The organism is Enterobacter cloacae complex sp. IR5450 (assembly GCF_049238665.1).
Classification (GTDB): Bacteria; Pseudomonadota; Gammaproteobacteria; order Enterobacterales; family Enterobacteriaceae; genus Enterobacter; species Enterobacter hormaechei_C.
The window spans coordinates 1-56,753 of the sequence record NZ_JBMKIC010000021.1 but is presented as its reverse complement, the minus strand read 5'-3'; the positions used below and the strand labels follow the sequence as shown (position 1 = coordinate 56,753).

The window sequence follows — 56,753 nt, the reverse complement described above, 5'->3', positions numbered from 1 at the left end:
ATGGCGTCTACCGAAGGCGGTGTGGAAATCGAAAAAGTGGCGGAAGAGACCCCGCACCTGATCCACAAAGTGGCTATCGATCCGCTGGCGGGCCCAATGCCTTACCAGGGTCGTGAGCTGGCGTTCAAACTGGGTCTGGAAGGCAAGCTGGTTCAGCAGTTCACCAAGATCTTCATGGGTCTGGCGACCATCTTCCTGGAGCGCGATCTGGCGCTGATCGAGATCAACCCGCTGGTGATCACCACCCAGGGCGACCTGATCTGCCTCGACGGCAAGCTGGGCGCTGACGGCAACGCGCTGTTCCGCCAGTCCGATCTGCGCGAAATGCGCGACCAGTCTCAGGAAGATCCGCGTGAAGCGCAGGCTGCACAGTGGGAACTGAACTACGTGGCGCTGGATGGCAACATCGGCTGCATGGTTAACGGTGCGGGTCTGGCAATGGGCACCATGGACATCGTTAAGCTGCACGGCGGTGAGCCAGCGAACTTCCTTGACGTGGGCGGTGGCGCAACCAAAGAGCGCGTAACCGAAGCGTTCAAAATCATTCTCTCCGACGACAACGTGAAGGCCGTTCTGGTTAACATCTTCGGCGGCATCGTCCGTTGCGACCTGATCGCCGACGGTATCATCGGCGCGGTAGAAGAAGTAGGCGTTAACGTTCCGGTTGTTGTACGTCTGGAAGGGAACAACGCTGAACTCGGCGCGAAAAAACTGGCTGACAGCGGCCTGAATATTATTGCAGCGAAAAGTCTGACGGATGCAGCTCAGCAGGTTGTTGCCGCAGTGGAGGGGAAATAATGTCCGTTTTAATTAATAAAGATACCAAGGTTATCTGCCAGGGCTTCACCGGTAGCCAGGGGACTTTCCACTCCGAACAGGCAATTGCCTACGGCACGCAGATGGTTGGCGGCGTAACGCCAGGTAAAGGCGGCACCACCCACCTGGGCCTGCCGGTGTTCAACACCGTGCGTGAAGCGGTAGAAGCGACGGGCGCAACCGCGACCGTGATCTACGTTCCGGCGCCGTTCTGCAAAGACTCTATTCTGGAAGCGATCGACGCAGGCATTAAGCTGATCATCACCATCACCGAAGGTATCCCGACGCTGGATATGCTGACCGTGAAGGTGAAGCTGGACGAAGCAGGCGTGCGCATGATCGGCCCGAACTGCCCAGGCGTTATCACCCCGGGCGAATGCAAAATCGGCATCATGCCGGGCCACATTCATCGCCCAGGCAAAGTGGGCATTGTGTCCCGTTCCGGTACCCTGACCTATGAAGCGGTTAAGCAGACCACCGACTACGGTTTCGGCCAGTCCACCTGCGTGGGCATCGGCGGTGACCCGATCCCGGGCTCTAACTTCATCGACATCCTGAAGCTGTTCCAGGAAGATCCACAGACCGAAGCGATCGTGATGATCGGTGAGATCGGTGGTAGCGCGGAAGAAGAAGCGGCTGCTTACATCAAAGATCATGTGACCAAGCCGGTGGTGGGTTACATCGCGGGTGTGACCGCGCCGAAAGGCAAACGTATGGGTCACGCGGGCGCGATTATCGCAGGCGGTAAAGGTACGGCTGATGAGAAATTCGCAGCACTGGAAGCCGCAGGTGTGAAAACCGTTCGCAGCCTGGCGGATATCGGTGAAGCACTGAAATCCATCATTAAGTGAGTCCTCTCTGCTCCCCGTATGGGGCGCGTTGAAGTATAAAAAAATGTCCGTTTCGACATGGTTGGCCGCTGTAAAGCGGCCTTTTTTTATTGTCTGCGTTTAGCCACCAGAGTGAATTTATAGTCGTCGGAGTTAAACACGTTGCGACTGTACTCAAATACCCGGCCGTCTTTCAGAAAGCCGCGGGAGACTTTTTCCAGAATCGGTTTTGCCGGATCGAGCGCCAGGGCGGCAATCGCCTCGTCCGATGGCATGACTGGCACCAGCTCCTGCTCGCTGCGATCGATAACCATCTTTTTGATCTGCTCAATGTAATGGTATTTCGACTGTTCCATCACTTCCCAGGTGAGGTCGGGGAACATCGCCAGCGGCATCCATGTCTCTTCCAGATTCACCGGCTTTTCCCTGATGAAGCGTACGCGCTTGACGTGCCAGACCTTATCATTTGGATTGAGCGCCAGTTTTGCCGCGAGCCGCTCATCGGCTTTCACCACTTCGAAGACGCTGACGTCGCTGTGCGTATCAACGTTGCGATCCGCCAGTTTTTCGTAAAAGCCGGTAAGCTGATAAATATCGTAATTCACCCGCTCCTCTTTTACATACGAGCCGCTGCCCTGAATGCTTTCGATGATCTGCTCGTCGGCGAGCAGCTTCAACGCCTGCCGCACGGTGACACGGCTGACGCTAAACGCCTCCTGAAGGCTGGATTCTGTCGGCAGCGCGTCGCCCGGTTTTAACTCACCGGCATTAATTTTCTCGCGGAACGCATTGGCGATCTGCCGGTACATCGGTTTATTGCCCATTGGGTCACGCCTATTTAATACCTTTTCAGGGAATTATGCCTTCAGTGTCTGATTTGTAAATAATACAAATAAGATACAAATTTCGGTGTTAGTGAAAATGATCACATAAATGTATTATTCGCTCTGCCACAATCCTCCCCACACAATAACTTTGGATAGGTGAGGATCTTTATGAACCTGACGACTCTGACCGACCCCCGTGCTGTCTGCGTGCAGGCGCAGTTTACCAGCCGTGATGAGGCAATCCGTCAGCTTGCGACGCGGCTGGTAGCGTTGGGCAAAATAGCCGACGCCGATACGTTTCTGGCAGAGGTTTTCCATCGCGAATCGCTTGGCCCGACGGCGCTGGGCGAGGGACTGGCCGTACCTCATGGTAAATCAGCGGCGGTAAAGGAAGCGGCTTTTGCCGTGGCCACACTGTGTGAGCCGCTGGCCTGGGAAGGCGTGGACGGACCGGAGGAGGTCGAGCTGATTTTTTTGCTCGCCATTCCTCCCGCACAAGCGGGGTCAACGCATATTCAGGTCCTGACGGAACTGACGTCTCGCCTGGCGGATGACGATCTCAGGGGCCGCGTGATGACGGCGACCAGCGCTGAAGCGGTGCTTGCGGCGCTGGAAACGGCGCCTGACGCGCAAGAAACCGCCGTTGCGGAGAATGCCCCGACGATCGTCTGCGTTACCGCCTGTCCGGCCGGGATCGCCCATACCTACATGGCAGCGGAATATCTCGAAAAAGCGGGACGAAAGCTCGGCGTCAATGTGGTGGTCGAAAAGCAGGGGGCAAACGGTATTGAGGGGCGCATCACCGCGCAGCAGTTGCAGGAGGCAAAAGCGTGTATCTTCGCGGCGGAAGTGGCGATTGAAGAGCGCGAGCGTTTTCAGGGGATCCCTGCCATTTCCGTGCCCGTCGCGGAACCCTTGCGCCATGCGGAAGCGCTCATTGAGCGTGCGCTGGCGCTACAGCCTGTATCCGATGCGCGTCCTGCGCACGTCGACACGGACGCGAAAAAGTGCGTTAAAACCGAACTCAAGCAGGCGCTGCTCAGCGGTATCTCCTTTGCGGTGCCGCTGATTGTCGCTGGCGGCACGGTGCTGGCCGTGTCGGTACTGCTGGCGCAAATCCTGGGCTTGCAGCATCTGTTCGATTAGGAAAATTCGTGGCTGTGGATGTACCGCAAACTGGGCGGCGGGATGCTCGGTATTCTGATGGTGCCTGTTCTGGCGGCCTACACCGCTTACTCGCTGGCGGATAAACCTGCGCTAACGCCAGGCTTTGCGGCGGGTCTTGCCGCCAATATGATCGGCTCCGGCTTTCTGGGGGCCATCGTCGGCGGGCTGATTGCGGGCTACCTGATGCGCTGGGTGAAAAACCACATCCGGCTGAGTAGCCGCTACAACGGCTTTCTGACCTTTTATCTTTATCCGGTGATTGGCGTGCTGGGCGCAGGCAGCCTGATGCTGTTTGTGATCGGCGAACCGGTGGCCTGGATCAATAACGCCCTCACCGCCTGGCTTAACGGTCTGTCCGGCGCGAACGCGCTGCTGCTGGGGGCGATCCTGGGCTTTATGTGCTCGTTCGATCTGGGCGGTCCGGTCAACAAAGCCTCTTACGCGTTCTGTCTGGGGGCGATGGCCAATGGCGTATACGGGCCTTATGCGATTTTTGCCTCCGTCAAAATGGTATCGGCCTTTACCGTGACGGCATCAACGATGCTGGCTCCGAACCTGTTCAAACAGTTCGAAATTGAAACCGGCAAGTCCACCTGGCTGCTGGGGCTGGCGGGCATCACCGAAGGAGCAATTCCGATGGCTATCGAGGATCCGTTGCGGGTCATCGGCTCATTTGTTCTTGTGTCAATGGCGACCGGAGCGATTGTCGGGGCGATGGGGATTGGGCTATCCACCCCGGGCGCGGGCATTTTCTCTCTCTTCTTACTGCATGATGCCGGGCTGGGTGGCGTGATGGCCGCTGCCGGCTGGTTTGGCGCCGCGCTGATTGGCGCCGCAATCTCTACGCTCATTTTACTCCTCTGGCGACGCCAGGCCGTGAAGAGCGGCACCTACTTGACTGAAGACATAACATCCTAAACACGCACTGACAGGAAACGAAGATGAAAGCTGTATCACGCGTTCATATCACGCCACATATGCACTGGGACCGGGAGTGGTACTTCACCACCGAAGCGTCACGTATTCTTCTGGTCAATAATATGGAAGAGATCCTTACCCGTCTTGAGCAGGACGCAGAGTATAAATACTACGTTCTCGACGGCCAGACGGCGGTGCTGGAAGATTATTTTGCCGTGAAACCGGAAAACAGGCCACGCGCGAAGGCGCTGGTGGCGGCCGGGAAGCTGATTATCGGGCCGTGGTATACCCAGACGGACACCACCCTTGTCTCCGGCGAGTCGATTGTCCGAAATCTGATGTACGGCATTCGCGACTGTCTGGCCTTTGGCGAGCCGATGAAAATTGGCTATCTGCCGGACTCCTTCGGCATGTCTTCCCAGCTGCCACACATTTACAACGGTTTTGGCATCACGCGCACCATGTTCTGGCGTGGGTGTTCCGAGCGGCATGGTACCGATAAAACCGAATTTCTCTGGCAAAGTCAGGACGGCAGTGAAGTGACGGCACAGGTGCTGCCGCTGGGCTACGCGATTGGTAAGTACTTACCGGAGGATGAGGCCGGGCTGCGCAAACGGCTCGACACGTACTTCGAGGTGCTGGAAAAAGCCTCCGTGACGAAAGAAATTTTGCTGCCTAACGGCCATGATCAGATGCCGCTCCAGCAGAACATCTTTGCGGTGATGGATAAGCTGCGCGAAATCTATCCGCAGCGTCAGTTTGTGATGAGCCGCTTCGAGGAGGTGTTTGACCACATTGACGCGCACCGCGATGAACTGGCGACGCTGAAAGGAGAGTTTATTGACGGTAAATATATGCGGGTGCACCGGACAATAGGCTCCACGCGAATGGACATCAAAATCGCCCACGCCCGGATAGAGAATAAAATCGTCAATGTCCTTGAGCCGCTGGCCACGCTTGCCTGGACGCTGGGCTTTGAGTATCACCACGGCTTGCTGGAAAAAATGTGGAAAGAGATCCTCAAGAATCACGCCCATGACAGTATCGGCTGCTGCTGTAGTGACAAAGTGCATCGTGAGGTGATGTCACGCTTCGAGCTGGCGGAAGACATGGCCGATAACCTGACATGCTTCTATATGCGCAAGATTGTCGACAACATGCCGCAGTGCGAGGAAGACAAACTGGTGATGTTTAACCTCACGCCCTGGCCGCGTGAGGAAGTGATTAACACTACGATACGTCTGCGCGCCAGCCAGTTCCGCCTGCTGGACGATAGGGGGAATGAAATCCCTTACTGCCTGCGCAGCGCGCGTGAAATCGACCCCGGCTTAATAGACCGGCAGATTGTGCATTACGGCAACTACGATCCCTTTATGGAGTTTGATATCCAGCTCAACCAGATCCTGCCATCAATGGGTTACCGCACGCTCTATATCGAGCCGCACGTGGCTGGCAAGCTGCTGGCGCCAGAAACAACGTCGGAGGCATTACTGGAAAATGCTTTCTGGGAAATAACGTTAAACGACGACGGCACCCTGCGTCTGCTCGATAAAGCGTCCGGGCTTATCTATGACCGCGCGCTGGAAATAGAAGAGAGCTCGGATGATGGCGATGAGTACGACTACTCGCCTTCACGGGAAGAGTGGAGACTCACTTCCGCGCAGGGCGAGCATGAGGTTGAGGTGATCCGCGAGGTCTGGCAGAGCAGGGCGGTGATCCGCCATCGCATGGTGGTGCCGGCGGATCTCGCTGAACGTTCTGCGCGTCAGCAGACGGGAACGCTTGAGGCAGAGCTCACGGTCACGCTCAGCCATAACAGCCGACGTATCGACATTGAGGCGCGTCTCGGAAATCACGCGGATGACCACCGTGTTCGGGTGTTGATCCCGACGCCCTTCACCACAGACACGGTGTTAGCTGATACCCAGTTCGGTTCGCTGACGCGACCTGTACAGGATGAAGCGATGGCGAACTGGCAGGAGGAGGGCTGGAAGGAAGCGCCGCTGCCTGTGTGGAATCTGCTTAACTACGCGGTGCTCCAGGAACGGCGTAACGGGATGGCGCTGTTTACCGAAGGGTTACGCGAATTTGAAGTGACTGGCGAGCGTCAAAAAACGTTTGCCCTGACGTTGCTTCGCGGCGTGGGGGTGCTTGGGAAGGAAGACTTACTTCTGCGCCCTGGCAGACCGTCCGGGATCAAAATGCCGGTGCCTGATTCGCAGATGCGGGGCCAGTTAACCTGTCGCTTTAGCCTGTTCAGTTTTAATGGTACGCCCGTCAGTGCTGGTGTTACTCAGCAGGCGAAGTCGTGGTTAACGCCAGTGCACTGTTATAACAAAATTCCGTGGGATGCGATGAAGCTTAACCGCGCCTCTTTCACCACCCCCTGTAGCTATAGCCTGCTAACGCTGCCCCCTAACGGATGCGTACTCAGTGTGCTGAAAAAAGCGGAGGATCGTGACGAGATGATTCTTCGTCTGTACAACCCTTCGGAGACCCGCTCCTGTGACGTGGCTTTGTCTGTGAACCGTGAGGTCCAGGCCTGCTGCGAAACGGACATGAATGAGGTGTACAAGGCGCAAGGGGAAGAGGGCTCAGCCATTACGGGGTCTTTCCGGCCAGGCCAGTCACGTACCTTCAGCATAAAAATTGAAAGGTAATCCTCAAAATAAAATAAAGGCCGCATTCCTGCGGCCTTTATTTCATCAAATAGTCACGAAGGGGTGTTAATTTTAAGATTATTAAAAGTGAATAAAATGTAATCGTTTCGGCAGGTAGCAAAGCGAAAGAAAAATACTGTGAAGCAGATAACATTATATGTTTATCTTCCGGCAAAATGCGTTTTTTCACGCGCGTTAATAAAAATCACAACTGTTTATATTATCCTCTGGCTTTTATAACCATCAACGCCTTTAAATGTACATATCATTAACAAGGTTTTTACTATCCGCACCACAAAGAAACATCATTAACAGCTCTGGCCGTTTTTGATTTAAATCAATGTTTAATCCTTGGAAAAAGGCTCAAAAAGGCGTTAAATTGTTCCCGATCAAAATGGCCGAAAAGTGGTAATTTTGCTATAAATTGATCGCCGTCGAAAAACGTAAATCTGTTTGAATAAAAACCTGTTTATTGTAAGGGTTTTGCAGCGTATTATATTTACGGGATCAATTTGGTTTTTTCTTAACGTATTTGTAACCTTTCATCATTGCTTTTTCCTTATGTAGAGAATAAGCAACGAAGAAGGGAAGCAGATAACTTTGTATTGGGGCATGCGTGTGGATCCTTATCTAACGGGGTTCACTCTCGGAGTCTTCATGCGATGAGCAAGGAGTCATAATGTTAGACGTAGTCGAACTGTCGCGCTTACAGTTTGCCTTGACCGCGATGTACCACTTCCTGTTTGTGCCGCTGACGCTCGGTATGGCGTTCCTGCTGGCCATCATGGAAACGGTTTACGTCCTCTCCGGCAAACAGATTTATAAAGATATGACCAAGTTCTGGGGCAAGTTGTTTGGTATCAACTTTGCGCTGGGCGTGGCAACCGGTCTGACCATGGAGTTCCAGTTCGGGACAAACTGGTCTTACTATTCCCACTATGTGGGGGATATTTTCGGTGCGCCGCTGGCCATTGAAGGTCTGATGGCCTTCTTCCTCGAATCCACCTTTGTAGGTCTGTTCTTCTTCGGTTGGGACCGTCTGGGTAAAGTCCAGCATATGGCGGTAACCTGGCTGGTGGCATTAGGCTCCAACTTGTCCGCACTGTGGATCCTGGTGGCGAACGGCTGGATGCAAAACCCAATCGCATCTGATTTCAACTTCGAAACCATGCGTATGGAGATGGTCAGCTTCGCTGAGCTGGTCCTGAACCCGGTTGCCCAGGTTAAATTCGTTCACACCGTGGCGTCTGGCTATGTGTGCGGCGCGATGTTCGTGCTGGGCATCAGCTCCTACTATATGCTGCGCGGCCGTGACTTCGCGTTCGCCAAGCGTTCTTTTGCTATTGCAGCAAGCTTCGGTATGGCCGCGATTCTGTCCGTTATTGTTCTGGGTGATGAATCCGGTTACGAAATGGGCGACGTGCAGAAAACCAAACTCGCCGCAATTGAAGCTGAATGGGAAACCCAGCCGGCACCGGCAGCGTTTACCCTGTTCGGCGTGCCTGACCAGGAAGCGCAGGAAAACCGCTTCGCCATTCAAATTCCTTACGCTCTGGGTATTATCGCCACGCGCTCCGTCGACAAACAGGTGACTGGCCTGAAAGATCTGATGGTGCAGCATGAAGAGCGTATCCGTAACGGGATGAAAGCTTACTCGCTGCTGGAACAGCTGCGCGCCGGCTCTACCGACCAGGCCGTTCGCGATCAATTTAACGACGTGAAGAAAGACCTCGGTTACGGTCTCCTGCTGAAACGCTATACCCCGAACGTCTCTGACGCGACGGAAGCGCAGATTCAGATGGCAACCAAAGACTCTATTCCACGCGTTGCGCCGCTGTACTTCGCGTTCCGCATCATGGTGGGTTGCGGCATTATCATGCTGCTGATCATCGCGGCCTCGTTCTGGTCAGTCATTCGTAACCGTATCGGTGAGAAAAAATGGCTGCTGCGCACCGCGCTTTACGGTATCCCACTGCCATGGATTGCTATCGAGTCCGGCTGGTTTGTTGCGGAATATGGCCGTCAGCCGTGGGCGATCGGTGAGGTGCTGCCAACAGCGGTAGCGAACTCCTCCCTGACCGCAGGCGACCTGATCTTCTCCATGCTGCTCATTTGCGGTCTGTACACCCTGTTCCTGGTGGCTGAACTGTTCCTGATGTTCAAGTTCGCGCGCCTTGGCCCAAGCAGCCTGAAAACCGGTCGCTATCACTACGAGCAGTCTGTTGCGACTACTCAGCCGGCACGCTAAGACAGGAGTCATCAAATGATCGATTATGAAGTATTGCGTTTTATCTGGTGGCTGCTGATCGGTGTTCTGCTGATTGGTTTCGCGGTCACCGATGGTTTCGACATGGGCGTGGGCATGCTCACCCGTTTCCTCGGTCGTAATGACACCGAGCGTCGAATCATGATCAACTCCATCGCCCCGCACTGGGACGGTAACCAGGTGTGGCTGATCACCGCAGGCGGCGCGCTGTTCGCTGCCTGGCCGATGGTCTACGCGGCTGCGTTCTCCGGCTTCTATGTGGCGATGATTCTGGTGCTGGCCTCTTTATTCTTCCGTCCGGTGGGTTTCGACTACCGTTCCAAGATTGAAGACACCCGCTGGCGTAACATGTGGGACTGGGGCATCTTCATCGGTAGCTTCGTTCCACCGCTGGTCATTGGTGTGGCGTTCGGTAACCTGTTGCAGGGCGTACCGTTCCACGTCGACGAATATATGCGTCTGTTCTACACCGGTAACTTCTTCCAGTTGCTGAATCCGTTTGGTCTGCTGGCGGGCGTGGTGAGCGTGGCGATGATCATCACCCAGGGCGCAACCTATCTCCAGATGCGTACCGTAGGTGAACTGCACCTGCGTTCCCGCGCTACCGCTCAGGTGGCGGCGCTGGTGACGCTGGTCTGCTTCGCGCTGGCTGGCGTGTGGGTGGTGTACGGTATTGATGGTTACGTGGTGACCTCCGCGATCAACCATACTGCACCGTCTAACCCGCTGACCAAAGAAGTGGCGCGTCAGGCTGGTGCATGGCTGGTGAACTTCAACAATACTCCTGCGCTGTGGGCTATCCCGGCTCTGGGTGTGCTGCTGCCGCTGCTGACCGTGCTGACGTCTCGTCTGGAGAAAGGCGCTCTGGCGTTCGTATTCTCTTCACTGACGCTGGCATGCATCATCCTGACGGCGGGGATTGCGATGTTCCCGTTCGTGATGCCATCCAGCACCATGATGAACGCCAGCCTGACCATGTGGGATGCAACGTCCAGTCAGTTGACGCTGAACTTAATGACCTATGTTGCTTGCGTGTTCGTACCGATTATCCTGCTCTACACCACCTGGTGTTACTGGAAAATGTTCGGTCGCATCACTAAAGAACATATCGAAAGCAACACCCACTCTATGTACTAAGTAAGGAGCTGAATATGTGGTATTTCGCATGGATTTTAGGGACGCTTCTTGCCTGTGCGTTTGGTGTCATCACTGCCCTGGCGCTTGAGCATGTAGAAGCGACCAAAGCAGGTGAAGAAAAGCACTAATGAATATTATCGCAACCTTATATGCGGTAATGGATAAGCGCCCCCTGAGGGCGCTTTCCCTCATTATGGCATTACTGCTGGCAGGCTGTATCTTCTGGGACCCGTCGCGCTTCGCGGCGAAAACCAGCGAGCTTGAAATCTGGCATGGCTTCCTGATTATGTGGGCTGTGTGCGCAGGCGTGATTCACGGTGTCGGCTTTCGTCCGAAAGCGCTACACTGGCAGGGCATCTTCTGCCCACTGATTGCCGATCTGGTTCTCCTCGCCGGTTTGATTTTCTTCTTCTTCTGAATAAGAAATGTCCGTTAACGTTATGGGCTTACCATGGCCCATAAAAATTTACTCTCCGTTTACTTTCCCCCATTCCAAACCATCATTCCCGCGCGTATAGTAGCGAAGTTTGAAAGCTCCAACTTTTCTTGTATTACCGGGATGTAAAGTGAATACAACGCTGTTTCGATGGCCGGTACGTGTCTATTACGAAGATACCGATGCCGGTGGTGTGGTCTACCACGCCAGCTACGTTGCTTTTTATGAACGGGCACGCACAGAGATGCTGCGCCATCATCACTTTAGTCAACAGGTGCTGTTGGCTGAGCGAGTTGCCTTCGTGGTACGCAAGATGACGCTTGAGTATTTTGCGCCTGCCAGACTCGACGATATGCTCGAAGTTCAAACAGAAATTACATCAATGCGCGGAACTTCACTGGTTTTCACGCAGCGGATAGTCAATGCAGAGAACACGGTACTGAACTCAGCTGAAGTCCTGATTGTCTGTGTTGATCCAACCATAATGAAGCCTCGTGCGCTTCCTAAGTCTATTGTCGCGGAGTTTAAGCAGTGACTGACATGAATATCCTTGATTTGTTCCTGAAGGCAAGCCTTCTGGTTAAACTTATCATGTTGATTTTGATTGGTTTTTCAATCGCATCCTGGGCCATCATCATCCAGAGAACGCGTATCCTTAATGCCGCTGGCCGCGAAGCCGAAGCGTTTGAAGATAAGTTCTGGTCGGGAATTGAGCTTTCTCGTCTGTACCAGGAAAGCCAGGGACGCCGTGATAACCTTTCAGGCTCCGAACAAATTTTCTACAGCGGTTTCAAAGAGTTCGCTCGCTTACATCGCGCTAACAGCCATGCGCCGGAAGCCGTGGTAGAAGGGGCGTCGCGTGCGATGCGCATCTCCATGAACCGCGAACTGGAAAATCTTGAAACGCATATTCCATTCCTCGGAACCGTTGGCTCCATCAGCCCGTATATCGGCCTGTTTGGTACGGTGTGGGGGATCATGCACGCCTTTATCGCCCTGGGGGCGGTGAAGCAGGCAACGTTGCAGATGGTTGCACCGGGTATCGCAGAAGCACTGATCGCGACCGCAATCGGTCTGTTCGCCGCAATTCCGGCGGTAATGGCGTACAACCGTCTGAACCAGCGCGTGAACAAACTGGAACTGAACTACGACAACTTTATGGAAGAGTTCACCGCGATTCTGCATCGTCAGGCGTTTACCAGCACCGAGAGCAACAAGGGGTAAACCATGGCCAGATCGCGTGGACGAGGTCGTCGCGAGCTCAAGTCCGAAATCAATATCGTTCCGTTACTGGACGTGCTGCTGGTGCTGCTGCTGATCTTTATGGCGACAGCGCCCATCATCACCCAGAGCGTGGAAGTTGATCTGCCGGATGCGACAGAATCACAGGCGGTAAGCACCAATGACGATCCTCCGGTCATCATTGAGGTTTCCGGCGTAGGGCAGTACAGCGTGGTGGTAGAGAAAGATCGTATGGATCAGCTTCCGCCAGAGCAGGTTATTGCTGAAGCGCAACGACGTCTGGAGTCAAATCCGAAGACGGTCTTCTTAATCGGTGGTGCGAAAGACGTACCATATGATGAAATTATCAAAGCGCTGAACTTGCTACATAGCGCGGGCGTTAAGTCAGTTGGCTTAATGACTCAGCCTATTTGATCATCTGCGTAGTTTTTGGGAACCGATAGTGTCAAAGGCAACCGAACAGAACGACAAGCTTAAGCGAGCGATAATCGTCTCCGCAGTGCTGCACGTAATTCTTTTTGCAGCGCTGATCTGGAGTTCGTTCGATGAGCACCTTGATGCATCAGGCGGCGATGGGGGCTCGTCCATCGACGCCGTCATGGTGGATCCCGGTGCGGTAGTGCAGAACTATAATCGCCAACAACAGCAGCAGGCGAGCGCAAAACGCGCGGAAGAACAGCGTGAAAAACAGGCGCAACAGCAGGCGGAAGAGCTGCGTGAAAAGCAGGCCGCCGAGCAGGAACGTCTGAAGCAGCTTGAGAAAGAGCGTTTGCAGGCGCAGGAAGCCGCTAAAGAGCAGGCGGAGCAGCAGAAACAGGCTGAAGCCGCAGCGAAGAAAGCTCAGGAACAGCAGAAGCAGGCGGAAGAGGCGGCAGCCAAAGCCGCGGCAGACGCGAAGGCGCAGGCAGATGCTCAGGCTAAGTTAGCCGCAGAAGCCGCGAAGAAAGCGGCTGCTGATGCGCAGAAGAAAGCGGAAGCCGAAGCGGCGAAGAAAGCCGCTGCTGATGCGAAGAAGAAAGCAGAAGCCGAAGCGGCGAAAAAAGCTGCCGCTGACGCACAGAAGAAAGCCGAAGCGGAAGCCGCCAAAAAAGCTGCGCAGGAAGCAGAGAAGAAAGCGGCTGCCGATGCTGCTAAAAAAGCGGCCGCCGCCGAGAAAGCTGCGGCAGAAAAAGCCGCCGCTGCGGAAAAAGCCGCTGCTGATAAAAAAGCGGCAGCTGAGAAAGCCGCTGCTGATAAGAAAGCTGCTGCTGAAAAAGCCGCAGCTAAGAAGGCCGCTGCTGCGGAAAAAGCCGCTGCCGCAGGGGTTGACGATCTGCTGGGGGACCTGAGCTCCGGTAAGAATGCACCGAAAACGGGCGGTGGGGCGAAAGGAAGTAACGCAGCACCGGCAGGAAGTGGTAACACTAAGAACAACGGTGCTTCTGGCGCTGAGATCAACGACTATAAGAATCAGATTGCCGCGGCTATTGCCAGCAGACTTAACGATAAATCGCTCTATACCGGGAAAACGTGCCGACTGCATATTAAACTGGCTACGGATGGTATGGTGCTGAGCGTTGAGTCAGAAGGGGGAGATGAAGCATTATGCCAGGCTGCACTTGTGGCAGTGAATCAGGCAAAACTGCCAAAACCTCCATCACAGGCTGTCTATGAAGTGTTCAAAGACGCTTCGCTGAACTTTAAGCCATAAGCAGAGCTGCTGTTATCGGGTTCTGATAGTTTTGTGTATTTGAGTTTGTTAACCTTCTGCTAAATTATCCAGGACTTATTGTTCGGATAAGGGAGATATGATGAAGCAGGCATTACGATTAGCTTTTGGTTTTTTAGTACTGTTGACGTCAGCAGTGCATGCCACAGTAAGCATCGACATTACCGACTGGAACGACTCAGCGCGTCCAATCGGTGTCGTTCCGTTCCAGTGGGCAGGCCCGGGCGCTGCGCCTGAAGATATTGGCGGCATTGTTGCAGCTGACCTGCGTAACAGCGGTAAATTTAACCCCTTAGATCGTTCTCGTCTGCCGCAGCAGCCGGGTACAGCTCAGGAAGTTCAACCTGCTGCATGGTCTGCACTGGGTATTGATGCCGTGGTTGTCGGACAGGTTACTCCTGCGCCAGACGGCGGCTATAACGTCGCTTATCAGCTGGTGGATACTGGCGGTGCGCCGGGTACCGTTCTGGCTCAAAACACGTATAAGGTGAACAAGCAGTGGCTGCGTTATGCAGGCCACACGGCGAGTGACGAAGTGTTTGAGAAGCTGACCGGTATTAAAGGTGCGTTCCGTACCCGTATCGCGTACGTAGTACAGACCAACGGCGGCCAGTTCCCTTATGAGCTGCGCGTCTCTGACTACGATGGTTACAACCAGTTCACCGTACACCGTTCACCACAGCCGCTGATGTCTCCGGCATGGTCTCCGGATGGCTCTAAGCTGGCGTACGTGACCTTCGAAAGCGGCCGTTCCGCGCTGGTTATCCAGACACTGTCTAACGGTGCTGTGCGTCAGGTTGCGTCATTCCCACGTCACAACGGTGCGCCTGCGTTCTCTCCGGATGGTACCAAACTGGCGTTTGCCCTGTCTAAAACCGGTAGCCTGAACCTGTACGTGATGGATATTGGTTCTGGTCAGATCCGTCAGGTCACGGATGGTCGTAGCAACAACACTGAGCCAACCTGGTTCCCGGACAGCCAGAATCTGGCATTTACGTCTGACCAGGCAGGTCGTCCACAAGTTTATAAAGTGAATATCAACGGCGGAGCAGCGCAGCGTATTACCTGGGAAGGTTCTCAGAACCAGGATGCTGACGTCAGTGCCGATGGTAAAACAATGGTAATGGTCAGTACTGCGGGTGGTCAGCAGCACATTGCCAAACAAGATCTGGTAACGGGGGGCGTACAAGTACTGTCGTCAACGTTCCTGGATGAAACGCCAAGTCTGGCACCTAACGGCACCATGGTAATCTACAGCTCTTCTCAGGGGATGGGATCCGTGCTGAATCTGGTTTCTACAGATGGGCGTTTCAAAGCGCGTCTTCCGGCAACTGATGGACAGGTAAAATCACCTGCCTGGTCGCCGTATCTGTAATAATAATTAATTGATTACTAAAGGAATCTTAGAAATGCAACTGAACAAAGTGCTGAAGGGGCTGATGATCGCTCTGCCTGTTATGGCAATCGCAGCGTGTTCTTCTAACAAGAACGCAAGCAATGACCAGAGCGGCGAAGGCATGATGGGTGCCGGCACCGGTATGGACGCTAACGGCAATGGCAATATGTCTTCTGAAGAGCAAGCGCGTCTTCAGATGCAGCAGTTACAGCAGAACAACATCGTTTACTTCGATCTGGATAAATACGACATTCGTTCTGACTTCGCTGCAATGCTGGATGCGCACGCAAACTTCCTGCGTAGCAACCCGTCTTACAAAGTCACCGTAGAAGGTCATGCGGACGAACGTGGTACTCCGGAGTACAACATCTCCCTGGGTGAACGTCGTGCAAACGCTGTTAAAATGTACCTCCAGGGTAAAGGCGTTTCTGCTGACCAGATCTCCATCGTTTCTTACGGTAAAGAAAAACCAGCAGTACTGGGTCACGACGAAGCGGCTTACTCCAAAAACCGTCGTGCCGTACTCGTTTACTAAGAGAATTGCATGAGCAGTAACTTCAGACATCATCTGATGAGTCTGTCGTTACTGGTTGGAATAGCGGCCCCCTGGGCCGCTTTTGCTCAGGCACCAATCAGTAGTGTCGGCTCAGGCTCGGTAGAAGATCGAGTCACTCAACTCGAGCGTATTTCTAACGCTCACAGCCAGCTTTTAACTCAACTCCAGCAGCAGCTTTCCGATAACCAGAATGATATTGATTCCCTTCGTGGTCAGATCCAGGAGAGTCAGTATCAGCTTAATCAGGTTGCGGAGCGCCAGAAGCAAATTTTGTTGCAGATGGATAGCCTGAACAGCGGCGGAGCAGCAGCACAGCCAGCAGCAGGCGATCAAAGCGGTGCGGCGACGCCTGCACCTGCGGCAGATGCCTCCGCGTCGTCTGGTGCGCCTGTACAGAGCGGTGACGCGAATACGGACTACAACGCGGCCATTGCCCTGGTGCAGGACAAATCGCGCCAGGACGATGCTATCGTTGCGTTTCAGAACTTCGTTAAGAAGTACCCTGATTCCACTTACCAGCCAAATGCGAACTACTGGCTGGGTCAGTTGAATTACAACAAGGGTAAAAAGGATGATGCGGCGTTTTATTTTGCCTCTGTGGTGAAAAATTACCCGAAATCACCGAAAGCGCCTGATGCGATGTATAAAGTCGGCGTGATCATGCAGGACAAAGGCGACACTGCAAAAGCCAAAGCGGTTTATCAGCAGGTGGTTGCGAAATTCCCGGGTACAGACGGCGCCAAACAGGCACAAAAACGTTTGAGTTCGATGGGTTGATTATCGCATGACCAGAAATCGCGTTATTTCTGGTCGTGCAGCATGATTCCTAAGCAGTTAAGTGATCTTCATCGAAATTTTTGTTGCGCAGAATTCTTAAATCAGTAATATATGCCGCCGTTGCCACGGGATATCAAACAACGTGAAAGCAGCGCAAAAGTGGGTCGTTAGCTCAGTTGGTAGAGCAGTTGACTTTTAATCAATTGGTCGCAGGTTCGAATCCTGCACGACCCACCACTTAAAGCAGTTCCGGCAGCACAGAGTGGGTGATTAGCTCAGTTGGTAGAGCATCTCCTTTACACGGAGGGGGTCGGCGGTTCGAGCCCGTCATCACCCACCACTCGGGTCGTTAGCTCAGTTGGTAGAGCAGTTGACTTTTAATCAATTGGTCGCAGGTTCGAATCCTGCACGACCCACCAATTTTATTGGTACCGAGTGATAATTCAGGCAACACCCGAATGGGTCGTTAGCTCAGTTGGTAGAGCAGTTGACTTTTAATCAATTGGTCGCAGGTTCGAATCCTGCACGACCCACCAGCCTGAATAGATTTGAAGTACATCCCGTAAGGGGTCGTTAGCTCAGTTGGTAGAGCAGTTGACTTTTAATCAATTGGTCGCAGGTTCGAATCCTGCACGACCCACCAATGTAAAAAGGCGCCCTAAAGGCGCCTTTTTGCTATCTGTCGTTCGCCAGTGCCTTGTAGGTCGGGTAAGGCGAAGCCGCCACCCGACAGATGCTACCGGCATCAATTCCCGATGACATTCCCCCTCAAATTCGCTATCTTGTTTAGTATACAAAACACCATTGCCTCATTTTTGTTATCTCATGCAAAACAAAGGCAATATTGTTAAGCCAGTAAAACGAGAAGCCATAATGAGTGTGATGTTTGATCCCGAAACCGCAATCTATCCCTTCCCGCCAAAGCCTGCTCCGCTAAGCCGGGATGAAAAACAGTTCTATCGAGAGAAAATCAAGCGCCTGCTTAAAGAGCGTGATGCGGTGATGGTGGCGCATTACTACACCGACCCGGAAATTCAGCAGCTGGCGGAAGAGACGGGCGGCTGTATCTCAGATTCCCTGGAAATGGCGCGTTTCGGTGCTAAACATCCTGCCTCCACGCTGCTGGTTGCAGGTGTGCGCTTCATGGGCGAAACGGCAAAAATCCTCAGCCCGGAAAAAACCATACTGATGCCGACGCTGAATGCCGAATGCTCCCTTGACCTCGGTTGCCCGATTGATGAGTTCACCGCCTTCTGTGATGCCCACCCTGACCGTACCGTGGTGGTCTATGCCAACACGTCTGCGGCGGTGAAAGCCCGGGCGGACTGGGTAGTGACGTCCAGTATCGCCGTTGAGCTGATTGAACATCTGGACAGCCTGGGGGAGAAAATCATCTGGGCGCCCGATCGTCACCTGGGAAACTACGTACAAAAACAAACCGGTGCTGATGTGCTGTGCTGGCAGGGCGCCTGTATCGTTCACGACGAGTTTAAGACCCAGGCTCTGACGCGCATGAAGGGGTTATATCCGGACGCCGCGATTCTGGTGCACCCGGAATCCCCGCAGTCCATCGTCGACATGGCGGATGCCGTCGGGTCAACCAGCCAGCTTATTCATGCTGCGAAAACCCTGCCGAACAAGCAGCTCATTGTGGCGACCGATCGCGGTATCTTCTACAAAATGCAACAGGCCGTGCCGGAAAAAGAGCTGCTTGAAGCGCCAACCGCCGGAGAAGGGGCGAGCTGCCGAAGCTGCGCGCATTGCCCGTGGATGGCGATGAATGGGCTCAAAGCGATTTCGGAGGCGCTTGAGAACGGTGGCGCAGCGCATGAGATCCACGTGGATGCCGCTCTGCGTGAAGGCGCGTTAATTCCACTTAACCGTATGCTGGATTTTGCGGCTACACTACGTACTTAACTTATTACGCCCCGGAGAAAAAATGGATTTTTTTAGCACACAGAACATCCTGGTTCATATCCCGATTGGTGCGGGCGGCTATGACCTGTCGTGGATTGAAGCGGTGGGTACGCTGGCCGGTTTACTCTGTATCTGGCTGGCCAGCCTTGAGAAGATCAGCAACTATGCGTTCGGGCTGATAAACGTCACGCTGTTTGCGATCATCTTCTTCCAGATCCAGCTCTACGCCAGCCTGCTTCTACAGCTGTTCTTCTTCGCGGCCAATATCTATGGCTGGTACGCCTGGTCTCGGCAAAACAGCCAGCAGGAGGCGGAGTTGCAAATCCGCTGGCTGCCGTTGCCTAAAGCCATCGCCTGGTTCGCGGCCTGCGTGGTGGCTATCGGCTTTATGACCGTCTTTATTGATCCGGTATTTGCCTTCCTGACGCGCGTGGCGGTCTCGGTGATGTCGGGGCTGGGATTGAACGTCACCCTGCCTGAGCTTCAGCCGGATGCCTTCCCGTTCTGGGATTCCTGCATGATGGTGCTGTCGATTGCGGCGATGATCCTGATGACGCGTAAATACGTTGAGAACTGGCTGTTGTGGGTGGTCATCAATGTCATTAGCGTGGTGATTTTTGCCCGCCAGGGTGTTTATGCCATGTCGCTGGAGTATATGCTCCTGACCTTCATTGCTCTCAACGGCAGCCGCATGTGGATTAACAGCGCGCGTGAGCGTGGCTCTCGCGCGCTTTCCCGTTAATGGTGATGTGCGTGTGAGTGGCCGGACTGCGCCTCGTTAAGGTGGCAGTCTGGCCCGCTGCAAGGCTGGTACTCCATCTGGATAGTGGAGTGCGCAATCTCATAGTGATGCTCGAGGAAATGCCGAATACGTTCAAGCAACGCATCGTGATCGTGGGGCGGAATAACCTGAACGTGCAGCGTCATCAGCGGTTTCTCACCCACCAGCCAGACGTGAACGTGGTGAACGTTACGGACTTCAGGAATGGAACGACTCAGGTTGCGCTTCAGTTCGCCAATATCCAGTGATGTGGGCGCGCCTTCCAGTAGCTCATTTACGCTCTCCTTCAGTAGCCGCCAGGCGCTGCGCAATACCAGGCACGATACCAGCACGGAAAGAATCGGGTCGATAGGGGTCCAGCCCGTGCCCATAATGATCAGCGCGGCCACAATCGCACCAACAGAACCCAGCAGATCGCCCAGCACATGAAGCGCCGCGGCCCGCACGTTCAGATTTTTTTCACTGCTGCCGCGGTGCAATATCCAGAACGCCAGAATATTGGCGACCAACCCGGCAATGGCGATAACCATCATTGTCGTCCCGGCTATCGGTTGTGGATGCCGAAAGCGCTGAAAAGCCTCCCAGACGATAAGAATAGTAATGACCACCAGTGCAATCGCATTCACAAAGGCGGCAAGCGTGGTCAGTCTGAGCCAGCCAAAGGTGTGGCGGGTATTGGGAGGGCGACGGGCAAACTGCACGGCCAGCAGAGCAAACAGGAGCGCGGCAGCGTCGGTCAGCATATGCCCGGCATCGGCCAGCAGCGCCAGCGATCCGGATATCAGCCCGCCTGTGACCTCAATAATCATAAAGGTGGCAGTGACGCCAAAAGCCAGCAAAAGCCGTTTGGCATTTTCATCGCCAGTGGAGTGGGAATGGGAGTGGGAGTGCGCCATGGTATCGTTCCTGATTTATTATTATTTTTAGTGTAGCGTTTTTAAGAGCTTAAATAAAAAGGAGAGCATTCGCTCTCCCTGTTTTACCTTATGGAAGGTTACTGGGTAGTACCGTCCGTTTTGGTATTGGCATCGCTGCCCACTTTGTCATTCGGGTCCGGGCATTTCCCGTCTTTACAGACTGAGTTTTTATGCACCTCGTCGGTAGTCATACCCTCATGGTTCATCGTGCCTGTGTTCGTCCCGCCAGTATTGGTATTGCCCGTGTTGATATTACTGTTATCAACATTGTTTGGCGCGATATTCTGTTTTGCATCCGGCGCAACCTGGCCTGCTTCGGCAGCGGCATTCGCGTCGCCGTTGCTGCCGGATGAGCCTGCATCAGCAGCCAGTACGCTACCGCTTGCCAGGGTAAGGGTTGCCGTCAGGAAAAGCGTAGTCAGTTTCGTCATTTTCATCATGGTGCTCCTGTTCTTATCGTTACGCTGGATAACATTCTCCAACAGTGCATCTTGTTCAGTGGCGAAAGATTCCGGACTCCTGAATTATGTCAGGATGGAATCGCGTATAAATATTTAAAAACAGTCGTTACAAGTAAAAAGCTTAGGCCAGATCTCATTTTTCGCTATTTTGTTACGTATTTTAGGCGAATTCCAGGAATTATCTGCGCGAAGTGTAAAAGCCCGTTTACACTTCGTGGCCGACAAGTTAGATTGAAAGGATTGCTTTCATTACTAAAGATATGGCAGAGCCGGAAAGAAGATGAATTATCAGAACGACGATTTACGCATTAAAGAGATCAATGAGTTATTACCTCCCGTAGCGCTCCTTGAAAAATTCCCCGCCACCGAAAATGCCGCCAACACGGTGTCTCATGCCCGCAAGGCGATCCACAAGATCCTGAAAGGTAGCGACGATCGTCTTCTGGTAGTGATCGGGCCATGCTCCATTCACGATCCTGCTGCGGCCAAAGAGTATGCGTCGCGTCTGCTCGCCCTGCGTGAAGAGCTGAAAGGCGAACTGGAAATCGTGATGCGCGTTTATTTCGAAAAACCGCGTACCACCGTGGGCTGGAAAGGGTTAATCAACGATCCGCATATGGACAACAGTTTCCAGATTAACGACGGCCTGCGCATTGCGCGTAAGCTGCTGCTGGAGATCAACGACAGCGGGCTGCCTGCTGCCGGAGAATTCCTCGATATGATCACCCCGCAGTATTTGGCTGACCTGATGAGCTGGGGCGCTATTGGTGCGCGTACGACTGAATCTCAGGTTCACCGCGAGCTGGCGTCTGGCCTGTCATGCCCGGTGGGTTTCAAAAATGGCACTGATGGCACCATCAAGGTCGCCATTGACGCCATTAATGCGGCGGGCGCGCCGCACTGCTTCCTGTCGGTGACCAAGTGGGGCCACTCGGCTATCGTGAATACCAGCGGTAATGGCGATTGCCATATCATACTGCGCGGCGGTAAAGAGCCTAACTATAGCGCTAAACACGTAGCGGAGGTAAAAGCAGGGCTGGAGAAAGCAGGTCTGGCACCGCAGGTGATGATCGATTTCAGCCATGCCAACTCCAGCAAACAGTTCAAAAAGCAGATGGAAGTCGGCGCAGATGTGTGTCAGCAAATCGCCAGCGGTGAACGCGCAGTGATTGGGGTGATGATTGAGAGCCATCTGGTTGAAGGCAACCAGAACCTGGAGGGCAGCGAGCCGCTGGTCTACGGTAAGAGCGTGACGGATGCCTGCATTGGCTGGGACGATACCGATGCGATCCTGCGTCAGCTGGCGGATGCGGTTAAAGCGCGTCGCGGCTAAGTATGTCGCGGGTAATAAAAAAGCGTGGATTTCTCCACGCTTTTTTTATGTCCGGCAAATATTACTTCGCTTTACCCTGGTTCGCCACGGCCGCCGCTTTTGCAGCGATTTCGTCGGCGTTACCCAGGTAGTAATGTTTAACTGGCTTGAAGTTTTCGTCGAACTCGTACACCAGAGGCACGCCGGTAGGGATGTTCAGCTCGAGGATTTCATCTTCACCCATGTTGTCCAGGTATTTCACCAGCGCACGCAGGGAGTTACCGTGAGCAGCGATAATGACGCGCTCGCCGCTTTTCAGGCGTGGCAGAATGGTTTCGTTCCAGTAAGGCACAACGCGGTCGATGGTCAGCGCCAGGCTTTCGGTCTGCGGCAGTTCAGCCTCAGTCAGCTTCGCGTAACGCGGATCGTGGCCCGGGTAGCGCTCGTCATCTTTGCTCAGCTCTGGAGGCGTGACCGCAAAACCACGACGCCATTGCTTAACCTGCTCGTCACCGTATTTTTCTGCGGTTTCCGCTTTGTTCAGACCTTGCAGCGCACCGTAGTGACGCTCGTTCAGTTTCCAGGATTTCTCAACCGGCAGCCAGGCCTGATCCAGCTCGTCCAGAATGTTCCACAGGGTATGGATGGCACGTTTCAGCACAGAGGTGTAAGCAAAGTCAAAGGTGAAGCCTTCTTCTTTCAGCAGTTTACCTGCCGCTTTTGCTTCGCTCACGCCTTTCTCGGACAGATCAACGTCATACCAACCGGTGAAGCGGTTTTCGTTGTTCCACTGGCTTTCGCCGTGGCGCACCAGGACAAGCTTAGTATTAGCCATTTCTTACTCCTCAAGCATTTTGAATGATAACAATTCTCATTATATTGCCGTGACTGTGCCAGCAGCAACGCTTAACCCTAACCATAGCGAAAATAGTTCGAGAGTGTAAGATGCATGTGAATCCAGGGTTATGATTTTGTCTGCGATCGCCGCTATTTTCAGCAAGGCGGAGATAAAAAAGCCCTCGCGGTGAGGGCCAGGCTTTTTTGCCGGATGGCGCTTCGCTTATCAGGCCTACATTTGTAGGCCCGTGCGCCGCCGGACATTAAGCGCGCGGAATGAAATGATACTCGGTGACGCTTACGTACTCTTCACCCGGACGTAGCACGCAGTCCGGCTGCGGCCATTCAGGATGGTTAGGCGTGTCCGGCAGGAACTCGCTCTCCAGCGCCAGGCCTTGCCAGGCGCCGTAGGCGTCATGTTCGCGCGCCGTGGTACCCTCCAGATAGTTACCGGAATAGAACTGTAGGGCGGGGGCGGTGGTGTAGACCGTCATCTGTAACTTCTCATCAGCAGACCAGACCTGTGCGGCAGGTTGAGAAAGATCGCCTTTCGCCTGCAACAGGAACGCGTGGTCGTAGCCTTTCACCTTGCGCTGATCGTCATCACTCAGGAAATCCTGGGCGATGGTTTTCGGCTGACGAAAATCAAAGCTATTACCGCTTACCGGTTTCAGCCCCTGATAAGGGATACCCATCTCATCGACCGGCAGATACTCGTCCGACAGGATCTGGAGTTTGTGGCTGCGGACATCGGTCTGATTACCGTCAAGGTTGAAATAGGCGTGGTTAGTCAGGTTGACCGGGCACGGCTTATCGACGGTCGCGCGGTACTCAATGGCGATGCGATTATCTTCGGTCAGGGTGAAGCGCGCCGTTGCGGTGAGATTGCCCGGGAAACCCTGGTCTCCATCGAGGGAGTCCAGAGAGAACCAGACCTCACCGTCATTTTGCTGCACAATCTTCCAGCGACGTTTATCAAACCCTTCCGGGCCGCCGTGCAGCTGATTTTCGCCCTGGCTGGCAAGCAGGGAATACGTTACGCCGTCCAGCGTAAACCGGCTTCTGGCGATGCGGTTAGCGTAGCGGCCTATGGATGCGCCCAGAAAAGCGGTCTGCTCGATATACTGCTCCGGCGATGCGCAGCCGAGCAGGGTTTCGCGCACGCTGCCGTCAGGCATCGGTACGCGGGCAGAAAGTAACGTTGCGCCCCAGTCCATCAGCGTAACCACCATCCCGGCGCTGTTGCGCAGGGTTAACAGGCGATACGGCAGACCATCCGGTGCGAGTGTAGGTATTTCGTTTAGCACTGTCCGGCTCCTTGTGATGCTTTACAGACGTAGAAAGTTTCTTTGATGCCCGTTTTGGCTTCGTACTGCTTAGCCACGGCGTCCTGGACGGCAGGGACCAGCTCTTCCGGCACGAGGGCGACGACGCACCCGCCAAATCCGCCGCCGGTCATACGCACGCCGCCTTTGTCGCCAATCGTGGCTTTCACAATTTCAACCAGGGTGTCGATTTGCGGCACGGTGATTTCGAAATCGTCACGCATGGAGGCATGCGATTCGGCCATCAGCTCGCCCATCCGTTTCAGGTCACCTTTCGCCAGCGCGGAGGCGGCTTCTACGGTACGGGCATTTTCGGTCAGTATATGGCGCACGCGCTTCGTGACAACCGGGTCCAGCTCGTGGGCGACCTTGTTAAATTCATCAAGTGAGACATCACGCAGGGCTGGCTGCTGGAAGAAGCGCGCGCCGGTTTCGCACTGTTCGCGACGGGTGTTGTACTCGCTGCCCACCAGGGTGCGTTTGAAGTTGCTGTTGATGATCACCACAGCCGCACCTTTAGGCAGCGGAACCGCTTTGGTCCCGAGGGAGCGACAGTCAATCAGCAAAGCGTGTTCTTTCTTGCCCTGCGCGGAAATCAGCTGATCCATAATGCCGCAGTTGCAGCCCACGAACTGGTTTTCCGCTTCCTGACCGTTCAGGGCGATCTGCGCCCCGTCCAGCGGCAGATGATAAAGCTGCTGGAACACGGTGCCGACCGCCACTTCCAGAGATGCGGAAGAGCTTAATCCCGCCCCCTGCGGCACGTTGCCGCTGATCACCAGATCGGCCCCGCCGAAATTCTTGTTACGCTTTTGCAGGTGCTTCACCACGCCGCGAACATAGTTCGACCACTGCTGGCTGTCGTGGGTCACGATCGGCGCATCGAGGGAAAATTCGTCAATTTCGTTGCCGTAATCCGCGGCGATTACTCGCACATGACGATCGTCGCGTTTCGCACAGCTGATCACCGTCTGGTAGTCGATGGCACACGGCAGGACAAAACCGTCGTTATAGTCGGTGTGCTCGCCGATCAGATTAACGCGGCCTGGCGCCTGGATAACATGGGTGGCAGGGTAGCCAAATTTTTCAGCAAACAGGGATTGTGTTTTATCTTTCAGACTCATTTTTAGACTCCTGATTCGCGGTAATGGACGTCGCTAACGGCACGCAGACGTTCTGCCGCCTGTTCCGCCGTCAGGTCGCGCTGGGTTTCCGCCAGCATTTCATAGCCCACCATGAATTTACGTACCGTTGCTGAGCGCAGCAGCGGCGGGTAGAAGTGTGCATGTAACTGCCAGTGTTGATTCTCTTCGCCGTTAAACGGCGCGCCGTGCCAGCCCATGGAGTAGGGGAAGGAGCACTGGAAGAGGTTGTCGTAGCGGCTGGTCAGTTTTTTCAGCGCCAGCGCCAGGTCGTCACGCTGGGCGTCGCTGAGTTCGGTAATGCGCTGAACATGGGCTTTCGGCAGCAGCAGCGTCTCAAATGGCCACGCCGCCCAGTAAGGGACTACCGCAAGCCAGTGTTCGGTTTCTACCACGGTACGGCTGCCATCCGCCAGCTCACGCTGGGTGTAATCCACCAGCATAGGCGAACCGTTCTGGGTGAAATACGCTTTTTGCAGTCGGTCCTCACGCTCGGCTTCGTTCGGCAGGAAGCTGTTCGCCCAGATCTGACCGTGCGGATGTGGGTTGGAGCAGCCCATCGCCGCGCCTTTATTTTCAAACACCTGCACCCACGGATAGCTCTGGCCCAGCTCCGCGGTTTGCACCTGCCAGGTGCTGACCACCTCTTTCAGGGCATCCACGCTCAGCTCCGGCAACGTTTTGCTGTGATCGGGCGAGAAGCAGATCACGCGGCTGGTGCCGCGGGCGCTTTCGCAGCGCATCAGCGGGTCATGGCTTTCCGGCGCGTCCGGCGTATCGGTCATCAGCGCGGCAAAGTCGTTAGTAAACACGAAGGTGCCTTTGTAGTCCGGGTTTTTATCGCCCGTCACGCGGGTATTGCCCGGGCAGAGGAAACAGTCCGGATCATGCTGCGGCAGCGTCTGTTTGGCAGGCGTCTCTTGCGCCCCCTGCCAGGGGCGCTTGGCGCGATGCGGTGAAACTAAAATCCATTGCCCGCTGAGCGGGTTAAAACGACGATGCGGGTGATCGACGGGATTGAATTGCGTCATGACAAATCCTTAGTCCGGATAGCCCTGCGGATGGCGTGATTGCCAGTGCCAGGTATCCTGTGCCATTTCATCGAGCGTGCGGGTGACACGCCAGTTGAGCTCTTTATCCGCTTTGGTGGCATCGGCCCAGTAAGCCGGGAGGTCGCCATCACGGCGGGGAGCGAAGTGATACTTCACTGGCTTGCCGCAGGCTTTACTGAAGGCATTCACCACATCCAGCACGCTGCTGCCAACCCCGGCGCCGAGGTTGTAAATATGCACGCCCGGTTTGTCCGCCAGCTGCTGCATCGCCGCCACGTGGCCGTCGGCCAGATCCATGACGTGAATGTAATCGCGCACGCCGGTGCCATCTTCGGTGGGATAATCGTTACCAAAAATCGCCAGGGAATCGCGGCGCCCTACGGCAACCTGCGCGATATACGGCATCAGGTTGTTAGGAATGCCCTGCGGATCTTCGCCCATATCACCTGAAGGATGCGCGCCGACCGGATTGAAGTAGCGCAGCAACGCGATGCTCCACTCAGGCTGGGCTTTTTGCAGGTCGGTCAGGATCTGCTCTACCATCAGCTTGCTTTTGCCATACGGGCTTTGCGGCGTACCGGTCGGGAAGCATTCAACGTAAGGAATTTTTGGCTGATCGCCGTAGACGGTTGCGGAAGAGCTGAAGATAAAGTTTTTAACGTTGGCCGCACGCATGGCGGAGATCAGACGCAGGGTACCGTTGACGTTGTTGTCATAGTACTCAAGCGGTTTTGCCACCGATTCGCCAACCGCTTTCAGGCCCGCGAAGTGGATAACGGTTTCAATCGCGTGATCGTGAAGGATTTCAGTCATCAATGCTTCATTGCGGATATCGCCTTCCACGAAAGTCGGCTGTTTACCCGAAAGGCGTTCAATGACCGGCAGCACGCTGCGCTTACTGTTGCACAGGTTATCAAGAATGACAACATCGTGGCCGCTTTGCAGCAGTTGCACACAGGTATGACTTCCTATGTAACCGCTACCACCTGTTACCAGAACTCGCATATTTCGCTCCATTAGGCTTATGGTATGAATTAACCATAGCATATCAGAGACGCGAAAAGTGTGACATGGGATAAAATAGTGGTATCGTTTACACTGGTTTTCACACGCGCTTTTTCTCAGACTGAGTGCATTGTAGATCAAAGAGATAGAGATGTATTGTTGCAGGTTGTCTGAAAAGCGGAGGGCAGCGCCCTCCGAGCGTTAATCGATTTTGCTCAGCAGGTAGCGGTATTGCTCGCCGTCAGGGACAAATTCCAGCCGATGGGTGATGCAGGACGGGGCATCCTCAGCATGGTGGGACACAAACAGCAGCTGGGTTTCACCTTCGCTAATCAGGACATCCACAAAGCGGCGGATCAGCTGACGGTTGAGCGGATCCAGCCCCTGCAACGGTTCATCCAGAATCAGCAGCGTAGGGTGCTTGACCAGCGCGCGGACGATCAATGCCAGCCGCTGCTGCCCCCACGACAGGCTGTGGAAGGGTGCATCGGCGACCCGGTTATCCATACCCAGAATATCCAGCCACTGCTGCGCCAGCTTGTGCTGCTTGTCGGATACCGCCTGATAAATACCAATGGAGTCGAAGAAGCCAGAGAGGATCACGTTTCGCACCGTGGTGCTCACCCGGTAGTCCAGATGCAGGCTGCTGCTGACATAGCCGATGTGCTTTTTGATATCCCAGATGGTTTCCCCGCTGCCGCGGCGACGGCCGAACAGGGTGAGATCGTTGCTGTATCCCTGCGGGTGATCCCCGGTGATCAGGCTCAGCAGCGTGGATTTACCCGCCCCGTTGGGGCCGACGATCTGCCAGTGCTCACCAGGATTAACCGTCCAGCTGAGGTGATTAAGAATAGGGCGATCGTCGTAAGCAACCACCCCATCGCGCAGCACAATGCGCGGCTGGTCAGGATCCAGCCCGTGGCGCGCCGAAGGCGCATCCGGCTCCGGCAGGGCAATACCGTCCAGTTTCTCGCTGTGGGCCAGCTGCGCAATCAGCGCCTGCCGAAGCAGTACGGCTTTCTCGCCGGTTTCGGTCAGGCTACAGTCCGCCAGCACGCCTGCATAATGTACGAAATCCGGGATCTCATCAAAGCGGTTCAGGACCAGTACAAGGGTGTATCCCTGCTGCTTAAGCGACGCCAGCAACGCCGCCAGCTGCGCGCGGGACTGTACATCCAGTCCGTCAAACGGTTCATCCAGGATCAAGAGTTCCGGCTCGCTCATCAGCGCCTGACACAGCAGCGTTTTGCGCGTCTCACCGGTAGAAAGATATTTGAAACGGCGGTTAAGCAGGGCGGTAATGCCAAATTGCTCCGCCAGCTGCTGACAGCGGGCAGGATCTTTTATCTCATCCTGGATAATTTCCGCCGTCGTGCGGCCGGTATCTTCTTCGCCGGGGCTGAGCAAATCGGTATTGTTACGCTGCCACTCATCGCTGACCAGCTTTTGCAGCTGTTCGAAGGAAAGGCGCGTCAGCCGGGTAAAGGTGCACCGACGTTCACCCTTCAGTTGGGTTATTTCGCCAGCCAAAGCGCGGGCCAGCGCGGATTTTCCGCTGCCATTAGAGCCCACAAACGCCCAGCTTTCTCCGGCGCGAAGGGTTAACTCTGGCAGCGATAAGGTACGGGTATCGCTAAGACGAAACGTGCCTTGCGAAATATGCAATGATGACATGTGTTATCCCATTTTTTGCAGCAACAGATGTCAGGGATACTCAGTGTAAGCAGGGTTGTCAATGCGCTTAGCACAATGTGGCGATAATTACCCTGTCTGCATTGAAATATGCGGTCACCACAGCACCTTCGTCTAATTCGGTCGCGTCGTTCACCGGAACGGTGGCGCAGAGCAACTGTCCATCCGGCAGGGTCATCAGCACTTCACACTGTTCTGCGCCGCGCTCGATGTGGCTGATGCGTCCCCGCAGCTGGTTGTCGGCCTCTGCGGCCTGCTCAGGGTTAAGCGTGATGCTGATCCAGGGGGCTTTGAGTAATACCAGCACCTCCTGACCTTCGTTCAGCCCAAGGCGTTGACCACTTTGCGCGGTGATGGCGGCTTTCAGGCGCGTCGTGCCGTCCGCGAGCATGATCTCAATATGCTCCTGCACCTGCGAATGATCGCGCCCCGTCACCGTACCAAACCACTGGTTACGGGCGCTGGTCTGCAAAGAGAAACGGGAGATGGCGCCCAGCAGGCTGTCCAGCGGCAGGTTGTCGTAATCGCTCAGCACATCAAATGCTTTTTGCTGGATCTGCGCCAGTAAATCGTAGAGCTGGATCAGACGTTGCCCGTAACGCGTCAACACGGCGCCGCCGCCGCCTTTCCCGCCGGTGGCGCGCTCAACCAGCGTGTGTTCACTCAGGGTGTTCATGTCGTTAATCGCATCCCAGGCGCTTTTATAGCTGATGCCGGCGTTTTTTGCTCCCTGGCTAATCGAGCCAGTTTGTTCTATTTGTTTTAACAGGGCGATACGTCGCGGATCGGCGAAAAGCTTCTGCTGAAGTCGTAGGGTGAGGAGAATTTCGGCCTGCATAACAGTGTCCCGGCAAAAAGGCTATTGTGACCCAAATGCCCGGGGGCGGAAAGCTCACCGCACAAAAGGGGATGTTTTTCTTACTTTTCAGGGTAGAATAAGCCGTTCACAAGATCTGGAGAAAACCATGTTAGAGTTGTTGAAAAGTCTGGTATTCGCGGTAATCATGGTGCCAGTAGTGATGGCTATGATCCTCGGTGCCATCTACGGCCTGGGTGAAGTGTTCAACGTCTTTTCGAACATTGGTCATCGTCGTGACCAGCCTAAAAAGCAGCAATGATTTCCTCCAAAACGCCCGGCCAGCCCGGGCGTTTTGCTCTCAAGTTTATTCCTCTCCCGCCGATATCTTTTACAACGTTCCTTGAGTTTACGCATTAATGGGTACGATTTAGCGCTAGGAACGCCTGCGATATATCGTTATATTTGTTTGTATATAACGATACGCACAGGAGCTTCAAATGGCACGTTCATGGGTACGCCTTTTCGCAGGGGCAACGCTGACTCTCTCACTCACCGGCCACGCGCTGGCGGATGAAGGAAAAATCACGGTCTTTGCGGCGGCGTCGCTGACTAACGCGATGCAGGATATTGCTGCGGTATACAAAAAAGAGAAAAACGTCGAGGTGGTCTCGTCGTTTGCCTCCTCGTCCACGCTGGCCCGCCAGATTGAAGCGGGGGCGCCCGCGGATCTGTTCATCTCTGCCGATCAGAAATGGATGGATTACGCGGTGGAGAAAAAATCTGTTGATACGGCTACCCGCGAAACGCTGCTGGGAAATAGCCTGGTGGTGGTTGCACCCGCAAACAGCAAGCAGGGCGACATCGCCATCAACAAACAGACGGACTGGACCCGTCTGCTCAACGGTGGTCGTCTGGCGGTGGGCGATCCGGAGCATGTTCCTGCCGGGATTTATGCGAAAGAAGCGCTGCAAAAACTTGGCGCATGGGAAACCTTATCGCCGAAGCTGGCTCCCGCAGAAGATGTGCGTGGCGCGCTGGCGCTGGTGGAGCGTAACGAAGCGCCACTCGGGATCGTTTACGGCTCCGATGCCGTCGCCAGTAAAGGTGTGAAGGTGGTGGGCACCTTCCCGGAAGACTCGCATAAGAAAGTGGAATATCCTGTTGCGATAGTTGATGGACATAAAAATGCGAGCGTGACGGCCTTCGTTGACTACCTGAAGGGACCTGAATCGTCCGCTATCTTTAAACGTTACGGATTTACGACTCACGAATGATATTGACCGAACCTGAATGGCAGGCCGTGCTGCTGAGCCTGAAAGTCTCTTCCCTGGCGGTTGCGCTGAGTTTGCCCTTTGGGGTGTTCTTTGCCTGGTTACTGGTTCGCGTGAAGTTTCCAGGCAAAGCCCTGCTCGACAGTGTTCTCCATCTTCCGCTTGTCTTACCGCCTGTGGTGGTCGGATATCTGCTGCTGATCTCCATGGGGCGACGCGGTTTTATCGGCGAATGGCTGTACGACTGGTTCGGACTGACCTTTGCTTTCAGCTGGCGCGGCGCGGTTCTGGCCGCGGCAGTAATGTCCTTCCCGCTGATGGTGCGCGCTATCCGCCTGGCGCTGGAAGGGGTGGATATCCGGTTAGAACAGGCCGCCCGCACGCTGGGCGCAGGCCGCTGGCGGGTATTCCTGACCATTACGCTTCCGCTTACGTTACCGGGCATTATCGTCGGTACGGTGTTAGCCTTCGCCCGCTCGTTGGGTGAGTTTGGCGCGACCATCACCTTTGTGTCGAACATTCCCGGCGAGACGCGGACCATCCCGTCGGCCATGTATACCCTGATTCAGACCCCGGGAGGCGAAGGTGCGGCGGCCCGGCTGTGTATTATTTCGATTGTGCTCGCTCTGGTCTCGCTGCTGGTGTCTGAGTGGCTGGCGCGCCTCAGCCGTGAACGGATGGGGAAATCGTGATGCTGGAAATCAACTTTACGCAAACCCTGGGCAGTCACACCCTGACGCTGAACGAAACGCTGCCTGCCAGCGGTATCACCGCCATTTTTGGCGTGTCCGGGGCGGGGAAAACATCTCTGATTAATGCGATTAGCGGCCTGACGCGTCCCCAGTCTGGCCGTATTGTGTTAAATAACCGCGTCTTGAATGACGCGGAGAAGAAGGTCTGCCTGTCACCGGACAAACGCCGTATCGGCTATGTGTTTCAGGATGCGCGCCTGTTTCCGCACTACAGCGTTCGCGGGAACCTGCGTTACGGCATGGCAAAAAGCATGGCCGGACAGTTCAATAAGCTGGTGGCGCTGCTGGGCATCGAACCGCTGCTGGATCGTCTGCCGTCGTCGCTGTCGGGTGGTGAAAAACAGCGTGTGGCGATTGGCCGCGCCCTGTTAACCGCGCCGGAACTGCTGCTGCTGGATGAGCCGCTGGCCTCGCTGGATATTCCGCGCAAGCGCGAGCTGCTGCCGTATCTGCAACGTCTGGCGCGGGAAATCAACGTGCCCATGCTCTACGTCAGCCATTCGCTGGATGAAATTTTACATCTGGCCGACAAAGTGCTGGTGCTGGAAGCGGGCAGGGTGAAGGCATTCGGCAATCTGGAGGAGGTGTGGGGCAGCAGCGTTATGCATCCATGGCTGCCAAAGGAGCAGCAGAGCAGCATTCTGAAGGTGAGCGTGCTGGAGCACCATCCGCACTACGCGATGACCGCGCTGGCGCTGGGCGATCAGCATTTGTGGGTGAATAAAATCGATACGCCGATTCAGTCCACGTTACGGATCCGCATTCAGGCGTCGGATGTCTCATTGGTCCTGCAACCGCCGCTGCAAACCAGTATCCGCAATATTTTGCGCGCAAAAGTGGCGCAGTGTTTTGATGATAACGGCCAGGTGGAAGTGCAGCTGGAAGTGGGCAGCAGAACGCTGTGGGCGCGCATCAGCCCGTGGGCCAGGGATGAGCTGGGTATCAAGCCTGGCCTGTGGCTTTACGCGCAAATCAAGAGCGTTTCCATAACCGCCTGATCACAGCAGGTGGGTATAGATATACTGCGCGATGCTGTCGGTGGTGTTATCGCCAATCACCACGTCAGCGCGCGCTTTCACCGCGTCATCGGCATTACCCATCGCCACGCCCGTTCCGGACGCTTCCAGCATGCTGATGTCGTTATAGTTATCGCCGAAGGCAATTACGTCCTGCATTGATCCGCCCTGCGATTCAACGAACTGAGTCAGACGCCTTCCTTTGCTGTTGCCTTTGCGGGCGATATCCACCTGATCGTGCCAGGACCATTCACATTCCAGACCCAGCGTATGCTCGACATGTTTTGCGAAGGTATTCAGTTTGGCGGTGTCTTCATCGGTCAGGGCAAATTTCCAGATTGCTTCGACGTCTTCCGCCGCCTGGCGCAGGGAGGAAACCTGAGTGAACACCGGACGCTGCGCTTCCGGCAAAGACAGAGCCCAGTTGCTGGTGCGGATCACATGGCCGGTAGGGCGTTCATACACCATGGCGTTATCCACATACATCAGGCCGTGAATGGCGTGCTCATCCAGTAAATCAATCAATTGCAGCGCCTGCGTTACGGGAAGCGGATCGGAGGCTAAAACCTTTTTTGCCTGATAATCATACAAATAGGTGCCATTACAACAAATTGCAGGTGTATCTAAGCCCAGTGCCTGATAAAAAGGATGAATGGCTACGTGATGTCGACCCGTTACGATGAGAAGTTGATACCCCGCTTCCTGGGCTCGTTTGAGGGCCTCAAGAGAAGAGGGGAGCAGGGTTTTCTGAGGGGTAAGCAGTGTTCCGTCTAAATCCAGGGCAATCACTCGCGAGGTCATTTTTTGTTCCGGGTTAATGTTGAATTTAAGGTCTGTCGGGATGGTACACCGAGAGCGGAACCCTGCAAAATCCCGGACTACAATTCAGCATTCACCGTTAAAAATAATCAGGAGTATTCATGAAACAAACCGTTTATACCGCCAGTCCTGAAAGTCAGCAGATCCATGTCTGGCGTTTGAATACAGAAGGTTCGCTTACGCTGGTTCAGGTTGTTGATGTGCCAGGCCAGGTGCAGCCGATGGTCGTCAGCCCGGATAAACGTTTTCTTTATGTCGGCGTACGCCCCGAATTCCGCGTACTGGCATACCGCATCTCCCCGGATGACGGCGCGCTGACCTATACCGCAGAAGCCCCGCTGCCGGGCAGCCCGACCCATATTTCCACTGACCATAAAGGCAACTTTATCTTCAGCGGCTCCTACAATGCAGGCTGCGTGAGCGTCACCCGCCTGGAAGACGGTATTCCCGTTAAAACCGTCGACGTGGTAGAAGGGCTCGAAGGTTGCCACTCAGCCAACATTTCGCCGGATAACCGCACGCTGTGGGTGCCAGCGCTTAAGCAGGACCGCATCTGCCTGTTTACCCTGAGCGATGACGGCCATCTGGTCGCGCAGAGCCCGGCGGAAGTCACCACCGTTGAAGGCGCAGGCCCGCGCCACATGGTCTTCCACCCGAATCAGCAGTATGCCTATGTCGTTAACGAGCTGAACAGCTCGGTAGACGTGTGGGAGCTGAACGATCCTAACGGGCAGATCGAGTGCGTACAGACGCTGGACATGATGCCATCTGATTTCTCTGACACACGCTGGGCGGCAGACATTCACATCACGCCGGATGGCCGTCACCTGTATGCCTGTGACCGTACCTCCAGTCTGATCACCGTCTTCAGCGTCTCTGAAGACGGCAGCGTTCTGGCAGTTGAAGGCTTCCAGCCGACAGAAACCCAGCCGCGCGGCTTTAATGTCGACCACAGCGGCAAATACCTGATTGCGGCGGGGCAGAAATCCCACCACATTGCGCTCTATGAAATCCAGGGCGTGCAGGGGCTACTGGAAGAGAAAGGACGCTATGCGGTCGGACAAGGGCCGATGTGGGTTGTGATTAACGCTCATTGATCCGTAGACGAAAAAAACCTCGCAAATGCGAGGTTTTTTTATGCGCGGTTAATGCATGTGGCAGGCCGGGTAAGGCGCAGCCGCCACCCGGCAGCAGGCATTTTACTGCTTCGGCTCAGCAACCACTTTGCTACCCAGACCGCGGTTGTTGTATTCCCACATGCGGTTGAAGTTAGCGTCGTTCAGGTTACGCTGCACGTTGTCTTTATCATCCACCGTGCCGGTGTTGCCGGAGAAAGGACGTTTCGAGATCGCCGCATCCGCCCACGGTTTCGCCATGTTAAAGCCTTCGTTAATCACGCTGTCGCGGATCACGACCTGGCCGTTAGTGGCGGAGTCCACGTCCAGAGAGCGACCAAGCTGCGCCACGCCATCGCCAGCAGCAGTAAAGCGGCTATTCACGGCCAGGAAGCCATAGAACAGGTTAGACTGCGTGGCCGGTGCAAAGACGTAACCTTCCTGCTGCGTACGTGAATTCACCACGCGGAAGTCGGTGTTATCAAATACCACCGCGCCGCGACCGGAGACCATATCCACGTCGCCTTCAATGTAGCTGTTGGTGACCAGAGTACGCGTCAGACGGTTGTTCTGAAGGGTATTCTGCACGCCGCTGCTGGTCACGAAGAAGGTGTTCTGGCGGCCCAGGATATTGACGTTGTTAATCTGTACCTTGTCGCCATCGCTACGCAGCGCCACGGCCTGATGATTACCTGCGTCAACGCTGTCGCCCAGGGTGTTCTGAATGGTCAGGTTTTGCAATTGCAGGCCATTGTTTTGTGACCAGAATACCGCCGAACACATCACGCCAATGGTGGCGGCACGCTTGCGCTGGCAGTTATCAAACATATACCACGCCGGTTTACCTGGCATGTATTTACCGGCCGGGTTCACCAGATGGCGCCAGGTGGTGCTGTCGATCTCTGAATCAATCGCCAGGCCAATTTTTACGTCGACCGCTTTTTCGCCCAGGCCGTAAAGTGTAATGCTTCCCGGTGCCGCCGGAACATAAACGGTTCCTTCGTATTCACCCGGCAGGATGGCAATGTACTGACGAGATGCGCTGTGTTTGGTGATTGCGGCATCAACGGCTGCCTGAATAGAGGTGTGTGTAACGCCCTGCGCCCCGGCCGGGCCGACAACGAAGTCTGGCTGTTTCGGCAGGTTAATAGAAGAAGGCGTCCACGGGGCTGCATTGGGATCCATCGCCGAGAAATAGTGCGCACGGGTGAAGTTCTTCGCTTCAGCCGCTGACAGGATCGGACGGGAAGCGGTGCCCGGAGCAACCTGCTCAGAAGGTTGCTGATCCGGTGGTGTTGAACTGCAAGCGGATAAAGTCACGCCAAAGGCGAGTGCCAACGCCAGACGGGAAATCCTGGAAATATTCAAGGTAATGCTCCTGGGTATGCAAGTCTTATCTGGATAGACGAAATAGCCTGCTTTTTTATACTAAGTTGAGCGAAACGGGAAGATAAAAACCGGAAAAGTTGCATTTTTGCCCGCAGGCGACGGGAAAGTCATCACAAATAAATAACATTTTCCCCCAATGCGGTTGACAGCAGGCGGCAGATGAAAATAAATGTCTATACAACCCATGACAAGTGGAAGGCACATGCAGCAGCTTAATCCCGATGATGTTATATGGCGAAATGCGCGACTGGCAACCCTGGCGACAGGCGAGGCGGAACCCTACGGCCTGAGAGAACAACATGCCCTCGTTGTGCGCGGCCAGACGATTCTGGCCATTATTCCTGAATCCGAGATCCCCTCCGGGCATCGTCAGTGTGTCGATCTCGACGGGCGTCTGGTTACTCCCGGCCTGATCGATTGCCACACCCACCTGGTGTTCGGCGGCGATCGTGCAGCGGAATGGGAGCAACGGCTTAACGGCGTGTCATATCAGACCATTAGCGCGCAGGGCGGCGGAATTAACGCCACGGTCACGGCCACCCGCAACAGTTCGCCGGAAACGCTCCTGACGGTGGCGCAGCAGCGACTCCAGCGGCTGATGAATGAAGGCGTAACGACCGTTGAAATCAAATCAGGATACGGTCTGAATGCCGAAGCCGAAGAGAAAATGCTGCTGGTTGCCCGCCAGCTCAGCCTGAATAATCTGGTCGATATCAGCCCGACGCTGCTGGCCGCGCATGCCGTTCCTGCCGAGTACCGACAGGATCCGGATGCCTATCTGGCGCTGGTCTGTGAGCAGATCATGCCCACGCTGTGGCAAAAAGAGTTATTTGAAGCGGTGGACGTGTTTTGTGAAAACGTCGGCTTTACCCCGGCGCAAACCGAGCGCCTGTTCCGGGCCGCCGCCGCGCTCGGGATCCCGGTAAAAGGGCATGTAGAACAACTGTCGAATCTCGGCGGCGCGGCGCTGGTCAGCCAGTATAAAGGGCTGTCGGCCGATCATATTGAGTATCTCGATGATGCAGGTATTCAGGCGATGGCGCAAAGCGGCACGGTGGCGGTATTGCTCCCCGGCGCGTTCTATTTTCTTCAGGAGCGCCAGCGTCCACCGGTGGCGCAGCTCAGAGAGCAGGGTGTGCCGATGGCGGTGGCTACCGACTACAACCCGGGCACCAGTCCGTTTGCCAGCCTGCATCTGGCAATGAACATGGCCTGCGTCCAGTTTGGCCTCACGCCGGAAGAGGCCTGGGCTGGCGTGACGCGGCATGCGGCGCAGGCGCTAGGACGTGCTGCGACGCACGGGCAGTTAAAGCCCGGTTATGTGGCTGATTTCGTCGTCTGGGAGGCGAATCATCCGGTTGAGATGGTTTACGAGCCGGGGCGGAATCCTTTGCATCAACGCGTGTTTCGGGGGCAGGTAGCATGAAACTGTGGCATCCCGTCTCCCCGCAGGTCTGGCAGGGGCGTGACGACAGCGCCGAGTCCAGCACCGCGAAACGTCTCTTCCAGACCATACAGCAGCGCGAACACTTTTCTCCCGTGCCGTCAGGCATTGCCCTGCTGGGCTTTGAATGTGATGAAGGGGTTAAGCGTAACCAGGGCAGGCCCGGTGCTGCACAGGCGCCCGATGTGTTGCGCGGCGCGCTGGCGAATATGGCGAGCCATCAGGGGCATGCGCGACTCGTGGATATGGGTTCTGTTTATGTTGAAGGACACGCGCTGGAGGCGGCACAGCAGGCGCTGAGCGAGGTCATAACCGCGTGCCAGCAATCCGGGATGCGTACTCTGGTTTTCGGCGGTGGACATGAAACCGCCTGGGCGCACGGGCGCGGCGTGCTGGACGCCTTTCCGAACGATCGCATTGCGGTGATCAACCTGGATGCGCACCTCGATTTACGCAAGGCTGAACGGGCAACGTCCGGCACGCCGTTCCGCCAGCTGGCGCACTACTGCGCGTCTCAGTCTCGGGTGTTTCACTACGCCTGCCTGGGGGTAAGCCGTGCGGCGAATACTCAGGCGCTGTGGGAGGAAGCTGAGCGGTTGAACGTGACGCTGGTTGAAGATCTCGATTTTCGCCGGGATGCGCTATCCGCGCTGGATAGCGTGCTTACGCAGGCAGACCGGGTTTATCTCACCGTTGACCTCGATGTGCTGCCTGCCGCAGAAATGCCCGCCGTGTCCGCCCCTGCGGCGTTGGGGATCCCGGCGCTGGATCTGTTCCCGGTGATTGAGCGTATCTGCCGAAGCGGTAAACTACAGGCGGCGGATCTGGTGGAATTTAATCCGCACTACGATCGGGACGGTCAGGGGGCGAAGCTTGCCGCCCGACTGGCCTGGCAAATTGCTCACTGGTGGGCATAACAACATTCAAGGAGTCATGATGTTTTCACGCTCGCCCCTGCCGCAGCCGAGCCCTCCCGCGCCTTTTTACGAAAAGGTGAAGCAGGCGATCAGCGAAAAAATCGCAGCCGGCGTCTGGCGCCCGCATGACCGCATTCCGTCCGAAGCCGAACTGGTCGCGCAGTTTGGCTTTAGCCGAATGACCATCAACCGCGCACTGCGTGAACTGACCGATGAAGGGTTGCTGGTGCGCCTGCAAGGGGTCGGGACATTTGTGGCGGAGCCAAAAGGACAGTCGGCGCTGTTTGAAATCCGCAGCATTGCCGATGAAATTGCCGCCCGCAACCATCAGCACCACTGCGAGGTGCTGGTGCTTGAAGAGACGCAGGCCAGCGCCGAACAGGCCATCGAGCTGAACGTTACCGAGGGCACCCGGATTTTCCATTCGGTGATGGTGCACTATGAGAACGACATTCCGGTCCAGATTGAAGATCGCTGCGTCAACGCGGAGCGGATACCGGACTATCTGAATCAGGATTACACCCAAACCACACCGCATGCGTATCTCTCGCTCGTCGCCCCGCTGACGGAAGGGGAGCATATCGTGGAAGCCGTGCGCGCCACGCCGCAGGAATGCGAGCTGTTGCGTATTAAAGAGCACGATCCCTGCCTGCTGATCCGCCGTCGTACCTGGTCGTCCTCGCAAATTGTGTCGCATGCGAAGCTGCTGTTCCCGGGAAATCGCTACCGGTTGCAGGGCCACTTTATGTCATAAGTTTTATAAGCGTGATCGCTAACGCAATATAGCAAAATTGTATCTTTTTTGTTAAATCCGACCTTGTGTGTGCTTGTCTATACAAGTATATCTAAATGCATCATCTGTCCCTTATGAGGAACACACAATGTCGTCAGATAAATACCGCAAGCAGGATGTCCGCGCCGCGCGCGGCACCACGCTTACCGCAAAAAGCTGGCTCACCGAAGCACCGCTGCGCATGTTGATGAACAACCTTGATCCTGAGGTAGCAGAAAATCCCCACGAGCTGGTGGTCTACGGCGGCATTGGCCGCGCCGCACGCAACTGGGCGTGCTATGACGCGATTGTCGAGTCTTTGACGAATCTCGAAAACGACGAAACGCTGCTGGTGCAATCCGGCAAACCGGTTGGCGTATTCAAAACCCATAAAAATGCGCCCCGCGTGCTGATTGCCAACTCCAACCTGGTGCCGCACTGGGCGACGTGGGAACACTTCAACGAGCTGGACGCAAAAGGGCTGGCCATGTACGGCCAGATGACCGCGGGTAGCTGGATCTACATCGGCAGCCAAGGGATTGTGCAGGGCACCTATGAAACCTTCGTGGAAGCGGGCCGTCAGCACTATAACGGCTCACTGAAAGGCCGCTGGGTGCTCACCGCCGGACTGGGCGGCATGGGCGGCGCGCAGCCGCTGGCCGCGACGCTGGCGGGCGCGTGCTCCCTGAACATTGAGTGCCAGCAGAGCCGCATCGATTTCCGTCTGCGTACCCGCTATGTCGATGAACAGGCCGACAACCTCGATGACGCGCTGGCGCGCATCAAAAAGTACACCGCTGAAGGCAAAGCCGTGTCGGTTGCCCTGTGCGGCAACGCGGCGGATATTCTGCCGGAACTGGTGGCGCGCGGCGTGCGTCCGGATCTGGTCACCGACCAGACCAGCGCTCACGATCCGCTCCACGGCTATCTGCCAAAAGGCTGGACGTGGGAAGACTACCAGCAAAAAGCGGAAACCGATCCTGAGGGCACGGTACTGGCGGCTAAACGCGCCATGGCGGAACACGTCTCCGCGATGCTGGCCTTCAGTAAGATGGGTATTCCGACCTTTGATTACGGGAATAACATCCGCCAGATGGCGAAAGAAATGGGGGTGAATAACGCCTTTGACTTCCCCGGCTTCGTGCCCGCCTATATCCGTCCTCTGTTCTGCCGCGGCATTGGGCCGTTCCGCTGGGTTGCCCTGTCCGGCGATCCGGAGGATATCTACAAAACCGATGCCAGAGTGAAAGAGATTGTCGCCGATGACGAACACCTGCATCGCTGGCTGGATATGGCGCGCGAGCGCATTAACTTCCAGGGCCTGCCGGCGCGTATCTGCTGGGTCGGGCTGGAGTGGCGGCAAAAACTCGGCCTCGCCTTTAACGAAATGGTGCGCAGCGGCGAAGTCTCCGCGCCGATCGTCATTGGCCGCGACCACCTGGACTCCGGCTCTGTCGCCAGTCCGAACCGTGAAACCGAAGCCATGCGCGACGGCTCGGATGCGGTCTCCGACTGGCCGCTGCTGAATGCTCTGCTGAACACCGCCAGCGGCGCGACCTGGGTGTCGCTGCACCACGGCGGCGGCGTCGGGATGGGCTTCTCCCAGCATTCCGGGATGGTCATCGTCTGTGACGGAACTGATGAAGCGGCCGCGCGTATCGCTCGCGTGCTACACAACGACCCGGCAACCGGCGTGATGCGTCACGCGGATGCGGGTTACGAGATTGCCATTGATTGTGCCAAAGAGCAGGGGCTGAACCTGCCGATGATCCCCGCCACACAAGGAAAGCCTGCATGAACGCGTTAACACTTACTCCCGGCTCGCTGACGCTCCAACAGCTGCGTCACGTCTGGCGTCAGCCGGTGACACTCTCCCTTGATGAAAGCGCCCACCGTGCCATCAACGACAGCGTGGCCTGCGTGGAGGCGATTGTGGCGGAGGGGCGCACCGCCTATGGCATCAACACCGGGTTTGGCCTGCTGGCGCAGACCCGCATCGCCACGCACGATCTGGAGAATTTACAGCGTTCGCTGGTGCTGTCGCACGCGGCGGGGGTTGGCCAGCCGCTGGAGGATGAGATCGTCCGCCTGATGATGGTGTTGAAAATCAACAGTCTGGCACGAGGGTTTTCCGGCATTCGTCTGAACGTGATCCAGGCGCTGATGGCGCTGGTCAATGCGGAAGTTTATCCGTGGATCCCGGCGAAGGGCTCCGTCGGCGCCTCCGGCGATCTGGCGCCGCTGGCGCATATGTCACTGCTCCTGCTGGGTGAAGGCCAGGCGCGCTGGCAGGGCGAGTGGCTGCCTGCGAAAGAGGCGCTGAAAAAAGCCGGGTTAACGCCGATTACCCTCGCGGCAAAAGAGGGGCTGGCGCTGCTCAACGGCACGCAGGCCTCGACCGCTTTCGCGCTGCGCGGCCTGTTTGAAGCGGAAGATCTGTTCGCCTCCGCGGTGGTGTGCGGTGCGCTGACCACCGAGGCGGTGCTCGGCTCGCGTCGTCCGTTCGACGCGCGTATTCACGAGGTGCGTGGCCAGCGCGGTCAGATTGATGCCGCTGCCATGTACCGCCACGTACTTACCGATACCAGCGACATTGCCGAATCACACCATAACTGCGAGAAGGTGCAGGATCCGTATTCCCTGCGCTGCCAGCCGCAGGTGATGGGCGCATGCCTGACGCAGCTGCGCCAGGCGGCAGAAGTGCTGCTGGTGGAGGCCAATGCGGTGTCCGATAACCCGCTGGTGTTTGCTCAGGAAAACGAGGTGGTTTCTGGCGGCAACTTCCACGCCGAGCCGGTGGCGATGGCGGCAGATAATATCGCGCTGGCGATTGCCGAAATCGGGGCGCTGTCTGAGCGTCGAATCGCGCTGATGATGGATAAGCACATGTCCCAGCTGCCACCATTCCTGGTGCGTAACGGCGGCGTGAACTCGGGCTTTATGATCGCCCAGGTCACCGCCGCGGCACTGGCAAGCGAGAACAAGGCGCTGTCGCACCCGCACAGCGTGGACAGCCTGCCAACCTCAGCCAACCAGGAAGATCACGTGTCGATGGCCCCGGCTGCCGGGCGTCGTCTGTGGGAGATGGCCTCTAACACCCGCGGCGTGCTGGCGGTGGAGTGGCTGGCGGCGTGTCAGGGTATTGATTTGCGCGAAGGGCTAACATCCAGCCCGCTGCTGGAGCAGGCGCGTCATACGCTGCGCGAGCACGTTACGCACTACGATGACGACCGCTTCTTTGCGCCGGATATTGATAAGGCGATGCAGCTTCTGGAAGAAGGGCGGCTGGTGGGGTTATTGCCTTCCGTGCTGTGATTTTTACCCTCACCCTAACCCTCTCCCTGTGGGAGAGGGCCGGGGTGAGGGCATCAGCCCGCACGATTACGAATACATCGCCGTAATCGACGCGCTACCCAGCGAATGGAAATGCACGTTAAAGCCTACCATCGCGCCGCTCGCCCCTTCGTCGACCTCAATCTTGTCTACATCCAGCGCGTGCACGGTGAAGATATAGCGGTGCGTTTCCCCTTTTGGCGGCGCCGCGCCGCCGTAGCCCGCTTTGCCAAAGTCAGTGCGCGTCTGAATCGCACCGTCAGGCAGAGCAACCAGATCGGAACCGGAGCCCTGCGGTAATACGCGCGTGTCGGCGGGCAGGTTTGCCACGATCCAGTGCCACCAGCCCGACCCGGTTGGTGCATCCGGATCGTAGCAGGTCACAACAAAACTTTTGGTTCCCGCTGGCACATCGTCCCACGCCAGATGGGGAGAGATATTATCCCCCTGATAACCCATCCCGTTAAACACGTGACGTTCCGGCAGCTTTTCGCCGTCGCGCAAATCTTTACTGATGATTTTCATCCGATTTTCCTCGTTACTCACTCATTCAGAAAGTGTAACGCATGGGGTTAAATCGCGAAATGCGCTGAAGTGTTAACGGCTTCAACCACTGCCCCGGTCAGCTTGCGGAGCTGATCCGCAGAAATGCTGTACGGCGGCATGAGGTAAATCAGCTTACCGAAAGGTCGCACCCACACGCCCTGGTCAACGAAGAAGCGCTGCAACGCGGCCATGTTCACCGGATGCGTTGTCTCGATTACCCCGATGGCGCCCAGTACGCGGACGTCCGCGACGTATTCCGCCTCCGCCGGCGCGCTTAACTGCTGCTTCAGCTGCGCCTCAATCGCCGCCACCTGCGTCTGCCACGCGCCGCTCTCCAGAATGGCGAGGCTTTCGCTTGCCACGGCGCAGGCCAGCGGGTTGCCCATAAACGTCGGGCCGTGCATAAAGCAGCCCGCGTCGCCGTCGCTGATGGTGTCGGCAACCTGGCGCGTGGTAAGCGTGGCGGAGAGTGTCATGGTACCGCCGGTGAGGGCTTTCCCCAGGCACAGAATATCCGGCGCGATCCCCGCATGCTCGCAGGCAAACAGCTTCCCGGTACGGCCAAAGCCGGTGGCGATCTCATCGGCAATCAGCAAAATTCCTTCGCGGTCGCACATCTTCCGAATGCGCTTCAGCCACTCGGGGTGATAGATCCGCATTCCGCCCGCGCCCTGCACAATCGGTTCGAGAATAACGGCGGCAATCTCGTGGCGATGGGCCGCCATCAGCCGCGCGAAGCCCACCATATCCATCTCGTCCCATTCGCCGTCGAAGCGGCTCTGCGGGGCTGGCGCAAACAGGTTTTCCGGCAGATAGCCTTTCCACAGGCTGTGCATGGAGTTGTCCGGATCACATACCGACATTGCGCCGAAGGTGTCGCCATGATAGCCGTTGCGGAAGGTGAGGAACCGCTGGCGCGTTTCGCCCTTCGCATGCCAGTACTGCAACGCCATTTTCATCGCCACTTCCACGGCCACCGAGCCGGAGTCGGCCAGGAAAACACACTCCAGCGATTCAGGCGTCATCGCTACCAGGCGACGGCATAAATCCACCGCGGGCTGATGCGTGATCCCGCCAAACATCACGTGTGACATCTGGTCAATCTGCGCTTTCATCGCCGCGTTCAGACGCGGGTGGTTGTAGCCATGGATCGCCGCCCACCAGGAAGACATCCCGTCAACAAGCCGCTCGCCGCTGGCGAGATGCAGCTCGCAGCCGTGGGCAGAGGCTACCGGATAGACGGGAAGGGGGCGGGTCGTGGAGGTGTAAGGGTGCCAGATATGCTGCTTGTCGAAGGCGAGATCGTCCTGGGTCATAATCGACTTGTAAACCATTTTGAAAAGTTTTAGGTTTACAAGTATAAACCGAACCGACAATTAACAAAACCCTCTGGAGAAGCCCGATGGCTCACCACGCACGCTGGACGATGTCGCAAGTCACTGAATTATTCAATAAACCTTTCCTGGAGCTGATGTTTGAGGCGCAACAGGTGCACCGCCAGCACTTCGATCCGCGTCATGTTCAGGTCAGCACGCTGCTGTCGATCAAAACCGGGGCTTGCCCGGAAGACTGCAAATATTGCCCGCAAAGCGCGCGCTATAAAACCGGTCTCGAATCCGAGCGCCTGATGGAAGTCGAGCAGGTGCTCGACTCCGCGCGCAAGGCCAAAAACGCTGGCTCGACCCGCTTCTGCATGGGCGCGGCGTGGAAAAATCCGCATGACCGCGACATGCCCTATCTGGAGCAGATGGTGAAGGGGGTGAAGGAGATGGGGCTTGAAGCCTGCATGACCCTGGGTACGCTGAACGAAGAGCAGGCGCAGCGTCTCTCGGCGGCGGGGCTGGATTACTACAACCACAACCTTGATACCTCGCCGGAGTTCTACGGCAACATCATCACCACGCGTACCTATCAGGAGCGTCTGGACACGCTGGATAAAGTGCGTGATGCGGGGATCAAGGTCTGTTCCGGCGGGATCGTGGGACTGGGCGAGACGGTAAAAGATCGTGCCGGCCTGCTGTTACAGCTGGCAAACCTGCCGACCCCGCCGGAAAGCGTGCCCATCAACATGCTGGTGAAGGTAAAAGGCACGCCGCTGGCGGATAACGAGGACGTGGATGCCTTCGATTTCATCCGCACCATCGCGGTGGCGCGCATCATGATGCCGACCTCTTACGTTCGCCTCTCTGCCGGTCGCGAGCAGATGAGCGAGCAGACCCAGGCGATGTGCTTCATGGCCGGGGCCAACTCCATCTTCTACGGCTGCAAACTGCTGACCACGCCAAACCCGGAAGAGGACAAAGATGTCCAGCTGTTCCGCAAGCTGGGGCTGAACCCACACCAGACCGGGGTACAGGCGGGGGATAACGAGCAACAGCAGCAGCTGGAGCAGCAGATTTTTAACGCCGACACCGACCAGTTCTACAACGCGGCAGCCGTATGACCTGGCAGGCACGTATCAGGACCGCGCTCGACGAGCGGCGGGCGGCAGATGCGTTTCGGGTGCGCAGGGTAGTGGAAAACGGTGCAGGCCGTTTTCTCACCCGGGAAGGAGAGCGGTTCTGTAATTTCTCCAGCAACGATTATCTGGGACTGAGCCAGCACCCGCAGATCGTTCGCGCCTGGCAGCAGGGCGCGGATCGTTACGGCGTGGGCAGCGGTGGCTCCGGGCACGTCAGCGGCTACACCACGGCGCATCAGGCGCTGGAGGAAGAGCTGGCCGACTGGCTGGGCTACCCGCGGGCGCTGCTGTTTATCTCCGGTTTTGCCGCGAATCAGGCGGTGATTGCCGCCCTGATGGGCAAAGATGACCGCATCGTCGCGGACCGCCTGAGCCACGCGTCTCTGCTTGAAGCGGCCAGTCTCAGCCCGGCGCAGCTGCGGCGTTTTGCCCATAACAATGCCTCTCAGCTGAACGTTCTGCTGGGTAAACCCTGTTCAGGGCTTCAGCTGGCGGTGACGGAAGGGGTATTCAGCATGGACGGCGACAGCGCGCCCCTTGCCACCTTGCATGACGTCGCAAAACAGCAGAACGCCTGGCTGCTGGTCGACGATGCCCACGGCATTGGCGTCACCGGCGAGGAGGGACGCGGAAGCGCGCACCAGCAACGCGTCAGGCCGGAACTGCTGGTGGTCACCTTCGGCAAAGGCTTCGGCGTCAGCGGCGCCGCGGTGTTGTGCAGCGAGCCGGTGGCCGATTACCTGGTGCAGTTCGCCCGGCACCTGATCTACAGCACCAGCATGCCCCCGGCGCAGGCCGTGGCGCTCTCAGCGTCGCTTGCGGTGATCCGCGGCGAAGACGGCGCTGAACGCCGGGCGCGCCTGGCCGACCATATTCAGCGTTTTCGCCGGGGGATAAGCGAGCTGTCTTACCGGCTTACCGACTCGCACAGCGCCATTCAGCCCGTAATTGTGGGTGAAAACCATCGGGCGCTGATGGTGGCACAGGCGCTACGAGAACGCGGGCAGTGGGTCACGGCGATCCGCCCACCCACCGTGCCACCAGGCACCGCGCGCTTGCGTCTGACGCTCACGGCAGCGCATGAGCCGCAGGATATCGATACGCTTCTGGAGGCACTGTATGTCTCTCGTCAATAAACAGGCCGTTGCCGCCGCGTTTGGCCGGGCAGCGCAAAGCTATTCACAGCACGATGAGCTGCAACGCCTGAGCGCCCGCGGGCTGCTGGCCGCGCTCGGTGACGGGCGTTTTGCGCAGGTGCTCGACGCAGGCTGCGGGCCAGGCGGCAATAGCCGTTACTGGCGCGCAACAGGTAGCCACGTTACGGCGCTGGATTTATCCGCGCAGATGCTGGATGAAGCCCGCCAGCAGCAGTCAGCAGACCGTTATCTGGTGGCCGATATCGAGGCCATCCCGCTGGAGGATGCGCTGTTTGACCTCGTCTGGAGCCATCTGGCGGTGCAGTGGTGCGCCAGCCTGCCGCAGGCCCTACGCGAGTTATACCGCGTGGCGCGGCCCGGCGGAGCGGTGGCCTTTACCACCCTGCTGGAAAGTTCGTTGCCGGAGCTGAATCAGGCGTGGAGGGCAGTGGATGCACAGCCTCATGCCAACCGGTTTCTCTCGCACGAACAGGTCACTCAGGCGCTGGCAGGCTGGCGCTGTCGCAGCGTGGTCCAGACCGTCACCCTCGAATTTAGCGATGCGTTAAGCGCCATGCGATCGCTTAAGGGAATAGGCGCGACGCACCTGCACGCCGGACGGGAGAAGAAACCCCTTACCCGCGGCCAACTCCAGCGTCTCGAGCTGGCCTGGCCGCAGGAGCGGGGCCGGTTCCCGCTCTCTTATCATCTTTTTCATGGGATTATTGAACGTGACTGAACGTTATTTTGTTACCGGCACGGACACTGAAGTCGGTAAAACGGTTGCCAGCGCCGCGCTGTTGCAGGCGGCGCGTCTGCTGGGGAAAACAACTGCCGGGTATAAGCCCGTAGCCTCCGGCAGCGAGATGACGCCGGAAGGCTTACGCAATACCGATGCGCTGGCGCTACAGCGTAATAGCAGCCTTGCGCTGGCCTATTCTGCGGTGAACCCCTATACCTTTGCTGAACCCACCTCGCCGCACATCGTCAGCGCCGATGAAGATCGTCCGATTGATTTTTCGGTGCTCTCTTCCGGGTTACGCGACCTGGAAACGCAGGCCGACTGGGTGCTGGTGGAGGGGGCTGGCGGCTGGTTTACCCCGCTGTCCGACGAGCAGACATTTGCTGACTGGGTGCAGGCCGAGCAGCTTCCTGTCATTCTGGTGGTCGGCGTGAAGCTTGGCTGTATCAATCACGCCATGCTGACCGCTCAGGCCGTGCAGCAGGCCGGGTTGCGTCTGGCAGGGTGGATTGCCAATGACGTGGTTGCGCCGGGTAAACGTCATGCTGAGTATCTGGCGACGCTGAAGCGGGGGCTGCCTGCGCCGTTTCTCGGCGAGATCCCGTGGCTTGCCGACGGCGCAGAGCAGGCGGAAACCGGACGCTATCTTGACCTTAGCGCCTTATGTTCCGCGCCATCCAGTGCGCAATAAGGTCGTCATCCAGCTCGTTAACGTGGCCCTGTGCCACGTTACGCCCGCGATAGAGCATGCAGAAACGATCCGCTACCCGGCGGATAAACGACAGCTGTTGCTCAGCTAACAGCACCGTCATTCCCAGCTCCCGATTCAGCCGCACCAGCAACTGCCCCAGCCTGCGCGCGAAACCGTGCCCTGCGCCATACATGGGCTCATCCAGAATCAACACGCGCGGGCGATTAACCAGCGCACTGGCGAGAGCCAGCTGATACTGGTCGTCGGGGGACAGCGCAGAGGCACGGCTCTGTCGCAGCGGATAGAGCTCCGGAAACAGGGCGTACACGTCATTTTTTGATGTCGGGTCGGGTTTCCCCGTCGCCCGCATAGCGATATGCAGATTTTCATCGACGGTCAGCTGGGAAAATATCCGCCGATCCTGCGGGACGTAGCCTATCGTCGGCGGCGCCGTGAATGCTGACGCAGGGCTGAGCAAATTACGCGGCGGCGCGCCAGCCTCATGCCAGATGATGGTGCCGCTCTCAACGGGCACCTTTCCGGTAATGCAGTTCATGAGCGTGGATTTACCCATGCCAGGCAGGCCAACAATGCCCGTACAGATGCCTTGCGGGAAATCGATATTCACGTTCCATAGCGTATGTTGGCTTCCGTAAAACTGATTTACAGCACGCAGACTCAACATCTTTCTCTCCTTAAAAATATGTGGGGGTGATGCACAGAGTGATGTCTGCAAAACGCCTGCCAGGAACTTCATAATGATTAAAAAAAGGCCATTTTTAGGAATAACTCACTATCAAAAGCTGTAGGTTTATACGAAATGCACATTCCCGGTGCCGCGTATGTCGAATCGTGGTGCAGGAGAAATGACAGAATTGTGATTAAGATCTCGCCAGTTGCTTATGAAAAAATGAACGTTTTCCAGGCAAAAAAGAGTGATAAAAATTTTTTACTGCCGCTTCGTGGGAAAAACCGGGAATTTGCTGAAGTGCATGCTGTACGGGCTGGAGGCAGTTATCCACTATTCCTGTGGATAACCTTGTGCATTAGAGTTAGAAAACACGCGATAAGCGAGAGAATACGCGGGTTACGACCAAATTGATGGGAAACGCGGCTTAATAAATTAGTCTTTATTTTTTAACGAATTAGATAAAAGCAATTCCCTCAACGCCAGCGACACCTGTTGCCATAAAACTTTCATAACCGCCCTTGACAAATGTTAAAAAAGTAATAGTTCTGGGGATAACCCCCTGAGGCTGGTGTTTTATTTTGTCACAGTCGAAATTTGGCTCGCGAACGCACTAATCCTCTCTGCGCTACGCTAAATATCCTGACACGCTACTGGTTTTTCATCCAGTGTTTTTTACTGGCAATCCTGGCCACAACGAGTAAAATTACTCACCTGCCGCTTATTCTGTCATCAGGTCGTCGCCCATGAGTAAACCGTTTAAACTGAATTCTGCTTTCCGTCCTTCCGGGGATCAGCCCGAGGCTATTCGTCGCCTGGAAGAGGGGCTGGAGGACGGGCTGGCGCACCAGACCCTGCTGGGGGTTACCGGTTCGGGCAAAACCTTCACCATTGCCAACGTCATTGCCGATCTCCAGCGTCCGACGATGGTCCTCGCGCCGAACAAAACGCTGGCGGCGCAGCTGTATGGTGAGATGAAAGAGTTCTTCCCGGAAAACGCGGTGGAGTATTTCGTCTCCTACTACGACTACTACCAGCCGGAAGCCTACGTTCCCAGCTCCGACACGTTTATCGAGAAAGATGCCTCGGTGAACGAACATATCGAGCAGATGCGTTTGTCGGCGACCAAGGCGCTGCTGGAGCGTCGTGATGTGGTGGTGGTGGCCTCGGTGTCGGCGATCTACGGCCTGGGCGATCCGGATCTCTATCTCAAGATGATGCTGCACCTGACGCAGGGGATGATCATCGATCAGCGGGCGATTTTGCGCCGTCTGGCGGAGTTGCAGTACACCCGTAACGATCAGGCGTTCCAGCGCGGGACCTTCCGCGTGCGTGGCGAGGTGATTGATATCTTCCCGGCGGAATCGGACGACATGGCGCTGCGCGTGGAGCTGTTCGACGAAGAAGTTGAACGCCTGTCACTGTTCGATCCGTTGACCGGTCACGTCGAGTCGGTGATCCAGCGCTTCACCATCTACCCGAAAACGCACTACGTGACGCCACGCGAGCGTATCGTGCAGGCGATGGAAGAGATCAAAATTGAGCTGGCGGACCGCCGCAAGGTGCTGCTGGCGAACAATAAGCTGCTGGAAGAGCAACGCCTGAGCCAGCGTACCCAGTTCGATCTGGAGATGATGAACGAGCTGGGCTACTGCTCCGGCATCGAAAACTACTCGCGCTACCTCTCCGGGCGCGGGCCGGGCGAAGCGCCGCCGACGCTGTTTGACTACCTTCCGGCGGACGGCCTGCTGGTGATCGACGAATCCCACGTTACGATCCCCCAGATCGGCGGGATGTACCGCGGTGACCGCGCGCGTAAAGAGACGCTGGTTGAGTACGGGTTCCGACTGCCGTCAGCGCTGGACAACCGTCCGATGAAGTTTGAAGAATTTGAGGCGCTTGCTCCGCAGACCATCTACGTATCGGCGACGCCGGGCAACTACGAGCTGGAAAAATCCGGTGATGACGTGGTGGACCAGGTGGTGCGTCCGACCGGGCTGCTGGATCCGATTATCGAGGTGCGTCCGGTGGCGACGCAGGTGGACGATCTGCTCTCGGAAATACGTGCCCGTTCCGCCATCAACGAGCGCGTGCTGGTTACCACGCTCACCAAACGTATGGCGGAAGATTTGACGGAGTATCTGGAAGAACACGGCGAGAAGGTGCGGTATCTGCACTCGGATATCGATACCGTGGAGCGTATGGAGATCATCCGCGATCTGCGTCTGGGCGAGTTCGACGTGCTGGTAGGAATTAACCTTCTGCGAGAAGGTCTGGATATGCCGGAGGTGTCGCTGGTGGCGATTCTGGACGCGGACAAAGAGGGCTTCCTGCGTTCCGAGCGCTCGCTGATCCAGACCATTGGCCGCGCCGCGCGTAACGTCAACGGGAAGGCGATCCTGTACGGGGATAAAATCACCCCGTCGATGGCCAAAGCGATTGGCGAAACGGAACGTCGTCGCGAGAAGCAGCAGCGCTATAACGAAGAGCACGGCATCACGCCGCAGGGGCTGAACAAGAAGGTGGTGGATATCCTGGCGCTGGGTCAGAACATTGCGAAGACCAAAGCGAAAGGCCGCGGCAAGGCCCGTTCAGTGGTGGAAGAGGATACCGTCGCGCTGACGCCGAAAGCGTTGCAGCAGAAGATCCACGAGCTGGAAGGGCAGATGATGCAGCATGCGCAGAACCTGGAGTTCGAAGAGGCCGCCCAAATCCGCGATCAGCTGCATCAGCTGCGGGATCTGTTTATTGCGGCATCGTGAATTTTTTGCCCGGTGGCGTTTTCTCCCTCTCCCTGTGGGAGAGGGCCGGGGTGAGGGCATCAGGCCGCACAAAACGAACCTAACCTAATGCCTGAATCGCCTTCTCCAGCGCCTCGCGTAGCAGATGGCGGTCGTGGCGATATTTAATATCGCTGGCTTCCAGCGGCTCCTGTACCACCACGCGATCGCCAATCCCTGATACATCCACTTTCGGTCCGACCACGACACCATCGATAATTTTCTTACCAACGTACTGTTCCATCAGGTCCAGCTTATCCGCCAGCGACAGGCTTGCCGCCGCCGGGCTGAGTTCGCGGCCTAAATTACCGATATAGACCATGGGCGCAGGCGTTCTGCGCAGCGCCTGCGCCAGCTCTTTCACCAGCAGGATCGGCATCAGGCTGGTGTAAAAACTTCCCGGCCCAATCAGGATCAGATCGGCCTCGCCAATCGCTTCTACCGCTTCACGCGTTGCGGGTACGCTGGGGTAGGTCATCAGCTCTTTTGGCGGCAGAAGAAGCTGGTCGATATTCACTTCACCATACACTTCGTGATCGTCAGCATCGATCGCCATCAAATCTACCGGCTGTTCGGACATTGGGATCAGGAACGCATCCACTTTTAGCAGGTTACGAATTAAATTGATCGCTTCCAGAGGGCGCACGCTCAGGTGATCCAGCGCCTTTAACATCAGATTTCCAAGGTTATGGCCTGAAAGTTCGCCATTCCCGCCAAAACGGTACTCAAACATCGCCGAGGCCACGCTTGGCTCAGTGATGAGCTGGTTGAGGCAGTTGCGCATGTCGCCCCAGGCTATCCCGCCTTCAGCACGTCGGATCCGCCCGGTTGAGCCGCCGTTGTCCGTTGTTGTCACGATGCCCGTCAGGCGCGAGCCCAGTGACGATAACGACGACATAACCCGTCCCAGCCCGTGACCTCCGCCAAGAGCGACCACGCGGTCCAGATCCGCAAAAGTGCGATTGCGCATACCTATTCCTTATCCTGTTAAGCTTGCGTCACAGTAACGCAACTACTCCTAAAAGACGATGCCTCTCACAATCCATAATGACGTATATCAATGCGAAAGCGCTGTTTTTGCGTATTCTGTAGTGAAAATGCACGATAACATCGTTATGTATAAATTTATATAGCGAAAAGCGACAATGGCGAAGTGGCGATTTCCACGCTACTATCGCCATAACCACGTTTTCAAAACTGAAAACATACACTCTAGCCCTGGCGCCTGTGTCGAGAGATATGGCGCCCTGGCCGTGGCGGATTTGCCACCAGGGTACAGAAAGAAATGACTGTGCCTCCCGATCTGGAAAGGTGTACATGGCTTCACAACTTACTGATGCTTTCGCGCGTAAGTTTTACTACTTGCGTCTGTCGATTACCGATGTGTGCAACTTCCGTTGCACCTACTGCCTGCCCGATGGCTACAAGCCGGGCAGCGTCACCAATAATGGCTTTCTCTCCGTGGATGAAGTACGCCGCGTTACGCGTGCGTTCTCGGAACTCGGCACGGAAAAAGTGCGTCTTACCGGGGGAGAGCCCTCCCTGCGTCGTGATTTCCCTGACATTATTGCCGCCGTGCGTGAAAACGAACGTATCCGCCAGATCGCGGTGACCACCAACGGTTACCGCATGGCGCGTGACGTGGCGTACTGGCGCGATGCGGGGCTGACGGCGATCAACGTCAGCGTGGACAGCCTTGATGCCCGGCAGTTTCACGCCATTACCGGTCAGGACAAGTTCCGCCAGGTGATGGACGGCATCGATGCGGCGTTTACCGCCGGGTTCGAAAAAGTCAAAGTCAACACGGTGCTGATGCGCGACGTAAACCACCATCAGTTGGACACCTTCCTGGCGTGGATTAAATCCCGTCCCATTCAACTGCGTTTTATCGAGCTGATGGAAACGGGCGAGGGCAGCGAGCTGTTCCGCCGTCACCATATTTCCGGCATGGTGTTGCGCGATGAACTGCTGAAACGCGGCTGGATCCACCAGATCCGCCAGCGCAGCGATGGCCCGGCGCAGGTTTTTTGTCATCCGGATTATGAAGGCGAAATCGGCCTGATCATGCCCTATGAAAAAGACTTCTGTGCCAGCTGCAACCGCCTGCGTGTCTCCTCCGTTGGCAAGCTCCATCTTTGCCTGTTCGGGGATGGCGGCGTCGATCTGCGCGATTTGCTGGAAGATGACGCTCAACAGGACGCGCTTGAAGCACGCATTTCCGAGGCGCTGACGCACAAAAAGCAGACCCATTTCCTGCATCAGGGCAACACCGGCATTACTCAGAACCTGTCCTATATCGGCGGGTAATCAGGCTTTAGAAGGAACCAGAAGATGAGTCAAGTAAGCGCGGAATTTATCCCGACACGCATTGCTATTCTTACCGTTTCCGAACGTCGTGGTGAAGAGGATGATACCTCCGGCCACTGGCTGCGCGAGGCGGCACACGAAGCCGGACACCAGATTGTTGATAAAGCGATCGTCAAAGAAAACCGTTACGCCATTCGCGCTCAGGTCTCACAGTGGATTGCGAACGATGACGTCCAGGTGGTGCTGATCACTGGCGGCACCGGCTTTACCGCAGGCGACCAGGCGCCGGAAGCGCTGCTCCCGCTGTTCGATCGCGAAGTGGAAGGCTTCGGCGAAGTGTTCCGCATGCTCTCGTTTGAAGAGATTGGTACCTCTACGCTTCAGTCCCGTGCTGTCGCGGGGGTGGCGAACAAGACGCTGATCTTCGCCATGCCGGGGTCGACCAAAGCCTGCCGCACCGCGTGGGAAAACATTATTGCCCCGCAGCTGGATGCTCGTACCCGTCCGTGTAATTTCCATCCCCATTTAAAGAAATAAGCTATGTCACAACTGACCCACATAAACGCCGCTGGCGAAGCGCATATGGTGGATGTCTCCGCCAAAGCCGAAACGGTGCGCGAGGCGCGTGCTGAAGCGTTCATCACCATGCTGCCGGAGACGCTGGCGATGATTATCGACGGCAGCCATCACAAGGGTGATGTGTTTGCCACCGCCCGTATCGCTGGTATTCAGGCCGCTAAACGTACCTGGGACCTCATCCCGCTCTGCCATCCGCTGATGCTCAGCAAAGTGGAGGTAAATTTGCAGGCGCAGCCGGCGCATAATCGCGTGCGTATCGAGTCCTTGTGCCGCTTAACCGGGAAAACCGGCGTGGAGATGGAGGCGTTGACGGCGGCCTCCGTGGCGGCGCTGACCATCTACGACATGTGTAAAGCGGTGCAGAAAGATATGGTGATTGGCCCGGTGCGTCTGTTGGCAAAAAGCGGCGGCAAATCCGGCGATTTTAAGGTAGAAAGCCATGATTAAGGTGCTCTTTTTTGCCCAGGTCCGTGAGCTGGTCAATACCGACAGCCTGACGCTGGACGGCTCTTTCGAAAACGTCGCCGCCCTGCGCGCGCATCTGGCGGCGCAAGGCGACCGTTGGGCGCTGGCGCTGGATGAAGGCAAACTGCTGGCCGCCGTGAATCAGACGCTGGTGGAGTTGACCCACCCGCTGGCCGATGGGGACGAAGTGGCCTTCTTCCCGCCGGTCACAGGGGGTTAAGATGACGGAAACCCGAATTCTGGTCGGCCCTGAGCGCTTTAGCGTCGGTACCGAATACAGCTGGCTGGCAGAGCGCGATGAAGACGGCGCGGTCGTGACGTTTACCGGAAAAGTGCGTAACCACAACCTCGGCGACAGCGTAAAAGCGCTGACGCTGGAGCACTATCCGGGGATGACCGAAAAATCACTGGCGGCCATTGTCGAAGAGGCGCGAGGCCGCTGGCCGCTGGGACGCGTTACGGTTATCCATCGCATCGGCGAAATGTGGCCCGGCGAAGAGATTGTGTTTGTCGGCGTCACCAGCGCCCATCGCGGGAGTGCGTTTGCGGCGGGGGAGTTCATCATGGATTATCTTAAAACCAAAGCGCCGTTCTGGAAACGTGAAGCGACGCCGGAAGGTGAGCGCTGGGTGGAATCACGCGACAGCGATAAGCATGCCGCCAGCCGTTGGTAACAGGTTTACGTGGATGTGTTAGTCTTATCGTGTGTGTTTACTTAATCAGGAGTGAATCATGGACCGATTTCCGCGTTCCGATTCGATAGTTCAGCAGACCCGTAGCGGGCTGCAAACCTACATGGCTCAGGTATATGGCTGGATGACGGTTGGCCTGCTGCTTACCGCGTTTATCGCGTGGTATGCGGCAAACACGCCTGAACTGATGATGTTTATCTTCTCCAGCAAAATCACCTTCTTTGGGCTGATTATTGCGCAACTGGCGCTGGTATTTGTGCTCTCCGGGCTGGTGCACAAGCTCAGCTCGGGTATGGCGACCACGCTGTTTATGCTCTATTCGGCGCTGACCGGGCTGACGCTTTCCAGTATTTTCATCGTTTACACCTACTCCTCCATCGCCAGCACCTTTGTGGTGACCGGCGGGATGTTCGGTGTGATGAGCCTGTACGGCTACACCACCAAACGTGACCTGAGCGGCTTCGGCAACATGCTGTTTATGGGGCTGATTGGGATTGTGCTGGCGTCGCTGGTGAACCTGTGGCTGAAGAGTGACGCGCTGATGTGGGCGGTGACCTATATCGGGGTGGTGATCTTCGTGGGCTTAACCGCCTACGACACCCAGAAGCTGAAAAACATCGGTGAACAAATTGATGTTCGTGACAGTTCCAACCTGCGCAAATACTCGATTCTGGGCGCGTTGACGCTTTATCTGGACTTCATCAACCTGTTCCTGATGCTGCTGCGTATCTTCGGCAACCGTCGTTAGTGAGGGTGGCGCTGTCTGATGCCCTCACCCTGACCCTCTCCCACAGGGCTGAGGGTTCCCCAGAAAAATGAAAAGCACGATGAAGTGTGATCTACTGGTTGCGCTAACAAATCA

The 56,753-nt window shown here is 56.3% G+C and carries 54 protein-coding genes, 5 tRNA genes, 1 pseudogene and 1 riboswitch (1 of these 61 running past the window's edge); of the genes and pseudogenes, 44 read left to right on the top strand and 16 right to left on the bottom strand.

The window, feature by feature from the left end; translation table 11 throughout:
- Together sucC and sucD are read left to right on the top strand one after the other, a co-directional pair.
- Positions 1–798, top strand: partial view of an ADP-forming succinate--CoA ligase subunit beta gene (sucC, locus tag ACOTYB_RS16160; RefSeq protein ID WP_058656619.1) — the 3' portion only. Its footprint begins 369 nt before the window's first position; 798 of the gene's 1,167 nt are visible here — the last part of the coding sequence; the start codon falls outside the window, past its left edge; its stop codon occupies positions 796–798.
- Positions 798–1,667, top strand: a complete 870-nt coding sequence (gene sucD, locus ACOTYB_RS16155) for a succinate--CoA ligase subunit alpha (RefSeq protein ID WP_003858609.1) — start codon at positions 798–800, stop codon at positions 1,665–1,667. The genes sucC and sucD overlap by 1 nt, the downstream gene beginning before the upstream one ends.
- Before the next feature lie 86 nt (positions 1,668–1,753).
- Here the strand turns inward: sucD and ACOTYB_RS16150 are convergent, their stop codons facing one another.
- The gene (locus tag ACOTYB_RS16150) at positions 1,754–2,470 is read right to left on the bottom strand and encodes a GntR family transcriptional regulator (protein WP_409248957.1); all 717 of its coding nucleotides are present in this window, start codon (positions 2,468–2,470) and stop codon (positions 1,754–1,756) included.
- Positions 2,471–2,641: 171 nt separating this feature from the next.
- On the opposite strand from ACOTYB_RS16150, the pseudogene mngA reads away from it, so the two are divergent.
- The 20 genes and pseudogenes from mngA to pnuC all read left to right on the top strand — a co-directional run bounded on the left by mngA (position 2,642) and on the right by pnuC (position 19,395).
- A pseudogene (gene mngA, locus ACOTYB_RS16145) lies at positions 2,642–4,558 on the top strand (PTS 2-O-a-mannosyl-D-glycerate transporter subunit IIABC).
- Between the two features lie 23 nt (positions 4,559–4,581).
- A complete protein-coding gene (mngB, locus tag ACOTYB_RS16140) occupies positions 4,582–7,218 on the top strand; it encodes a mannosylglycerate hydrolase (RefSeq protein ID WP_421765838.1) in 2,637 nt (878 codons plus the stop codon).
- A 679-nt stretch (positions 7,219–7,897) separates the two neighbouring features.
- On the top strand, positions 7,898–9,466 hold the full coding sequence (gene cydA / locus ACOTYB_RS16135) for a cytochrome ubiquinol oxidase subunit I (protein ID WP_003858601.1): 1,569 nt from the start codon (positions 7,898–7,900) through the stop codon (positions 9,464–9,466).
- A gap of 15 nt (positions 9,467–9,481) precedes the next feature.
- Positions 9,482–10,621, top strand: a complete 1,140-nt coding sequence (gene cydB / locus ACOTYB_RS16130; protein WP_003858599.1) for a cytochrome d ubiquinol oxidase subunit II — start codon at positions 9,482–9,484, stop codon at positions 10,619–10,621.
- Between the two features lie 14 nt (positions 10,622–10,635).
- Positions 10,636–10,749, top strand: coding sequence for a cytochrome bd-I oxidase subunit CydX (gene cydX, locus ACOTYB_RS16125; RefSeq protein ID WP_003858598.1), 114 nt, complete (start codon positions 10,636–10,638; stop codon positions 10,747–10,749).
- Positions 10,749–11,039 (top strand): cyd operon protein YbgE, encoded by a 291-nt coding sequence (gene ybgE, locus ACOTYB_RS16120; RefSeq protein WP_003858596.1) that lies wholly within the window; start codon positions 10,749–10,751, stop codon positions 11,037–11,039. Before cydX ends, ybgE begins: the two co-directional genes overlap by 1 nt.
- A 148-nt stretch (positions 11,040–11,187) precedes the next feature.
- Complete coding sequence (gene ybgC / locus ACOTYB_RS16115; protein WP_003858593.1) at positions 11,188–11,592, top strand: tol-pal system-associated acyl-CoA thioesterase; 405 nt, start codon at positions 11,188–11,190, stop codon at positions 11,590–11,592.
- Positions 11,589–12,281 carry a Tol-Pal system protein TolQ gene (gene tolQ, locus ACOTYB_RS16110; protein WP_003858590.1) on the top strand — a complete coding sequence of 231 codons (693 nt, stop codon included), beginning with the start codon at positions 11,589–11,591 and terminating at the stop codon, positions 12,279–12,281. The genes ybgC and tolQ overlap by 4 nt, the downstream gene beginning before the upstream one ends.
- Positions 12,282–12,284: 3 nt before the next feature.
- On the top strand, positions 12,285–12,713 hold the full coding sequence (tolR, locus tag ACOTYB_RS16105) for a colicin uptake protein TolR (RefSeq protein ID WP_003858589.1): 429 nt from the start codon (positions 12,285–12,287) through the stop codon (positions 12,711–12,713).
- Positions 12,714–12,741: 28 nt separating this feature from the next.
- Positions 12,742–13,989 carry a cell envelope integrity protein TolA gene (gene tolA, locus ACOTYB_RS16100; protein ID WP_045332349.1) on the top strand — a complete coding sequence of 416 codons (1,248 nt, stop codon included), beginning with the start codon at positions 12,742–12,744 and terminating at the stop codon, positions 13,987–13,989.
- A 100-nt stretch (positions 13,990–14,089) separates the two neighbouring features.
- A complete protein-coding gene (gene tolB, locus ACOTYB_RS16095) occupies positions 14,090–15,382 on the top strand; it encodes a Tol-Pal system beta propeller repeat protein TolB (protein WP_017384962.1) in 1,293 nt (430 codons plus the stop codon).
- A gap of 34 nt (positions 15,383–15,416) precedes the next feature.
- Complete coding sequence (gene pal, locus ACOTYB_RS16090; protein WP_003858578.1) at positions 15,417–15,938, top strand: peptidoglycan-associated lipoprotein Pal; 522 nt, start codon at positions 15,417–15,419, stop codon at positions 15,936–15,938.
- A 9-nt stretch (positions 15,939–15,947) separates the two neighbouring features.
- Positions 15,948–16,736: a cell division protein CpoB gene (gene cpoB / locus ACOTYB_RS16085; protein ID WP_045342222.1), complete on the top strand. Its 789-nt coding sequence runs from the start codon at positions 15,948–15,950 to the stop codon at positions 16,734–16,736.
- A 161-nt stretch (positions 16,737–16,897) separates the two neighbouring features.
- A tRNA-Lys gene (locus ACOTYB_RS16080) sits at positions 16,898–16,973 on the top strand.
- 27 nt (positions 16,974–17,000) lie between these two features.
- Positions 17,001–17,076 (top strand) — tRNA-Val (locus ACOTYB_RS16075).
- Positions 17,077–17,079: 3 nt separating this feature from the next.
- Positions 17,080–17,155 (top strand) — tRNA-Lys (locus ACOTYB_RS16070).
- A 41-nt stretch (positions 17,156–17,196) separates the two neighbouring features.
- Positions 17,197–17,272: transfer RNA gene (locus ACOTYB_RS16065), tRNA-Lys, on the top strand.
- Between the two features lie 31 nt (positions 17,273–17,303).
- Positions 17,304–17,379 (top strand) — tRNA-Lys (locus ACOTYB_RS16060).
- 230 nt (positions 17,380–17,609) lie between these two features.
- Positions 17,610–18,653: a quinolinate synthase NadA gene (gene nadA, locus ACOTYB_RS16055; protein WP_047054654.1), complete on the top strand. Its 1,044-nt coding sequence runs from the start codon at positions 17,610–17,612 to the stop codon at positions 18,651–18,653.
- Between the two features lie 22 nt (positions 18,654–18,675).
- On the top strand, positions 18,676–19,395 hold the full coding sequence (gene pnuC, locus ACOTYB_RS16050) for a nicotinamide riboside transporter PnuC (protein ID WP_045337001.1): 720 nt from the start codon (positions 18,676–18,678) through the stop codon (positions 19,393–19,395).
- Here pnuC and zitB read toward each other — a convergent pair.
- Entirely contained in the window at positions 19,392–20,330 is a 939-nt protein-coding gene (gene zitB / locus ACOTYB_RS16045) for a CDF family zinc transporter ZitB (protein ID WP_022650624.1), read from the bottom strand. The two genes, pnuC and zitB, sit on opposite strands and share 4 nt — an antisense overlap.
- A gap of 98 nt (positions 20,331–20,428) precedes the next feature.
- A complete protein-coding gene (locus tag ACOTYB_RS16040; protein WP_003858566.1) occupies positions 20,429–20,788 on the bottom strand; it encodes a protein YbgS in 360 nt (119 codons plus the stop codon).
- Positions 20,789–21,092: 304 nt separating this feature from the next.
- On the opposite strand from ACOTYB_RS16040, the gene aroG reads away from it, so the two are divergent.
- On the top strand, positions 21,093–22,145 hold the full coding sequence (aroG, locus tag ACOTYB_RS16035; protein ID WP_003858564.1) for a 3-deoxy-7-phosphoheptulonate synthase AroG: 1,053 nt from the start codon (positions 21,093–21,095) through the stop codon (positions 22,143–22,145).
- Positions 22,146–22,206: 61 nt separating this feature from the next.
- Here the strand turns inward: aroG and gpmA are convergent, their stop codons facing one another.
- The 7 genes from gpmA to modE all read right to left on the bottom strand — a co-directional run bounded on the left by gpmA (position 22,207) and on the right by modE (position 30,015).
- Complete coding sequence (gpmA, locus tag ACOTYB_RS16030) at positions 22,207–22,959, bottom strand: 2,3-diphosphoglycerate-dependent phosphoglycerate mutase (protein WP_003858562.1); 753 nt, start codon at positions 22,957–22,959, stop codon at positions 22,207–22,209.
- A 265-nt stretch (positions 22,960–23,224) separates the two neighbouring features.
- Positions 23,225–24,268 (bottom strand): galactose-1-epimerase, encoded by a 1,044-nt coding sequence (galM, locus tag ACOTYB_RS16025; protein ID WP_048209097.1) that lies wholly within the window; start codon positions 24,266–24,268, stop codon positions 23,225–23,227.
- The gene (gene galK / locus ACOTYB_RS16020; RefSeq protein WP_220316782.1) at positions 24,262–25,410 is read right to left on the bottom strand and encodes a galactokinase; all 1,149 of its coding nucleotides are present in this window, start codon (positions 25,408–25,410) and stop codon (positions 24,262–24,264) included. The genes galM and galK overlap by 7 nt, the downstream gene beginning before the upstream one ends.
- A gap of 2 nt (positions 25,411–25,412) precedes the next feature.
- Positions 25,413–26,459, bottom strand: a complete 1,047-nt coding sequence (gene galT, locus ACOTYB_RS16015; RefSeq protein ID WP_022650627.1) for a galactose-1-phosphate uridylyltransferase — start codon at positions 26,457–26,459, stop codon at positions 25,413–25,415.
- Between the two features lie 9 nt (positions 26,460–26,468).
- Positions 26,469–27,485, bottom strand: coding sequence for a UDP-glucose 4-epimerase GalE (gene galE, locus ACOTYB_RS16010; protein ID WP_220153658.1), 1,017 nt, complete (start codon positions 27,483–27,485; stop codon positions 26,469–26,471).
- Between the two features lie 201 nt (positions 27,486–27,686).
- Positions 27,687–29,159: a molybdate ABC transporter ATP-binding protein ModF gene (gene modF, locus ACOTYB_RS16005; protein WP_421765837.1), complete on the bottom strand. Its 1,473-nt coding sequence runs from the start codon at positions 29,157–29,159 to the stop codon at positions 27,687–27,689.
- Between the two features lie 67 nt (positions 29,160–29,226).
- Positions 29,227–30,015, bottom strand: a complete 789-nt coding sequence (gene modE / locus ACOTYB_RS16000) for a molybdenum-dependent transcriptional regulator (RefSeq protein ID WP_220153659.1) — start codon at positions 30,013–30,015, stop codon at positions 29,227–29,229.
- 127 nt (positions 30,016–30,142) lie between these two features.
- Here modE and ACOTYB_RS15995 point away from each other — a divergent pair, with 127 nt between their 5' ends.
- The 4 genes from ACOTYB_RS15995 to modC all read left to right on the top strand — a co-directional run bounded on the left by ACOTYB_RS15995 (position 30,143) and on the right by modC (position 32,997).
- Positions 30,143–30,295, top strand: coding sequence for an AcrZ family multidrug efflux pump-associated protein (locus tag ACOTYB_RS15995; RefSeq protein WP_421765836.1), 153 nt, complete (start codon positions 30,143–30,145; stop codon positions 30,293–30,295).
- A 178-nt stretch (positions 30,296–30,473) separates the two neighbouring features.
- Complete coding sequence (gene modA / locus ACOTYB_RS15990) at positions 30,474–31,250, top strand: molybdate ABC transporter substrate-binding protein (protein ID WP_032608887.1); 777 nt, start codon at positions 30,474–30,476, stop codon at positions 31,248–31,250.
- Positions 31,247–31,939 carry a molybdate ABC transporter permease subunit gene (modB, locus tag ACOTYB_RS15985; protein WP_003858545.1) on the top strand — a complete coding sequence of 231 codons (693 nt, stop codon included), beginning with the start codon at positions 31,247–31,249 and terminating at the stop codon, positions 31,937–31,939. The genes modA and modB overlap by 4 nt, the downstream gene beginning before the upstream one ends.
- Positions 31,939–32,997: a molybdenum ABC transporter ATP-binding protein ModC gene (modC, locus tag ACOTYB_RS15980; RefSeq protein WP_220153660.1), complete on the top strand. Its 1,059-nt coding sequence runs from the start codon at positions 31,939–31,941 to the stop codon at positions 32,995–32,997. Before modB ends, modC begins: the two co-directional genes overlap by 1 nt.
- On the opposite strand, the gene ACOTYB_RS15975 is transcribed toward modC, so the two are convergent.
- Positions 32,998–33,816 (bottom strand): pyridoxal phosphatase, encoded by an 819-nt coding sequence (locus ACOTYB_RS15975; RefSeq protein ID WP_003858539.1) that lies wholly within the window; start codon positions 33,814–33,816, stop codon positions 32,998–33,000.
- 119 nt (positions 33,817–33,935) lie between these two features.
- Between ACOTYB_RS15975 and pgl the strand changes: the two genes are divergently transcribed.
- Complete coding sequence (gene pgl, locus ACOTYB_RS15970) at positions 33,936–34,931, top strand: 6-phosphogluconolactonase (protein WP_003858538.1); 996 nt, start codon at positions 33,936–33,938, stop codon at positions 34,929–34,931.
- 102 nt (positions 34,932–35,033) lie between these two features.
- On the opposite strand, the gene ACOTYB_RS15965 is transcribed toward pgl, so the two are convergent.
- Positions 35,034–36,317, bottom strand: coding sequence for a putative acyl-CoA thioester hydrolase (locus ACOTYB_RS15965; RefSeq protein WP_220153662.1), 1,284 nt, complete (start codon positions 36,315–36,317; stop codon positions 35,034–35,036).
- A gap of 223 nt (positions 36,318–36,540) precedes the next feature.
- On the opposite strand from ACOTYB_RS15965, the gene hutI reads away from it, so the two are divergent.
- From hutI to hutH, 5 genes are all read left to right on the top strand, one after another.
- Complete coding sequence (hutI, locus tag ACOTYB_RS15960; protein WP_045336987.1) at positions 36,541–37,764, top strand: imidazolonepropionase; 1,224 nt, start codon at positions 36,541–36,543, stop codon at positions 37,762–37,764.
- Complete coding sequence (gene hutG / locus ACOTYB_RS15955) at positions 37,761–38,699, top strand: formimidoylglutamase (protein WP_136466758.1); 939 nt, start codon at positions 37,761–37,763, stop codon at positions 38,697–38,699. Before hutI ends, hutG begins: the two co-directional genes overlap by 4 nt.
- A 19-nt stretch (positions 38,700–38,718) precedes the next feature.
- Entirely contained in the window at positions 38,719–39,453 is a 735-nt protein-coding gene (locus ACOTYB_RS15950) for a histidine utilization repressor (RefSeq protein ID WP_003858534.1), read from the top strand.
- 127 nt (positions 39,454–39,580) lie between these two features.
- On the top strand, positions 39,581–41,269 hold the full coding sequence (hutU, locus tag ACOTYB_RS15945; protein WP_003858533.1) for a urocanate hydratase: 1,689 nt from the start codon (positions 39,581–39,583) through the stop codon (positions 41,267–41,269).
- The gene (gene hutH, locus ACOTYB_RS15940; protein WP_220316783.1) at positions 41,266–42,786 is read left to right on the top strand and encodes a histidine ammonia-lyase; all 1,521 of its coding nucleotides are present in this window, start codon (positions 41,266–41,268) and stop codon (positions 42,784–42,786) included. The genes hutU and hutH overlap by 4 nt, the downstream gene beginning before the upstream one ends.
- A gap of 66 nt (positions 42,787–42,852) precedes the next feature.
- Here hutH and ACOTYB_RS15935 read toward each other — a convergent pair whose 3' ends face one another.
- On the bottom strand, positions 42,853–43,329 hold the full coding sequence (locus ACOTYB_RS15935; RefSeq protein WP_003858531.1) for a kinase inhibitor: 477 nt from the start codon (positions 43,327–43,329) through the stop codon (positions 42,853–42,855).
- A gap of 47 nt (positions 43,330–43,376) precedes the next feature.
- Entirely contained in the window at positions 43,377–44,666 is a 1,290-nt protein-coding gene (bioA, locus tag ACOTYB_RS15930) for an adenosylmethionine--8-amino-7-oxononanoate transaminase (protein WP_409248960.1), read from the bottom strand.
- 86 nt (positions 44,667–44,752) lie between these two features.
- Here bioA and bioB point away from each other — a divergent pair, with 86 nt between their 5' ends.
- From bioB to bioD, 4 genes are read left to right on the top strand one after another with little or no spacing between them, the layout of a single operon-like run.
- The gene (bioB, locus tag ACOTYB_RS15925; RefSeq protein WP_017384942.1) at positions 44,753–45,793 is read left to right on the top strand and encodes a biotin synthase BioB; all 1,041 of its coding nucleotides are present in this window, start codon (positions 44,753–44,755) and stop codon (positions 45,791–45,793) included.
- Positions 45,790–46,947: an 8-amino-7-oxononanoate synthase gene (gene bioF / locus ACOTYB_RS15920; protein ID WP_003858526.1), complete on the top strand. Its 1,158-nt coding sequence runs from the start codon at positions 45,790–45,792 to the stop codon at positions 46,945–46,947. Before bioB ends, bioF begins: the two co-directional genes overlap by 4 nt.
- Entirely contained in the window at positions 46,931–47,686 is a 756-nt protein-coding gene (bioC, locus tag ACOTYB_RS15915; protein WP_126542261.1) for a malonyl-ACP O-methyltransferase BioC, read from the top strand. Before bioF ends, bioC begins: the two co-directional genes overlap by 17 nt.
- A complete protein-coding gene (gene bioD / locus ACOTYB_RS15910) occupies positions 47,679–48,380 on the top strand; it encodes a dethiobiotin synthase (protein WP_072250287.1) in 702 nt (233 codons plus the stop codon). Before bioC ends, bioD begins: the two co-directional genes overlap by 8 nt.
- On the opposite strand, the gene ACOTYB_RS15905 is transcribed toward bioD, so the two are convergent.
- The gene (locus ACOTYB_RS15905; RefSeq protein WP_045894950.1) at positions 48,343–49,065 is read right to left on the bottom strand and encodes an ABC transporter ATP-binding protein; all 723 of its coding nucleotides are present in this window, start codon (positions 49,063–49,065) and stop codon (positions 48,343–48,345) included. The two genes, bioD and ACOTYB_RS15905, sit on opposite strands and share 38 nt — an antisense overlap.
- Positions 49,066–49,814: 749 nt before the next feature.
- On the opposite strand from ACOTYB_RS15905, the gene uvrB reads away from it, so the two are divergent.
- A complete protein-coding gene (gene uvrB / locus ACOTYB_RS15900) occupies positions 49,815–51,830 on the top strand; it encodes an excinuclease ABC subunit UvrB (RefSeq protein ID WP_003858519.1) in 2,016 nt (671 codons plus the stop codon).
- A 79-nt stretch (positions 51,831–51,909) separates the two neighbouring features.
- On the opposite strand, the gene yvcK is transcribed toward uvrB, so the two are convergent.
- On the bottom strand, positions 51,910–52,818 hold the full coding sequence (gene yvcK / locus ACOTYB_RS15895; RefSeq protein WP_023299636.1) for a uridine diphosphate-N-acetylglucosamine-binding protein YvcK: 909 nt from the start codon (positions 52,816–52,818) through the stop codon (positions 51,910–51,912).
- Positions 52,819–53,044: 226 nt separating this feature from the next.
- Positions 53,045–53,178, top strand: a riboswitch (molybdenum cofactor riboswitch).
- Between yvcK and moaA the strand changes: the two genes are divergently transcribed.
- The 6 genes from moaA (at position 53,166) to ACOTYB_RS15865 (ending at position 56,639) form a co-directional block, all read left to right on the top strand.
- Positions 53,166–54,155 carry a GTP 3',8-cyclase MoaA gene (moaA, locus tag ACOTYB_RS15890; protein WP_003858516.1) on the top strand — a complete coding sequence of 330 codons (990 nt, stop codon included), beginning with the start codon at positions 53,166–53,168 and terminating at the stop codon, positions 54,153–54,155. It overlaps the preceding riboswitch by 13 nt.
- A gap of 24 nt (positions 54,156–54,179) precedes the next feature.
- Positions 54,180–54,692: a molybdenum cofactor biosynthesis protein B gene (gene moaB / locus ACOTYB_RS15885; RefSeq protein WP_003858514.1), complete on the top strand. Its 513-nt coding sequence runs from the start codon at positions 54,180–54,182 to the stop codon at positions 54,690–54,692.
- A 3-nt stretch (positions 54,693–54,695) separates the two neighbouring features.
- Positions 54,696–55,181, top strand: coding sequence for a cyclic pyranopterin monophosphate synthase MoaC (moaC, locus tag ACOTYB_RS15880; protein ID WP_003858511.1), 486 nt, complete (start codon positions 54,696–54,698; stop codon positions 55,179–55,181).
- Positions 55,174–55,419, top strand: a complete 246-nt coding sequence (gene moaD / locus ACOTYB_RS15875) for a molybdopterin synthase sulfur carrier subunit (RefSeq protein WP_003858510.1) — start codon at positions 55,174–55,176, stop codon at positions 55,417–55,419. The genes moaC and moaD overlap by 8 nt, the downstream gene beginning before the upstream one ends.
- Position 55,420: 1 nt before the next feature.
- A complete protein-coding gene (gene moaE, locus ACOTYB_RS15870; RefSeq protein ID WP_003858509.1) occupies positions 55,421–55,873 on the top strand; it encodes a molybdopterin synthase catalytic subunit MoaE in 453 nt (150 codons plus the stop codon).
- A gap of 58 nt (positions 55,874–55,931) precedes the next feature.
- Positions 55,932–56,639, top strand: a complete 708-nt coding sequence (locus ACOTYB_RS15865; protein ID WP_003858508.1) for a Bax inhibitor-1/YccA family protein — start codon at positions 55,932–55,934, stop codon at positions 56,637–56,639.
- The last annotated feature ends 114 nt before the right edge of the window (positions 56,640–56,753 follow it).

Excerpts from the sequence above, each read along its gene's own strand:
- sucD (WP_003858609.1), top strand. The coding sequence starts at position 798 with ATGTCCGTTTTAATTAATAAAGATACCAAGGTTATCTGCCAGGGCTTC.
- ACOTYB_RS16150 (WP_409248957.1), bottom strand. The coding sequence starts at position 2,470 with ATGGGCAATAAACCGATGTACCGGCAGATCGCCAATGCGTTCCGCGAG.
- mngB (WP_421765838.1), top strand. The coding sequence starts at position 4,582 with ATGAAAGCTGTATCACGCGTTCATATCACGCCACATATGCACTGGGAC.
- cydA (WP_003858601.1), top strand. The coding sequence starts at position 7,898 with ATGTTAGACGTAGTCGAACTGTCGCGCTTACAGTTTGCCTTGACCGCG.
- cydB (WP_003858599.1), top strand. The coding sequence starts at position 9,482 with ATGATCGATTATGAAGTATTGCGTTTTATCTGGTGGCTGCTGATCGGT.
- cydX (WP_003858598.1), top strand. The coding sequence starts at position 10,636 with ATGTGGTATTTCGCATGGATTTTAGGGACGCTTCTTGCCTGTGCGTTT.
- ybgE (WP_003858596.1), top strand. The coding sequence starts at position 10,749 with ATGAATATTATCGCAACCTTATATGCGGTAATGGATAAGCGCCCCCTG.
- tolR (WP_003858589.1), top strand. The coding sequence starts at position 12,285 with ATGGCCAGATCGCGTGGACGAGGTCGTCGCGAGCTCAAGTCCGAAATC.
- tolB (WP_017384962.1), top strand. The coding sequence starts at position 14,090 with ATGAAGCAGGCATTACGATTAGCTTTTGGTTTTTTAGTACTGTTGACG.
- pal (WP_003858578.1), top strand. The coding sequence starts at position 15,417 with ATGCAACTGAACAAAGTGCTGAAGGGGCTGATGATCGCTCTGCCTGTT.
- cpoB (WP_045342222.1), top strand. The coding sequence starts at position 15,948 with ATGAGCAGTAACTTCAGACATCATCTGATGAGTCTGTCGTTACTGGTT.
- nadA (WP_047054654.1), top strand. The coding sequence starts at position 17,610 with ATGAGTGTGATGTTTGATCCCGAAACCGCAATCTATCCCTTCCCGCCA.
- pnuC (WP_045337001.1), top strand. The coding sequence starts at position 18,676 with ATGGATTTTTTTAGCACACAGAACATCCTGGTTCATATCCCGATTGGT.
- zitB (WP_022650624.1), bottom strand. The coding sequence starts at position 20,330 with ATGGCGCACTCCCACTCCCATTCCCACTCCACTGGCGATGAAAATGCC.
- ACOTYB_RS16040 (WP_003858566.1), bottom strand. The coding sequence starts at position 20,788 with ATGAAAATGACGAAACTGACTACGCTTTTCCTGACGGCAACCCTTACC.
- aroG (WP_003858564.1), top strand. The coding sequence starts at position 21,093 with ATGAATTATCAGAACGACGATTTACGCATTAAAGAGATCAATGAGTTA.
- gpmA (WP_003858562.1), bottom strand. The coding sequence starts at position 22,959 with ATGGCTAATACTAAGCTTGTCCTGGTGCGCCACGGCGAAAGCCAGTGG.
- galK (WP_220316782.1), bottom strand. The coding sequence starts at position 25,410 with ATGAGTCTGAAAGATAAAACACAATCCCTGTTTGCTGAAAAATTTGGC.
- galT (WP_022650627.1), bottom strand. The coding sequence starts at position 26,459 with ATGACGCAATTCAATCCCGTCGATCACCCGCATCGTCGTTTTAACCCG.
- galE (WP_220153658.1), bottom strand. The coding sequence starts at position 27,485 with ATGCGAGTTCTGGTAACAGGTGGTAGCGGTTACATAGGAAGTCATACC.
- modF (WP_421765837.1), bottom strand. The coding sequence starts at position 29,159 with ATGTCATCATTGCATATTTCGCAAGGCACGTTTCGTCTTAGCGATACC.
- modE (WP_220153659.1), bottom strand. The coding sequence starts at position 30,015 with ATGCAGGCCGAAATTCTCCTCACCCTACGACTTCAGCAGAAGCTTTTC.
- ACOTYB_RS15995 (WP_421765836.1), top strand. The coding sequence starts at position 30,143 with ATGTTAGAGTTGTTGAAAAGTCTGGTATTCGCGGTAATCATGGTGCCA.
- modA (WP_032608887.1), top strand. The coding sequence starts at position 30,474 with ATGGCACGTTCATGGGTACGCCTTTTCGCAGGGGCAACGCTGACTCTC.
- modB (WP_003858545.1), top strand. The coding sequence starts at position 31,247 with ATGATATTGACCGAACCTGAATGGCAGGCCGTGCTGCTGAGCCTGAAA.
- modC (WP_220153660.1), top strand. The coding sequence starts at position 31,939 with ATGCTGGAAATCAACTTTACGCAAACCCTGGGCAGTCACACCCTGACG.
- ACOTYB_RS15975 (WP_003858539.1), bottom strand. The coding sequence starts at position 33,816 with ATGACCTCGCGAGTGATTGCCCTGGATTTAGACGGAACACTGCTTACC.
- pgl (WP_003858538.1), top strand. The coding sequence starts at position 33,936 with ATGAAACAAACCGTTTATACCGCCAGTCCTGAAAGTCAGCAGATCCAT.
- hutI (WP_045336987.1), top strand. The coding sequence starts at position 36,541 with ATGCAGCAGCTTAATCCCGATGATGTTATATGGCGAAATGCGCGACTG.
- hutG (WP_136466758.1), top strand. The coding sequence starts at position 37,761 with ATGAAACTGTGGCATCCCGTCTCCCCGCAGGTCTGGCAGGGGCGTGAC.
- ACOTYB_RS15950 (WP_003858534.1), top strand. The coding sequence starts at position 38,719 with ATGTTTTCACGCTCGCCCCTGCCGCAGCCGAGCCCTCCCGCGCCTTTT.
- hutU (WP_003858533.1), top strand. The coding sequence starts at position 39,581 with ATGTCGTCAGATAAATACCGCAAGCAGGATGTCCGCGCCGCGCGCGGC.
- hutH (WP_220316783.1), top strand. The coding sequence starts at position 41,266 with ATGAACGCGTTAACACTTACTCCCGGCTCGCTGACGCTCCAACAGCTG.
- ACOTYB_RS15935 (WP_003858531.1), bottom strand. The coding sequence starts at position 43,329 with ATGAAAATCATCAGTAAAGATTTGCGCGACGGCGAAAAGCTGCCGGAA.
- bioA (WP_409248960.1), bottom strand. The coding sequence starts at position 44,666 with ATGACCCAGGACGATCTCGCCTTCGACAAGCAGCATATCTGGCACCCT.
- bioB (WP_017384942.1), top strand. The coding sequence starts at position 44,753 with ATGGCTCACCACGCACGCTGGACGATGTCGCAAGTCACTGAATTATTC.
- bioF (WP_003858526.1), top strand. The coding sequence starts at position 45,790 with ATGACCTGGCAGGCACGTATCAGGACCGCGCTCGACGAGCGGCGGGCG.
- bioC (WP_126542261.1), top strand. The coding sequence starts at position 46,931 with ATGTCTCTCGTCAATAAACAGGCCGTTGCCGCCGCGTTTGGCCGGGCA.
- ACOTYB_RS15905 (WP_045894950.1), bottom strand. The coding sequence starts at position 49,065 with ATGTTGAGTCTGCGTGCTGTAAATCAGTTTTACGGAAGCCAACATACG.
- uvrB (WP_003858519.1), top strand. The coding sequence starts at position 49,815 with ATGAGTAAACCGTTTAAACTGAATTCTGCTTTCCGTCCTTCCGGGGAT.
- yvcK (WP_023299636.1), bottom strand. The coding sequence starts at position 52,818 with ATGCGCAATCGCACTTTTGCGGATCTGGACCGCGTGGTCGCTCTTGGC.
- moaA (WP_003858516.1), top strand. The coding sequence starts at position 53,166 with ATGGCTTCACAACTTACTGATGCTTTCGCGCGTAAGTTTTACTACTTG.
- moaB (WP_003858514.1), top strand. The coding sequence starts at position 54,180 with ATGAGTCAAGTAAGCGCGGAATTTATCCCGACACGCATTGCTATTCTT.
- moaC (WP_003858511.1), top strand. The coding sequence starts at position 54,696 with ATGTCACAACTGACCCACATAAACGCCGCTGGCGAAGCGCATATGGTG.
- moaD (WP_003858510.1), top strand. The coding sequence starts at position 55,174 with ATGATTAAGGTGCTCTTTTTTGCCCAGGTCCGTGAGCTGGTCAATACC.
- moaE (WP_003858509.1), top strand. The coding sequence starts at position 55,421 with ATGACGGAAACCCGAATTCTGGTCGGCCCTGAGCGCTTTAGCGTCGGT.
- ACOTYB_RS15865 (WP_003858508.1), top strand. The coding sequence starts at position 55,932 with ATGGACCGATTTCCGCGTTCCGATTCGATAGTTCAGCAGACCCGTAGC.